Consider the following 57,210-nt stretch of genomic DNA (forward strand, 5'->3'; position numbering starts at 1 on the left):
CGCCTCGCGCGGCGCGATGTCCGCGTCGAGCAGCAGCAGGTCCTTGGACATGACCTCGGACAGCTGGGTGAAGCGGTCCACACCGGTCAGGTCGGCGTCGGTGACGACGCCCACCGGGCGGCGGTGCTCGTCGACGACGACACCGGCCTCGTGGGCGCGCTTGGGGAGCAGCGCCAGGGCGTCGGCGACGGTCTGGTGCGGCTCCAGGACGATCGGCGTGTCGAGGACCAGGTGGCGGGACTTCACCCAGGAGATGACGTCGGTGACGACCTCGATCGGGATGTCCTGCGGGATGACGACCAGTCCGCCGCGGCGGGCGACGGTCTCGGCCATCCGGCGGCCGGCGATGGCGGTCATGTTGGCCACGACCAGCGGGATCGTCGTACCGGTCCCGTCGGGGGCGGAGAGGTCCACGGCCTGGCGGGAACCCACGGCCGAGCGGCTCGGCACCATGAACACATCGTCGTACGTGAGGTCGTACGGCGGCTTGACGTCATTGAGGAAACGCACGTGCTGACATCCCAGTCGTTCGGATCGGCCCCTAGGCATTTCAGCCAGGGGAAAAAGCACGTAGTTCATTGTCCCATGCCCGTACACCTACCCGTCCCGGGCGATTCATCCGAGGCTCACGGGGACCCGTTCGTCGGATCCTCCGAAAACGGGGCGGAACCCGCGGCGCCCGTGGGCTCGCCGAGCGCGAGCAGCACCCCGAGCCGGGCCGGGCGCTCCTCGACGGCGGTGGCGAAGACGTCCTGGGCCACCTGCCACTCCCGGGGGTGGACCCGGGCCCAGCCCTGCCAGCCGGTGACGACGAGGACGACCGGGCGGGGCAGGTCGGTGAGGGAGTCGGCGAGCGCGTCCCAGTTGCGCCCGAACCAGTCGGGCAGCGCGAGCGCGGCCGCGCAGCGGTCCATGAAGGCGGCCTTGTCCGTGACCCCGTACAGGTCGAGGACGACGGTCTCGCGGCCGTGCGGGGCGCCGAGGCCGTCAGGGTGTTCGGGGTCGTCGAATCTCATTCGGCGATCACCTCCCGGAAGCTCGCGTAGTGGTCGGCGGTGTAGTAGATCTCCCCGTCCTGGCCCGTGACGATGCGCCGCGCGCCCCGGTCCCGCCCGCCCGGCGTCTTCACCGTGTACTCGCGGTAGTAGCCGCGCGGCCTGCGGGGCAGCTCCCGCTCGAAGTTGCCGAAGACGCTGCCGTCCTTGGCGTACGGGAAGGGGCCGTCGGAGCGGATCAGCGCGAGGGTCCTGCGCGCCTCGGGCGGCAGGTCGGCCGCGCGGACGGTGGGCAGGCCGGAGGCGGCGCTGGGGGCCCGTGAGGGTGCGGCGGTACGGGTCGGGGCGCCGGGCGTACGGGAGGGGGCGGCGGTACGGGTCGGGGCGGGCGCCGTGGCGGTCCTGGAGGCCGCACCGGGCGCCGTGGCGGCCGATCCTGACGAGGAGGCGGAGGAGCAGCCGGTGAGGCCCGTCAGGCCGGTCAGGAGCAGCGCGAGCCCGGCGAGCAGGGCGAGCCCGAGCCGGGCGCTTCGCTGGATCATGCCCCGATGCTGCCATCGCCCGGGCCGGAGCGCGCCGGGGGCGCGCCCGTGGCCGCGGGCGATGCGGGGTCGAGCTGCGAGGAGGCCGGGGGCCTGGGGGGCCTGGGGGCCTGGGGGGCCTGGGGGGCCTGGGGGGCCTGGGGGGCCTTGCGGTCAGTCGCCGTCCGGGTCGGCGCGCTCCAGGGCCGGGCGCGGGCCCGGGCTGAACTCGCTGAGCAGGTGGTCGGCGGCCGAGCGGTCGGTCACCAGGCTGGTGACCAGGCCGGAGCGGAGCACCGCGCCGATCGCGGCGGCCTTGCGCTGGCCGCCCGCGATGGCGACGACCTCGGGGATCCGGCGCAGCCGGTCCGCCTCGACGGTGATGCAGCGCTCGCCGAGGTCGCGGCCGACCCGGCGGCCCTCCGCGTCGAAGAGGTGCGCGGACATCTCGGCGGCGACGCCGAGCGACGCGTAGTGGGCGCGCTCCTCGTCGGAGAGCATGTCGTGCACGGTGGAGATGCCCGGCTCCCAGGAGCCGATGGAGACGCAGGCGACGGTGACCTTGTCGAAGTACTCGAAGGCCCGCGCGATGCCGGTCTGGCTGCGCAGCGCGTTCGCGGTGGCCGCGTCCGGCAGCAGCATCGGCGCGTAGATGGGGTGGGCCTCGCCGCCGGACACCTGGGCGGCCCGCCGGACCGCCTCGACCGAGCCGCGCTCGGCGGTGCCCGCGTCGTACACACCGGTGAGCTGGACGACGGTGCAGGGCGGCAGCCGGTCGAGGGCGGCCGCCATGTGGATGGTGGAGCGGCCCCAGGCCAGGCCCAGGACGTCGCCCTCGGTGACCAGCTCGCCGAGCAGGTCGGCCGCGACCTCGCCGAGGTTCTCCGGGTCGGGCGACTCGTCGTCGCCCTCCGCCGGGGACTCGACGACCACGGCGTGGCGCAGCCCGTAGCGGGCGCGCAGCGCGTCGGAGCGCTCCGCGTCCAGCTCGGCCGGCACGCGGATCTCGATGCGCACGAGGTCGCGCTCCAGGGCGGTCTCCAGGACCCGCGCCACCTTGAAGCGGCTCACGCCGAACTCCTCGGCGATCTGGATCTTCGACTTGCCCTCGAGGTAGAAGCGGCGGGCCATGGCCGCCGCCTGCACGAGCTCCGCGGGTCCCATCCGCAGGGCTGACCGTCCCGCCGACATACCCGCCACCGCGATCTCCTCACTGCTGTTCACGTACGGCTGCTCGCGTACACGTTCACGTACACATTCACGGTCGTTCCGGTACCGCTGACCGCTGACTGCCGACCGCCGGCGGACCGGGGTCCGCCGTGGGGGCGGCCGGCCGCCCGCGACACCGGAGCGGCCGATTTCACACTGTGGTGCTGTTCACATTCGGACTCACCGTCATCCTGTCAGATCCGGCGGGTCCTGATCGGCCGTGTCGGCGGTCCGACGGACCGCGTTCATGTACCGGTGGGTTACCGGTGGGCCGATGGAGGTTCAGTGGCCACACGCCCAGGCGGCCGTGGCCGTGGTGGCCTCGGCCTTGGCCCGGAGCGCGCGCACGGCGGCGGCCGGATCGGCCGCTCCGTACACCGCGGATCCGGCCACGAAGACGTCGGCACCGGCTTCGGCGCAGCGTTCGATGGTGGACTCGGCGACGCCGCCGTCGACCTGGAGCCAGAGTTCGAGGCCGTGCTTGGAGATCAGCTCACGGGTGCGGCGGATCTTCGGCAGCATGATGTCGAGGAACGCCTGGCCGCCGAAGCCGGGCTCGACGGTCATGATCAGGAGCATGTCGAGCTCGGGGAGCAGGTCCTCGTACGGCTCGATCGGGGTGGCGGGCTTCAGCGCCATCGACGCGCGGGCACCCTTGGCGCGGATCTCCCGGGCGAGCCGGACCGGCGCGGCGGCGGCCTCGACGTGGAAGGTGACCGAACCGGCCCCGGCCTCCACGTACTGCGGCGCCCAGCGGTCCGGGTCCTCGATCATCAGATGGCAGTCGAGGGGGGTCGTGGTGGACCGGCTCAGCGACTCGACGATCGGCACACCCAGCGTCAGGTTGGGCACGAAGTGGTTGTCCATCACGTCGACGTGCAGCCAGTCGGCGCCTTCCACCGCCTTCGCCTCATCGGCGAGCCGGGCGAAGTCCGCGGACAGGATGCTGGGATTGATCTGCGCCATGTGCCAAGCCTGCCATGTTCTTGAGGAGTTCTTTGCCGCGAAGCGTCGTGGATCCGTGAGCGGTCGGTTCACCCGGTACGCGTAATGGTACAGACCAGTTGTTTTCCGGCGCGGACACCTGTCCGGGCCGGAAGCCGGGCGCGGCCTCGGGCCGTGTCGGGGGCGGGTCCCGGCCCGCCCGGGCCCGCCACGAAGCCGCGCCGCGGCCGCCCCGCGACCGCGTCCGGCTCAGGCGGCCGGTTCAGGCGGCCGACTCAAGCGGTACGGCGGATCAGCGCCAAGTACATCGCGTCGGTGCCGTGCCGGTGCGGCCACAGCTGGACGTCCGGGCCGTCGCCGAGCTCGGGCACGCCGGGCAGCAGCGGGCGGGCGTCGATCAGCTCGTAGCCGCCGCCCGCCTTGCGCAGCACGTCGTCGACCACGACCCGGGTCTCGGCCAGGTGCGGCGAGCAGGTCGCGTAGCCGACGACGCCGCCGACCCGGACCGCCTTCAGGGCCTCGGCGAGCAGTCCGCGCTGCAGCGGCGCGAAACCGTCCAGGTCGGAGAGCCGGCGCCGCCAGCGGGCCTCGGGGCGGCGGCGCAGCGCGCCGAGCCCGGAGCAGGGCACGTCCATCAGGATCCGGTCGAAGGAGCCCTCGCGCCACGGCGGGCGGGTGCCGTCGGCGGTGATGACCTGGTACGGGCCGGGGTTCCCGGCCAGCGCGCGCTCCACGAGCCGGGCGCGGTGCGGCTGCTTCTCGGACGCGAGCAGCGCGGCGCCGCGCTCGGCGGCGAGGGCGCCGAGCAGCGCCGCCTTGCCGCCGGGGCCCGCGCAGCCGTCCAGCCAGCGACTGTCGGAGCCTTCGAGGGGCGCGTTGGCGAGGGCGAGCGCGACCAGCTGGCTGCCCTCGTCCTGGACCCCGGCCCGGCTGTCCCGCACGGCCTCGATGGCACCGGGCTCGCCGCCCTCGGTGAGCCGCAGGGCGTACGGCGACCAGCGCCCGGGCTCGGTCTCGGCGCTCGCGGCGAGCTCCTCGACGGTGGCCCGGCCGGGCCGGGCGACCAGGGTGACTTCGGGCCGCTCGTTGTCGGCCGCGAGCAGCGCCTCGATCCCGGCCCGGCCGCCGCCGAGCGCGTCCCAGAGCGCGGAGACCACCCAGCGGGGGTGCGAGTGGACGATGGCGAGGTGGTCCTCGGCGTCGTCCTCGTAGGGCGGCGCGACCCGCGCCACCCAGGTGTCGAAGTCGTCCTGGGCGATCTTGCGCAGTACGGCGTTCACGAACTTCGCCCGCCCGTCGCCGAGCACCACCCGGGCCAGCTCCACGGTGGCCGAGACGGCGGCGTGCGTGGGGATCCGGGTCCCGAGCAGCTGGTGGGCGCCGAGCCCGAGGACGTCGAGCACCGGCGGGTCGACCTCGCGCAGCGGCCGGTCGACACAGGCGGCGATGATCGCGTCGTACGTGCCCTGCCGGCGCAGCGTCCCGTAGACGAGCTCGGTCGCGAGCGCCGCGTCCCGCCCGTCGAAGTCCTCGTTCTTCTCCCGCGCCTTCTTGAGGAGCGGCGGAAGCACCAGGTTCGCGTACGCGTCCCGCTCGTCGACGGCCCGCAGCACCTCGAACGCGAGGATCCGGACCGGGTCCTTCTGTGGCCTGCGGTGCGGCCGGGGGGACTTGGGGGGACGGCGACGTGCCTGCTCGCTCAAAGGTGCTCCGCGTGAGGATGGACCGGTCCGGCCGGTACGGCCGGGGTGGGGCGGCCGGGGAACTGCGCTCCGGCACCACTCAGCGTAACGCCGCCGGGGCGGCGAGCGCGGCGCGGGCGGGGGGGGCGGGGGGGGCGGGGCTGGCGCTCGGCGGGGCGGGCCCGGGGCGCGGGGGCGGGCCGCCGCCCGGCACAGGCCCGGCCCCGCCCGTACGGGGCGCTACGCGCCGACCCGCTCCCCCGGGGCGATCCGGACGCCGCGCGCCCAGTCCGCCGCCTTCATCGGCTTCTTGCCCTGGGGCTGGACCCACAGCAGCTCGACGGCGTGCGAACCGGTGCCCACGTACACGTTGTTCTTGCCGACCGACAGCTCGCCGGGGGCGAGGTCGGTGCGGTCCGTGAGCAGGGCGGCCTGGACCAGCTTCAGCCGCTCGCCGCGGAACACGGTCCAGGCGCCGGGGGCCGGGGTGCAGCCGCGGACCACCCGGTCGACGCGCAGCGCCGGGGCGGCGAAGTCGACGAGGGCGTCCTCGACCTGGATCTTGGGGGCGAGGGTGATGCCGTCGGCGGGCTGCGGCACCGCCTTCAGGGTGCCGTCCTCGATGCCGTCCATGGTCGCCGCGAGCAGCCCGGCACCGGCGAAGGCGAGCCGGGTGAGCAGGTCGCCGGAGGTGTCGGTGGGGCGGACGTCCTCGGTGACGACCCCGTACACCGGGCCCGAGTCGAGGCCCTCCTCGATCTGGAAGGTGGACGCGCCGGTGACCTGGTCACCGGCCATCAGGGCGTGCTGCACCGGCGCCGCGCCACGCCAGGCGGGCAGCAGCGAGAAGTGCAGGTTGACCCAGCCGCGGGCGGGCACGTCGAGCGCGACGCGCGGCAGCAGCGCGCCGTAGGCGACGACCGGGCAGCAGTCGGGGGCGATCTCCCGGAGCCGGGCGAGGAACTCCTCGTCGCGCGGACGCGCGGGCTTCAGGACCTCGATCCCGGCCTCCTCGGCCCGCTCGGCGACGGGGCTCGCGACGAGTCGGCGGCCCCGCCCGGCGGGCGCGTCGGGCCGGGTGACGACGGCGGCCACCTCGTGCCGCCCGGAGGCGAGCAGGGCGTCCAGGGCGGGTACGGCGACCTCGGGGGTGCCTGCGAAGACCAGCTTCACGCGGGGGAACCTCTGCATCTCGGGGCGGTGACGGGCAACGCACCAGTTTAGACACCGCCGGGGCCGCGCCGCCCGGGTCACCCCAGGGCGTGTGTCGAAAGTCCCGCCTGCCCGGCGGCGCCCGGCACGCACGCTCGCCGCGTTGTCGGGCTCGCCGCGTTGTCTGGCTCGCCCCGATACGTCCAGTATCGCGGCGACCCTCCGCCTTGCGATCGCACGCGCCGGACACCGCCGGGCCTGCCCTTCGGGCAGCCGACGCTACTTTCGACACACCCCCTGGGCCGGGCACCGCACGCCCCCGGTCGGCCCTCGGCCGCCCTCGGGGGCGTACGCGCGGGCGAGCGCCCCGCGCATATGCGGATACGCCCCCGCAGCGTGACCCAACCCCCGGTGGCGCGTTGGTCAAGAGAGATTGACCGAATCGGGTCGCCCCTCCTCCGCGACCCGCCCCTTTTCACGCCGGTTCGAGAGGCTCATCCATGGCCGACCACGCAACCCACGACGCCCAGGCCCGGGCAAGTCTGCACCTGCTCGTGCGGGACATCGAGCGGGTCCGGCGGCAGGTTGACGCATTGCGCACGCTCACGGCCCAGCTGGGCAACGTCTACCGCCCGCGCCGCTCCGCCCCTTCGACGGGCTTCGTCGTCTACGGACGCGCCCCCGCCCCCACCGTCCGGCTCGCCCAGGAGCTCCGCGACAGCGTGGAGACGCTGGTGACGGCGGCGGTGGACTTCGACCGCTCGCTCGGGTTCTCGTGGGACGCGGTGGGCTCCGCGCTCGGCGTCACCAAGCAGGCGGTGCACCGCCGGTACGGCTCGCGCCGCGCCCCGCAGCCGGGCGTCGCCCTGGAGCCGGAGCGCGCCCCTGAGCCGTCCGTGACCCGGACGATGCCGGTGGTGCCCCCGGCCCGCACGATGCCGCCGCAGCCCACCTCGGGCAGCCAGACGCTCCGTGAGGAACAGCGCCCGCCGGCCTTCCCGGCCCCGCGCAACGGCTGACGCGCCGCGAGTCGTCACCCTGGGCCGCCCGCGCTGTGTCAGGCGCGGGCGGCTCCGTCGTACCCCGGCCCGGTGACCGGCGTACGGCGGCCGCTCAGCCGATGTCCGGCGGGTCGACCCGGACCCGCACCGGCTCGCCGCCGCCGCGCGCGAGGCGGGACGCCTGGGCCCGCTTGAGGGCGGTGGCCAGGGCGGCGCCGCTGCCCGGCGGGACCCGGATCAGGGCCCGGTCCCACTGCTCGCCGGGCGGGGTGTCGCCGGGTCGGCGCGGGCCGCCCGGCCGGGTCACCGGGAGCGGCACGGGCCCCAGGATCTCGGCGTCCGGCGGCAGTTCGGCGGCCCGCAGGAAGCCGGTGAGGGCGTCCGGCGGCCCGGCCACGGCGGCCATCCGGGAGACCGGCGGGAAGCCCAGCTCGGCCCGCTCGGCCAGCTCCCGCTGGGCGTGCCCGACCGGGTCCCAGCGGACCAGGGCCTGCACCGGGCGCAGCGTCGGCTCGGCGACCACCACCACGGTGCCGCCCTCGCCCTGGCCGCGGACCAGGGCGGCGGCGTCGATCCAGCGGCGCAGCGCCTCCTCACCGGCCCGCAGGTCGGGGCGGCCGAGCATGGCCCAGCCGTCGAGCAGCAGGGCCGCCGCGTAGCCGCCGTCGGCGACGGGTTCGGCGCCGGGGGTGCTGACCACCAGGGCGGGGCGGTCGGGCACCCGGTCCAGGACGTGGTCGCGGCCCGAGGTGCGTACCGGCACGGCGGGGAACGCCCGGCCCAGCTCCTCCGCGGTCCGCCGGGCGCCGACGACCTGGGCGCGCAGCCGGTCGGAGCCGCAGGCCACGCAATGCCAGTCGGGCGCGCCCCGGCCGCACCAGCCGCAGTGCAGCTCGCGCTGCTCGGGAGCTTCGAGGGGGCCCGCGCAGTGGCGGCAGCGGGCGGGGGTGCGGCAGCGTTCGCAGGCGAGCCGGGGGACGTAGCCGCGGCGCGGGACCTGGACGAGCACCGGCCCGGTCTTCAGGCCCTCGCGGACCGCCTGCCAGGCGAGCGTGGGCAGCCGGGCGGCGCGGGCCGCCTCGTCGCGGGCGAGGTCGGTGTCGCCGACGGTCCGCACCAGCGGGGCGGCGATCCTGACCTGGTCGCGGCCGGGCAGCAGCGGCCTGGCCCAGCCGGACTCGACGAGCTGGGCGGCCTCGACGGTGCAGCTGGTGGCGCCGAGCAGGAAGGCGCAGTGGTCGTGGGCGGCGCGCAGCAGCAGCACGTCACGGGAGTGCGGCTGGGGGGCGTGCGGTTCGCTGTGGCTGGTGTCGCCGTCGTCCCAGATGACGGCGAGGCCGAGGTCGCGGACGGGCGCGAACATGGCGGCCCGGGTGCCGACGACGGCCCGGACGGAGCCGCGCCGCACCGCGAGCCATTGCGCGTACCGCTTCTCGGGCCCGGCCTCGGCGGTCAGCAGGGCATGCCGGCCTTCGCCGAGCAGGGCGGTGAGGGCGGCGTCGACCCGGCCCGCGGCCCGGCCGTCGGGGACGACGACGAGCGCGCCCCGGCCGGAGGCGAGGGTGGCGGCGACGGCGCGGGCGATCTCGTCGGCCCAGTGGGGTCCGGGCAGCGCGTTCCACACCGCGCGCGGTGAGCCGCCCCGGGCCAGCGACCGCAGGAACGCCTCGCCCTGCTCGTACCGTGTCCAACTGCCCGGCTCGGGTGCGGGCGGCGACGGCAGCGGTTCGGGTGAGGGCCGCGACTCGGCCTTGGCGTTGCGCGGCGGCACGGCGAGCTGGAGGACGTCGGCGAGGCTGCCGGCGTAGCGGTCGGCGACGGCGCGGGCGAGGCCGAGCAGCTCGGGTCCGAGCACCGGCTCGGGCGACACGACGTCGGCGAGCGCGGCCAGCGGCCCCGAGTAGTCGGACTCGGCCCGGCGCTCCACCAGGAACCCGTCGATCAGCCGCCCGCCCTCGCGCCGCCCGCCCCGCACCTGATGCGCCCCGGCCCCGAACCGCACCCGCACCCGCACCCCGGGCCGCGCGTCGGCGTCGAGCTCCTCGGGCACGGCGTAGTCGAAGAACTGGTCGAGGTGCAGCACTCCCTTGTTCACCACGACCCGGGCGACCGGCAGCTCCTTGGCCAACGCGGCCCCCCGCCACGTCCGCGGCTTGGCCCGGGGCACCTTGGCCTGCCGCACGGTCTCCCGGATGAGCGCGAGCTGCTCGGGCTCCCCCACCCCCGCACGCCCCGCACCGGCCTCGTCCCCACCGGTCTCGTCCTCGCTGCTCACAGCCCCATACCTACCAGACACCACCGACAACGCCACGCCCACGCGAAAGGGCCCGGCAGCCCCCTCAGGGGTTGCCGGGCCCTTCCTTGTGCCTCAGCAGGGGCTACGGGCTCAGACGCCCGCCGCCGCCTTCAGCGCGTCCACCCGGTCGGTGCGCTCCCAGGTGAAGTCCGGCAGCTCGCGGCCGAAGTGGCCGTAGGCGGCGGTCTGGGAGTAGATCGGGCGGAGCAGGTCGAGGTCGCGGATGATCGCGGCCGGGCGGAGGTCGAAGACCTCGGCGATGGCGGCCTCGATCTTCTCGGTCTCGACGGTGTTCGTGCCGAAGGTCTCGACGAAGAGACCGACGGGCTCGGCCTTGCCGATGGCGTAGGCGACCTGGACCTCGCAGCGCGAGGCGAGGCCCGCGGCGACGACGTTCTTCGCGACCCAGCGCATGGCGTACGCGGCGGAGCGGTCGACCTTCGACGGGTCCTTGCCGGAGAAGGCGCCGCCACCGTGGCGGGCCATGCCGCCGTAGGTGTCGATGATGATCTTCCGGCCGGTGAGGCCCGCGTCGCCCATCGGGCCGCCGATCTCGAACCGCCCGGTCGGGTTGACCAGCAGGCGGTAGCCGTCGGTGTCGAGCTTGATGCCGTCCTCGACGAGCTGCTTCAGGACGTGCTCGACGACGAACTCGCGGATGTCGGGCGCGAGCAGCGACTCCAGGTCGATGTCCGAGGCGTGCTGCGAGGAGACGACCACGGTGTCGAGGCGGACGGCCTTGTCGCCGTCGTACTCGATGGTGACCTGGGTCTTGCCGTCGGGGCGCAGGTACGGGATGGTCCCGTTCTTGCGGACCTCGGTCAGACGGCGGGACAGCCGGTGCGCGATGTGGATCGGGAGCGGCATGAGCTCGGGGGTCTCGTCCGACGCGTAGCCGAACATCAGGCCCTGGTCGCCCGCGCCCTGCTTGTCCAGCTCGTCCTCGTCGCCCTCGACCCGGGCCTCGTACGCGCTGTCGACACCCTGCGCGATGTCCGGGGACTGCGACCCGATGGACACCGACACGCCGCAGGAGGCGCCGTCGAAGCCCTTCTTCGAGGAGTCGTACCCGATCTCGAGGATCTTGTTGCGGACGAGGGTGGGGATGTCCGCCCACGCCTTGGTGGTGACCTCACCGGCGACGTGCACGAGGCCGGTGGTGATCAGCGTCTCGACGGCGACGCGGGAGGTGGGGTCCTCCCGGAGCAGCGCGTCGAGAATGGTGTCGCTGATCTGGTCAGCGATCTTGTCGGGGTGACCCTCGGTGACGGACTCCGAGGTGAACAGACGACGGGACACAACGCTCCCTGGGGTTGCAGCGGCTGCTGGCTACTCATTAGCGGACCGGCAGGGGGCTGCGCCCCGCGACGTTCCGAGGACAGTCTATCGGGCCCGGTCGTCCGAGCGGGCAGGGATCCGTCCAGACGATCGAGTGATCTCCCGGGGCGCCATCCTGACGCCACCCTCCGGACACCCCGCCGGGTTGTTCGGCGGGGGTACGAGGCGATGGGTGTACGAGAGGACCGTGTACGAGGGGACCGTGTACGAGGGGCTCGGGCGGGCGGTCAGCGCGCGCGGGGCGCGAGCCGGGGCACGACCAGGTCCCAGACCGTCTCCGCGAGCGCCTCCTTGGGGCCGTACGGGACCGGGGTCTCGGCTCCGTCGGCGGCCAGGACCACGGCCTCGTTCTCCTCCGCGCCGAAGGTCTTGCGCTCCCCCACCTCGTTGACGACGAGCAGGTCGCAGCCCTTGCGGCGGAGCTTGGCGCGCCCGTTGGCGAGCACGTCGTCGGTCTCGGCGGCGAAGCCGACCACGACCTGGCCGGGCAGCGCGCGGTCGGCGGCGAGCTCGGCGAGGATGTCGGGGTTGCGGACCAGCTCGACGGTGGGCGCGCCGCCGTCGTCGGTCTTCTTGATCTTGCCGGGGGCGTACGCGGCCGGGCGGAAGTCGGCGACGGCCGCGGCCATCACCACCGCGTCCGCGTCCGCCGCCGCCTTGAGGACGGCCTCGCGCAGCTGGACGGCGGTGCCGACCCGGACGATGTCGACCCCGGCCGGGTCGGGCAGGCCGGTGTTGGCCTCGACCAGCGTGACCCGGGCGCCGCGCGCGGCGGCGGCCCTGGCGAGGGCGTAGCCCTGCTTGCCGGAGGAGCGGTTGCCGAGGTAGCGGACCGGGTCGAGCGGCTCGCGGGTGCCGCCCGCGCTGACCACCACATGGCGGCCGGCGAGGTCGGGCGCGGTGCCGGGGGCGGTGACGCCGCGGGCGAGGACCCGGCGGCAGACCTCGAAGATCTCGCCCGGGTCGGGCAGCCGCCCCTTGCCGGTGTCGACGCCGGTGAGGCGGCCGACGGCGGGCTCGATGACGACGGCGCCGCGGCGGCGCAGCGTGGCCACGTTCTCCTGGGTCGCCGGGTGCTCCCACATCTCGGTGTGCATGGCGGGCGCGAAGACCACCGGGCAGCGGGCGGTGAGCAGGGTGTTGGTGAGGAGGTCGTCGGCGAGGCCGTGGGCGGCCTTGGCCAGCAGGTCGGCGGTGGCGGGGGCGACGACGACGAGGTCGGCGCCCTGGCCGATGCGGACGTGCGGGACCTCGTGGACGGATTCCCACACCTCGGTGGAGACCGGGTGGCCGGAGAGCGCGGACCAGGTGGCGGCGCCGACGAAGTGCAGCGCGGCGTCGGTGGGGACCACGCGCACGTCGTGGCCCGACTCGGTGAGCCGGCGCAGCAGCTCGCACGCCTTGTAGGCGGCGATGCCGCCGCTCACGCCGAGGACGACCCTGGGCTTGGTCGGCTGGACGTCGGTCACGGCGGTCACTCCCCGCACTCGGCTGCGTACGTCTCCTGACGCGTACGACTCCATGAGACACCACGGGCCCGGCGGATGTTCCGCCGGGCCCTGGTGAACAGGCATCGCGTGCTTACTGGACCGGGCCCTCGATGGCCTCGGAGGTCAGCAGGCCCGCGTTGATCTCGCGCAGCGCGATCGAGAGGGGCTTCTCGTGGACGTGGGTGTCGACGAGCGGACCGACGTACTCGAGCAGGCCCTCGCCCAGCTGCGAGTAGTACGCGTTGATCTGGCGCGCGCGCTTGGCCGCGTAGATCACGAGGCTGTACTTGGAATCCGTCGCCTCGAGCAGCTCGTCGATCGGCGGGTTGATGATGCCCTCGGGCGCGGTGATGGAAGAGGACACGCTCTACCTTCCGAAACTGGAATATCCGAAGAAGGAATATCCCCAGATGGATAAAAGATCAGACAACGTTCATCAACGTTAGCAGCTCACGGGCGACGTCCTCGACCGAGGTGTTGACGAGCGTGGTGTCGAACTCCGACTCCGCGGCCAGTTCGACCTTCGCGGCGGCCAGTCGGCGCTCGATGACCTCGGGCGACTCGGTGCCGCGGCCGGTGAGGCGGCGGACCAGTTCGTCCCAGCTCGGCGGGGCCAGGAAGACCAGCTGGGCCTCGGCCATGGACTCCTTGACCTGGCGCGCGCCCTGGAGGTCGATCTCCAGGAGCACCGGCTCGCCCGCTTCCAGGCGGTCGTGGACCGCGCGGCGCGGGGTCCCGTAGCGGTTGCCCGCGAACTCGGCCCACTCCAGGAGTTCACCGTTGGCGACCAGCTTGTCGAATTCGTCGTCCGTGACGAAGAAGTACTGGACGCCGTGCTGCTCGCCGGGACGGGGCTTTCGTGTCGTGGCCGACACCGAGAGCCAGACCTCGGGGTGGACCTTGCGCATATGAGCGACGACCGTGCTCTTGCCCACCCCGGAGGGGCCGGAGAGCACGGTCAGCCGCGGACGTACCTCTGCTGCCATGCAGCGATTATTCCAGCAATACCGGTGTGCCCGGGACGCGCGGCCCCGGAGCGGTGGGCCGTCAGGCGCCGGTGCTGCCGAACTCGCGCTCCAGGGAGGCGATCTGGTTGGAGCCGAGGCCGCGGACCCGGCGGGTCTCGGAGATGCCCAGTCGCTCCATGATCTGCTTGGCGCGGACCTTGCCCACGCCCGGCAGGGACTCGAGCAGCGCGGAGACCTTCATCTTGCCGATGACGTCGTTCTCCTGGCCCTGCTTGATGACCTCCTGGAGGGAGGCGCCGGAGTGCTTGAGTCGATTCTTGACCTCGGCCCGCTCCCGGCGAGCCGCGGCGGCCTTTTCGAGCGCGGCTGCGCGCTGTTCAGGGGTAAGGGGCGGAAGAGCCACGCCTACGTCACCTCGGATGTCGAACTGGTCGGATACGGACCGGTGGGAAGCGCACGCTCCACACCAGTGGAGGGACGCCCGACGCGAGTACGCCGAACGCCGACTCTGCCCCGGAGACTAGCGGCCAAGGCCGCCGGAGTCAGCGAGAACAGACGAAAAGTCCTGGTCAGCATCGACCGACCAGGACATTCGCGACATAACGACGCCGTTTTGGGTCAAGTTTTGTCAAGGAGTGAGACGGCGAGGACACGCCGCGCGACCTGCGGATTGGTGGAACCAGGTGAAATCGGCCCGCCCGGCCGCTCCGGACGCCGCCCGGCGGGTCAACCGCCGACGGCCTCGCGGATCTCGTTCGCATAACGTTCCGCGGCCGAGCGCAGCGCGGCGGCGTCGGGACCGGCCTTCAGGACCCCGCGGCTGACGTTCGGGACCACGTTGCGCACCGCGTCGCCGAAGACCCGGGGGAGGTCGGCGGGGGTGGCGCCCTGGGCGCCGATGCCGGGGGCGAGCAGCGGCCCGTTGATGTCCAGGTCGAACGCGGACAGATCACCGAGGGTGGCGCCGACCACCGCGCCGAAGGAGCCCATCGGGTCGGCGCCCGCGTTCTCCTCGGCCAGGTGGTTCAGCATGGTGGCGCCGATCGTCCGGCCGTCCTCGGTCCGTACCGCGCGCTGCACCTCGGCGCCCTCCGGGTTGGAGGTCAGGGCCAGCACGAAGAGCCCGGTGCCGGTCGACCTGGCCAGGTCGACGGCGGGCTCCAGGGAGCCGTAGCCGAGGTACGGGGAGACGGTGAGCGCGTCGGAGAACAGCGGGGCGTCCTTGCGCAGGAACGCCTCCGCGTAGGCCGCCATGGTGGAGCCGATGTCGCCGCGCTTGGCGTCCATCACCACCAGACCGCCGGCCGCCCGCAGGTCGGCGGTCGCGCGCTCCAGGACGGCGACACCGCGCGAGCCGAAGCGCTCGAAGAAGGCGGCCTGCGGCTTGAACACCGCGACCGTCCCCGCCAGCGCCTCGACGACCGTGTACGTGAAGCGCTCCAGGCCCTGGATGTCGTCGGCCAGGCCCCAGGAGGCCAGCAGCGAGGCGTGCGGGTCGACGCCGACGCAGAGCGGGCCGCGGGCGTCCATGGCGGCGCGCAGCCGGACGCCGAACGGCGCGAGGCCGGTCTCCGGGGCCGGGGCCCAGGTCTGCGCGGCGGCCGGGGCGGCCGGGGCGGTCGGGGTGGCCGGGGTGGCCGGGGTGGGGTGCGGGTCCTGGGTCACTGGGCGGCCTTTCCGGCGTCGGTGCGGTGGGCGGCGCCGACGGCCTCGGCGAGGGTGGCGTACGGGGAGGCCGCGAGGCGCGCGGCCAGGCCCTTGTTGATGGCGCGGGCGTAGAACGGGCCCTCGTAGATGAAGGCGCTGTAGCCCTGGACGAGCGTGGCGCCCGCCAGGATGCGCTGCCAGGCGTCCTCGGCGGTCTCGATGCCGCCGACGCCGACGAGGGTGATCCGGTCGCCCACGCGCGCGTACAGGCGGTGCAGCACCGCGAGGGAGCGCTCCTTGACGGGCGCGCCGGACAGGCCGCCGGTCTCCTTGATCAGCGCCGGGTCGGAGCGCAGCCCGAGGCCCTCGCGGGCGATGGTGGTGTTGGTGGCGATGATGCCGTCCAGGCCGAGTTCGACGGCGAGGTCGGCGACGGCGTCGACGTCCTGGTCGGCGAGGTCGGGGGCGATCTTGACCAGGAGCGGCACCCGGCGGCCGGTGACGGTGCGGTCGGCAGCCTCGCGGACGGCGCTGAGCAGCGGGCGCAGCGACTCGGTGGCCTGGAGGTTGCGCAGGCCGGGGGTGTTCGGCGAGGAGACGTTGACGACCAGGTAGTCGGCGTGGGCGGCGAGCCGCTCGGTGGACTTCACGTAGTCGGCGGCGGCGTCGGCCTCGGCCACGACCTTGGTCTTGCCGATGTTGACGCCGACGACGGTGCGGAAGACCTCGCGGCGGGCGGCGAGGCGGGCGGCGACGGCGGCCGAGCCCTCGTTGTTGAAGCCCATCCGGTTGATCAGGGCGCGGTCCGGGATGAGCCGGAACAGCCGCTTCTTGGGGTTGCCGGGCTGGGCCTCGCCGGTGACGGTGCCGATCTCGATGTGGTCGAAGCCGAGCATGGCCATGCCGTCGACGGCGATGGCGTTCTTGTCGAAGCCGGCGGCGAGACCGAACGGGCCGTGCATCCGCAGGCCGAGGGCCTCGGTGCGCAGCGCCGCGTGGCGGGGCGCGAGGACGGCCGCGACGAAGGTGCGCAGGACGGGGACGCGGGCGGCCAGTCGGATCCAGCGGAAGGCGAGGTAGTGGGCCTTCTCGGGGTCCATGCGCTTGAAGACCAGGTTGAAGAAGAACTTGTACATGTGTGTCCTCGTGAAAGAGGGGGACACCGTTTCCGGTGTCCCCCTCGTGGGCTGCTAGTCGCGGGCCGCGGTCAGGTGTTCCGCGTGTTCCTGGAGCGACCGGACGCCGACGTCTCCGCGTCCGAGTGCCTCGATGCCCTGGACCGCCGCCGCGAGCGCCTGGACCGTGGTCAGGCAGGGGACGGAGCGGGCGACCGCCGCCGTGCGGATCTCGTAGCCGTCGAGGCGGCCACCGGTGCCGTACGGGGTGTTGACGATCAGGTCGACCTGGCCGTCGTGGATGAGCTGGACGACGGTCTTCTCGCCGTTAGGGCCCTCGCCCTCGGACTGCTTGCGCACGATGGTGGCGTTGATGCCGTTGCGCTTGAGCACCTCGGCGGTGCCGGAGGTGGCGAGCAGTTCGAAGCCGTGGGCGACCAGCTCACGGGCCGGGAAGATCATCGAGCGCTTGTCCCGGTTGGCGACCGAGATGAACGCGCGGCCCTTGGTGGGCAGCGGGCCGTAGGCGCCCGCCTGCGACTTGGCGTACGCCGTGCCGAAGACGGAGTCGATGCCCATGACCTCGCCGGTGGAGCGCATCTCCGGGCCGAGGACGGTGTCCACGCCGCGGCCGTGGATGTCGCGGAAGCGGCTCCACGGCATCACGGCCTCCTTGACGGAGATCGGGGCGTCCATCGGCAGCGTGCCGCCGTCGCCGACGGCCGGCAGCAGGCCCTCGGCGCGCAGCTCGGCGATGGTGGCGCCGAGCGAGATGCGGGCGGCGGCCTTGGCGAGCGGCACCGCGGTCGCCTTCGAGGTGAAGGGGACGGTGCGGGAGGCGCGCGGGTTGGCTTCGAGGACGTAGAGGATGTCCCCGGCCATGGCGAACTGGATGTTGATCAGGCCGCGCACGCCGACGCCCTTGGCGATGGCCTCGGTGGAGGCGCGCAGCCGCTTGATGTCGTAGCCGCCGAGGGTGATCGGGGGCAGCGCGCAGGCGGAGTCGCCGGAGTGGATGCCGGCTTCCTCGATGTGCTCCATGACGCCGCCGAGGTAGAGCTCCTCGCCGTCGTAGAGGGCGTCGACGTCGATCTCGATGGCGTCGTCGAGGAAGCGGTCGACCAGGACCGGCCGGGTGGGGCTGATCTCGGTGGACTCGGCGATGTACGACTCGAGGCGGGTCTCGTCGTACACGATCTCCATGCCGCGGCCGCCGAGCACGTACGAGGGGCGCACCAGGACCGGGTAGCCGATCTCGTCGGCGATGGCCTTGGCCTCGGCGAAGGTGGTGGCGGTGCCGTGCTTGGGGGCGGGCAGTCCGGCCTCGGCGAGGACGCGGCCGAAGGCGCCGCGGTCCTCGGCGGCGTGGATGGCCTCCGGCGGGGTGCCGACGACCGGGACGCCGTTGTCCTTGAGCGCCTGGGCGAGGCCCAGCGGGGTCTGGCCGCCGAGCTGGACGACGACTCCGGCGATCGGTCCCGCGAGCGACTCGGCGTGCACGATCTCCAGGACGTCCTCGAGCGTCAGCGGCTCGAAGTACAGGCGGTCGGAGGTGTCGTAGTCCGTGGAGACGGTCTCCGGGTTGCAGTTGACCATCACGGTCTCGTAGCCCGCGTCGCTGAGCGCGAAGGAGGCGTGGACGCAGGAGTAGTCGAACTCGATGCCCTGGCCGATGCGGTTCGGGCCGGAGCCCAGGATGATCACCGCGGGCTTGGTGCGCGGCGCGACCTCGGTCTCCTCGTCGTACGAGGAGTAGAAGTACGGGGTCTTGGCGGCGAACTCGGCGGCGCAGGTGTCGACGGTCTTGTAGACCGGGCGGACACCGAGGGCGTGCCGGACCTCGCGGACGACGTCCTCGCGCAGGCCGCGGATGTCGGCGATCTGGGCGTCGGAGAAGCCGTGCCGCTTGGCCTCGGCGAGCAGCTCGGGGTCGAGCTTCTCGGCGGCGGCGAGCTCGTCGGCGATCTCCTTGATGAGGAAGAGCTGGTCGACGAACCAGGGGTCGATCTTGGTGGCGTCGAAGACCTCCCGCGGGGTGGCGCCCGCGCGGATGGCCTGCATGACGGAGTTGATCCGGCCGTCGGTGGGGCGGACCGCCTCGGCGAGCAGCTCGGTCTTGTCGCCGGGCTCGCCGGTGAAGGCGAACTGCGAGCCCTTCTTCTCCAGGGAGCGCAGGGCCTTCTGGAGCGCCTCGGTGAAGTTGCGGCCGATGGCCATGGCCTCGCCGACCGACTTCATGGTGGTGGTCAGCGTGGAGTCGGCGGACGGGAACTTCTCGAACGCGAACCGGGGGGCCTTGACGACGACGTAGTCGAGGGTCGGCTCGAAGGAGGCCGGGGTCTTCTCGGTGATGTCGTTGGGGATCTCGTCGAGGGTGTAGCCGACGGCGAGCTTGGCGGCGATCTTGGCGATCGGGAAGCCGGTGGCCTTGGAGGCGAGCGCCGAGGAGCGGGAGACGCGCGGGTTCATCTCGATGACGATGATCCGGCCGTCGTCCGGGTCGATCGCGAACTGGATGTTGCAGCCGCCGGTGTCGACGCCGACCTCACGGATGATCGCGATGCCGATGTCACGCAGCCGCTGGTACTCACGGTCGGTGAGGGTCATCGCGGGGGCGACGGTGATGGAGTCGCCGGTGTGGACGCCCATCGGGTCGAAGTTCTCGATGGAGCAGACGACCACGACGTTGTCGGCCTTGTCGCGCATCAGCTCCAGCTCGTACTCCTTCCAGCCGAGGATGGACTCCTCCAGGAGCACCTCGGTGGTCGGGGAGAGCGTGAGGCCCTGGCCGGCGATGCGGCGCAGCTCCTCCTCGTCGTGGGCGAAGCCGGAGCCGGCGCCGCCCATGGTGAAGGAGGGGCGGACGACGACGGGGTAGCCGCCGAGGGTGTCGACGCCCTTGAGGACGTCGTCCATCGAGTGGCAGATGACCGAGCGGGCGGACTCGCCGTAACCGATCTTGGCCTTGACGGCCTCGACGACACCCTTGAAGAGGTCGCGGTCCTCGCCCTTGTTGATGGCCTCGACGTTGGCGCCGATGAGCTCGACGCCGTACTTCTCCAGGACGCCCTGCTCGTGCATGGAGATCGCGGTGTTGAGCGCGGTCTGGCCGCCGAGGGTGGGCAGCAGCGCGTCCGGGCGCTCCTTGGCGATGATCTTCTCGACGAACTCGGGGGTGATCGGCTCGACGTAGGTGGCGTCGGCGATCTCCGGGTCGGTCATGATCGTGGCCGGGTTGGAGTTGACCAGGATGACCCGCAGGCCCTCGGCCTTGAGGATGCGGCACGCCTGGGTGCCGGAGTAGTCGAACTCGGCTGCCTGGCCGATGACGATCGGGCCGGAGCCGATGACCAGGACGGACTGGATATCGGTGCGCTTAGGCACGCTCGGCCTCCATCAGGGTGACGAAACGGTCGAAGAGGTACGCGGCGTCGTGCGGGCCCGCGGCCGCCTCGGGGTGGTACTGGACGGAGAAGGCCGGCTGGTCGAGCAGCCGCAGACCCTCCACGACGTTGTCGTTCAGGCACACGTGGGAGACCTCGGCGCGCCCGAACGGGGTGTCGGAGACCTGGTCGAGCGGCGCGTCGACGGCGAAGCCGTGGTTGTGCGCGGTGACCTCGACCTTGCCGGTGGTGCGGTCCTGGACCGGCTGGTTGATGCCGCGGTGGCCGTACTTCAGCTTGTAGGTGCCGAAGCCGAGGGCGCGGCCGAGGATCTGGTTGCCGAAGCAGATACCGAACAGCGGGGTCCTGCGCTCCAGGACGGCGCTCATGACGGCGACCGGGTGGTCGGCGGTGGCCGGGTCGCCGGGGCCGTTGGAGAAGAACACGCCGTCCGGGTTGACCGCGTACACGTCCTCGACGGTGGCGGTGGCGGGCAGCACGTGCACCTCGATGCCGCGCTCGGCCATCCGGTGCGGGGTCATGCCCTTGATGCCGAGGTCGACGGCGGCGACGGTGAAGCGCTTCTCGCCGATCGCGGGGACGACGTACGTCTCCTTGGTGGCGACCTCCGCGGACAGGTCGGCGCCCGTCATCTGCGGGGCCTCCTGGACGCGGGCGAGCAGCGCCGCGTCGTCGGCGACGGTGGCGCCGGAGAAGATGCCGACGCGCATGGCGCCGCGCTCGCGCAGGTGGCGGGTGAGGGCGCGGGTGTCGATGCCGGAGATCCCGACGACGCCCTGGCGCTCCAGCTCCTCGTCGAGGGTGCGCTGGGCGCGCCAGTTGGAGGAGACCCGGGCGGGGTCGCGGACGACGTACCCGGCGACCCAGATGCGGCCGGACTCGGGGTCCTCGTCGTTGACGCCGGTGTTGCCGACGTGCGGGGCGGTCATGACGACGACCTGCCGGTGGTACGACGGGTCGGTCAGGGTCTCCTGGTAGCCGGTCATGCCGGTGGAGAACACGGCCTCGCCGAAGGTCTCCCCCACGGCCCCGTAGGCACGGCCGCGGAAGATGCGGCCGTCCTCCAGGACGAGTACGGCGGGAGCCTTGGCGGCTCCCCTGGTGGAGGTCGTCATCGTGCGGTGCCTTCCGTCGTGCGTACGTGGTTCAGGTGGTTCAGGGTCTCGACCCAGGCGGCGTGCTCGGCGGCCCGGTCGGCCCGGAAGCCGGAGTCGAGCAGGGTGTCGCCGTGCTGCCAGGTGATGACGAGCAAGCCGCCCTCGGTGAGGACCTTGCCCGCGATGCCCTTGTCGAGGCGGGCCTCGCGGACGGCCTCGGCGGGGATCAGGAAGTCCTGCGCCCCGGGCCGTACGACGCCGATCCCGGCGTCGGTGAGGGTGAGCTCGGCGCGGCTGCGGGTGCCCAGGCCGTGGGCGACGATCCGGTCGAGCCACTGCCCGGCGGTGGTGGAGCCGTGGTAGCGGCCGCTCAGCGTCAGCTTCGCGGTCCCGGGGTCTTCCGGCACCTCGGGCAGCGGCGGCAGGGCGGACTGGAGGCTGCCGCGCCACTTCCATCCCTGGCGCATCAGCCAGTAGACGAGGGCGACGAAGAGCAGCAGTCCGGCGACCCAGCCGATGCGGCCGGCCCAGTCGGTGACCTCCGCGGACTTCGGTTCGGCCGCGGCGGCCAGGTGGAGGAGAGGTGTCACGCCAGATTCCCGTCGACGAGCGTTGCCCGGCCGCGCAGGAACGTGTGGGTGACGCGTCCCGGCAGCTCACGGCCCCGGTACGGGGTGTTGCGGCTGCGGGAGGCGAAGGCGGCGGGGTCCACCACACCACGGTAAGCCGGATCGACCAGCGTCAGGTTGGCGGGCTCACCAGCCGAGACGGGGCGGCCGTGGCCGGTGGCGCGGCCGATCCGGGCCGGGGCGAGCGACATCCGGTCGGCGACGCCGGCCCAGTCGAGCAGCCCGGTCTCCACCATCGTCTGCTGGACCACGGACAGCGCGGTCTCCAGGCCGACCATGCCCATGGCGGCGGCGGCCCACTCGCAGTCCTTGTCCTCGTGCGGGTGCGGGGCGTGGTCGGTGGCCACGATGTCGATGGTGCCGTCGGCGAGGGCCTCGCGCAGCGCCATGACGTCCCGCTCGGTGCGCAGCGGCGGGTTGACCTTGTAGACCGGGTCGTACGAGCGGACCAGCTCGTCCGTCAGGAGGAGGTGGTGCGGGGTGACCTCGGCGGTGACGTCGATGCCGCGGGACTTGGCCCAGCGGACGATCTCGACGGATCCGGCGGTGGAGAGGTGGCAGATGTGCACCCGGGAGCCGACGTGCTCGGCGAGCAGCACGTCGCGGGCGATGATCGACTCCTCGGCGACGGCGGGCCAGCCGCCGAGGCCGAGCTCGGCGGAGACGACGCCCTCGTTCATCTGGGCGCCCTCGGTGAGCCGGGGCTCCTGGGCGTGCTGGGCGACGACGCCGCCGAACGCCTTCACGTACTCCAGGGCGCGGCGCATGATCACGGCGTCGTCGACGCACTTGCCGTCGTCGGAGAAGACGGTCACCCCGGCGGCGGAGTCGTGCATGGCGCCGAGCTCGGCGAGCTTCTTGCCCTCCAGGCCGACGGTGACGGCGCCGATCGGCTGCACGTCGCAGTAGCCGGCCTCCTTGCCGAGCCGGTAGACCTGCTCGACGACACCGGCGGAGTCGGCGACCGGGAAGGTGTTGGCCATGGCGAAGACGGCGGTGTAGCCGCCGGAGGCGGCGGCGCGGGTGCCGGTGAGGACGGTCTCGGAGTCCTCGCGGCCGGGCTCGCGCAGGTGGGTGTGCAGGTCGACGAGGCCGGGCAGCAGGATCTGGCCGTCGGCCTCGATCACCCGCGCGCCCTCGACGGCCTCGGCGGTCAGGCCGGTGCCGACGGCGGCGATGGTCTCGCCGTCGATGAGGACGTCCTGCGGCTCGCCGCCGAGCACCTTCGCACCACGGATCAGGATCTTGCTCATGGTTCTTACTTCTCCTCGGTACGGGCGGTGGCGGGGGCGGCGGACTCGTTGCCGCCGAGCAGCAGGTAGAGGACGGCCATCCGGATGGAGACGCCGTTGGCGACCTGCTCGACGACCGTGCAGCGGTCGGAGTCGGCGACCTCGGCGGTGATCTCCATGCCGCGGACCATCGGGCCGGGGTGCATGACGATGGCGTGCTCGGGCATCTTCGCCATCCGGTCGCCGTCGAGCCCGTAGCGGCGCGAGTACTCGCGCTCGGTCGGGAAGAAGGCGGCGTTCATCCGCTCGCGCTGCACCCGCAGCATCATCACGGCGTCGGACTTCGGCAGCACCGCGTCGAGGTCGTAGGAGACCTCGCAGGGCCAGTTCTCGACGCCGACCGGGACCAGGGTGGGCGGGGCCACCAGGGTGACCTCGGCGCCGAGGGTGTGCAGCAGGTCGACGTTGGAGCGGGCGACCCTGCTGTGCAGCACGTCGCCGACCAGGGTGACCTTGCGGCCGTCCAGGCCCTTGCCGAGCCCGGCGTCCCGGCCGACCAGGCGGCGGCGCATGGTGAAGGCGTCGAGCAGCGCCTGGGTGGGGTGCTGGTGGGTGCCGTCGCCCGCGTTGATGACGGGGGCGTCGATCCAGCCGGAGGTGGCGAGCCGGTAGGGGGCGCCGGAGGCGCTGTGCCGGATGACGACGGCGTCGACGCCCATCGCCTCCAGGGTCTGGGCGGTGTCCTTCAGGGACTCGCCCTTGGAGACGCTGGAGCCCTTCGCCGCGAAGTTGATCACATCGGCGGACAGCCGCTTCTCGGCCGCCTCGAAGGAGATCCGGGTACGGGTGGAGTCCTCGAAGAACAGGTTGCAGATGGTCCGGCCGCGCAGGGTCGGAAGCTTCTTGATGGGCCGGTCGGCGACCCGGGCCATCTCCTCGGCGGTGTCGAGGAGGAGAACGGCGTCGTCGCGGGTGAGGTCGGCGGCCGAGATGAGGTGGCGCATCATCGGGGTGTGACTCCGTGGTGGGAGGGAGCGGGCATACGGGTGCCCAGGGGGGTGCCCCGGAACCCGTCGGAGGGCCGGTCCGGCCCGGTGGGGCCGGGCGCGCCCGGGCGGTGGCAGGGCCTTGCGGCGTGCCTAGGCGTCGGGCTTGCCGCCGAGCAGCACGGTGTCGCGACCGTCCTCCTCGGCGAGCTGGACCTTGACCGTCTCGCGCAGCGACGTGGGGATGTTCTTGCCGACGTAGTCGGCGCGGATGGGCAGCTCGCGGTGGCCGCGGTCGACGAGGACGGCGAGCTGCACGGCGCGCGGGCGGCCGATGTCACCGAGGGCGTCGAGGGCGGCGCGGATGGTGCGCCCGGAGAACAGGACGTCGTCGACCAGGACGACGAGGCGGCCGTCGATGCCGTCACCGGGGATCTCGGTGCGGCCGATGGCGCGGGCGGGCTTCAGCCGCAGGTCGTCCCGGTACATGGTGATGTCGAGCGAGCCGACCGGGATCTTGCCGCCGGTGATGTCCTCGAGCTTCTCGGCGAGCCTGCGGGCGAGGTAGACACCGCGGGTCGGGATGCCGAGGAGGACCACGTCGTCGGCGCCCTTGGCGCGCTCGACGATCTCGTGGGCGATGCGGGTCAGGACCCGCGCGATGTCGGGGGCCTCGAGGACGGGCCGGGCGTCATCGCCGTGGTGCTGCTGGTGCTGCTGGTTGTCCATGAAAAGGACCTCCTTCTCCGCCTCACGGGACGGCTCTTAAAGGACGTCGGAACTGCGCCGTCCACCCTACCAGGGGCGACGGGCGCCGCTGGTCACGACCCTCGCGGCGGCCCGGACGGCGTCCCCCGGAGGGGGGCGGTATGGACCATTCGGCTTGACGGGAGAGTGTCACGCTGCGTAACCTCACAGTGAGTTACCAGCCGCGCGGCGCAGCCGCAACGTCGTCTCAGCGTCCGGGAGCGTTATGTCCAGCGAATACGCAAAGCAGCTCGGGGCCAAACTCCGCGCGATCCGCACCCAGCAGGGCCTTTCCCTCCACGGGGTGGAGGAGAAGTCCCAGGGCCGCTGGAAGGCGGTCGTGGTCGGTTCGTACGAGCGTGGCGACCGCGCCGTGACGGTGCAGCGCCTGGCCGAGCTCGCGGACTTCTACGGGGTGCCGGTGCAGGAGCTGCTGCCGGGCACGACGCCGGGCGGGGCCGCCGAGCCGCCGCCGAAGCTGGTCCTCGACCTGGAGCGGCTGGCCCACGTCCCCGCGGAGAAGGCCGGCCCCCTCCAGCGCTACGCGGCGACCATCCAGTCGCAGCGCGGCGACTACAACGGCAAGGTGCTGTCGATCCGCCAGGACGACCTGCGCACCCTGGCCGTGATCTACGACCAGTCCCCCTCGGTCCTCACCGAGCAGCTGATCAGCTGGGGCGTGCTGGACGCGGACGCGCGCCGCGCCGTCGCCCACGAGGAGAGCTGACGGGGCAGGCCCCGCAGAAACGTGCCGCCGGGCCCCGGGAGTCGACTTCGACCCCGGGGCCCGGCGGCTTTTCCATGGCCGCGCACCCGTCGCCGTACGACCGGCCCGCCACGCAGGCACGACGGGCACCCCGGTCATGACGAAGGGGCCCGCGGCACCCTCACAGGTGCCGCGGGCCCCTTTCGGCCGCCTGAGGCCGCCCCGGGAATCCCTGGGGGCCTCAGGACCGTCCGGACAGGGTCAGCCGTCCTCGTCGCGGCGCAGCCGCGGCTTCAGGTCCTTGAAGCGCGCGAGCAGACCGTTCACGAAGTTCGGCGACTCGTCCGTGGAGAACTCCTTGGCGAGCTGCACGGCCTCGTCGATCGCCACCGCGTCGGGGGTGCCGTCCTCCCAGATCAGCTCGTACGCGCCGAGGCGGACGATGCTGCGGTCGGCGGCGGGCATCCGGTCGAGGTCCCAGTCCACCGCGTAGGTGGCGATGAGCTCGTCGATCCGGTTGACGTACTGGGCGTACCCGTCGATCAGCTGCATGGTGAACTCGTTCACCGGCGGCTGGTGGGGGTCGGCTCGGTGCAGCCGGACCTGGTCCGCGAGGACTTCCCGCACCGAGGCGCCGCGCTGGTCGGCCTCGAACAGGATCTGGAAGGCCCGCCTGCGGGCCTTGCTCCGGGCGGCCACGGTTAGTCGTTCACCCGGCCGAGGTAGTCGCTGGTGCGGGTGTCGACCTTGACCTTCTCACCGGTGGTGATGAAGAGCGGGACCTGGATCTCGTAGCCCGTCTCCAGCTTGGCCGGCTTGGTGCCACCGGTGGAGCGGTCGCCCTGGACGCCCGGCTCGGTCTCGGCGATGGTCAGCACCACGGCGGCCGGCATCTCGACGTAGAGCACGGAGCCCTCGTTCTGCGCGACCAGGGCGGTGAAGCCCTCGATGAGGAAGTTGGCGGCGTCACCGACGGTCTTGCGGTCGATGTGGATCTGGTCGTACGTGTCCATGTCCATGAACACGAAGTACTCGCCGTCCATGTAGGAGAACTGCATGTCGCGCTTGTCGACGCTCGCGGTCTCCACCTTCACGCCGGCGTTGAAGGTCTTGTCGACGACCTTGCCGGACAGCACGTTCTTGAGCTTGGTGCGCACGAAGGCCGGGCCCTTGCCGGGCTTGACGTGCTGGAACTCGACGACGGACCAGAGCTGGCCGCCTTCGAGCTTGAGCACCATGCCGTTCTTGAGGTCGTTCGTGGAAGCCACGGTTGCGGAATCTCCTGGACTGACGAGACCAAAAGGCATGGCGCGCCCTAGAGGGCGAGCAGCTCCTTGGTCGTGATGGTGAGTAGCTCGGGTCCGCCGTCCGCCTCCTGGCGCACGACGAGCGTGTCATCGATCCGGACCCCGCCCCGCCCCGGGAGGTGGACCCCCGGTTCGACGGTGACCGGCACGCAAGCGTCCAGTTTACCCATGGCCGCGGGTGCGAGCTGCGGGTCCTCGTCGATTTCCAGGCCCACCCCGTGCCCGGTGAGCGGTGCGACGGCGTCCGCATGCCCCGCGGCGGTGAGGATCTGGCGGGCCGCGCGGTCGATGTCGCGGTACTCGGCGCCGGGCACCAGGGCCTCCCGTCCGGCCCGTTGAGCGGCGAAGACGAGGTCGTACAGTTCGATCTGCCAGTCGGCCGGGGTGGTCCCGATGACGAAGGTGCGGCCGATCTCGCAGCGGTAGCCGCGGTAGTTCGCGCCGAGGCAGACCGACAGGAAGTCGCCCTCCTCGACCCGCCGGTCGGTGGGCCGGTGCCCGGGCCGTCCGGAGTGCGGCCCGGTGGCCACCGAGGTGGCGAAGGCGGGCCCGTCGGCACCGTGGTCGACGAGCCGGCGCTCCAGCTCCAGGGCGAGGTGCCGTTCGGTGCGGCCGACCAGGATCGATTCGAGGAGTTCGCCGAGGGCCTGGTCGGCGATCTCGGCGGCGATCCGCAGACAGGCGATCTCGTCCTCGTCCTTGACGATCCGCAGCTGCTCGACGCCGCTGGTCAGGTCGGCGAGCCGGATCCCGGGGGCGACCGAGGCCATGGCCCGGTGCCGGGCGACGGTCAGATGGTGCTCCTCGACGGCGAGCGCGTCGGCCCCGGCCTTCCGGGCGAAGTCGACCCCGGCGACGGCCGGGTCGCCGCCGCCCGCGGGGAGCACCACCAGGCGGAGCAGCTCGTCCACCCGCCCGTCGGCCGGGTCGGCGCCCGGGGCGGTCGGGCAGAGCAGCACGTCCTCGGCGGGCCCGAGCAGCAGCACCGCCCCGGGGGGCGAACCACCGGTGAGATAGCGGACGTTGGCGGGACGGGAGACCAGGGCCGCCGGGCTGCCCGCGGCCGCGCTGCGGTCGCGCAGCCGGACCCGACGTTCCGCATACACCTCAGACATGGTCCGAGCGTACGAGCGGGGGCCGGGACCGGCCTGTTGGGCGCCGCCGAGCGGGTCGGTCCGGCCGGTCCGGCCGGTTCGGCGCTCAGGCGGGGCCGGGCGGCTCAGGCGGGCGGGCGGCCGGATATCGCGCGGGCCAGGACCTCGTCGAGGACCCGGGCCGTGGTCGGCACGTCGTACGTCGAGTTGTCGATGATCGGCAGCCCGGAGCCGTACCAGCCCGCCATCCGGCCGTGGATCGCGGCGACCTCCTCGTCGGAGAGCCGGCGGTTGCCGCTGCGCTCGGCGTTGCGCTCCAGGACGATGTCGAGGCCGGGAAGCAGCACCACCGGGAGCAGGCCGGGGCCGACGTGCCGCTTCCAGCCGCCGAGGCCGACGACCGGCCAGTCCGGGAAGACGGCGTCGTCGAGGATGCAGGAGATGCCGTTGGCGAGGAAGTTGCGGGCGGCGAAGCCGCAGGTGCGGCGGGCCAGCCGGTACTGGGCCTCGGAGTGCTCGTTCCAGCCGGACTGGGGGTCGGCGAAGCCCGCGCAGACCCACTCGCGGACGTCGTCCAGGCTGATGTGCGCGGTCGGCACGGACCGGCGGGCGGCCCAGTGCCGGGCCACGGTGGTCTTGCCCGCACCGGCCGGGCCGATGAGGAGGACGGCGAGGGTGGCGTGGCCGGTGCCGGTGACCGGCGGCGGCAGGGTGATGTGTCCGGTGACCGGGCCCGTGGGGGCGCCGGGGGCCATCGGCCCGGCCGGTCCGGTGGGCCCGGGCGGCGGGCCCGCCGGGGCCTGGCCCCAGCCGGGTCCCGGCGGCGGCGCCGGGTAGGGGCGGTGCGCGGGGGCGGGCGGCACGGGCGGGTGGCCGCCCTGCGGCCGGTGGCCGGGTGCGGCGCCCTGCCAGCCGGTGCGGCCGGTGGGATCGTGAGGTGGCGGCGGAGCCCCCATCGCGTGCTGCATCCGGTGCCCCACTCCGTTCTGCCGGTCCCGCCGCTCGGCGTTCGACGACCGCTCGGACGATCGCTTCGTTGCCGGAACGTTACCGCCCCCGCCTTCCCCAGGGGAAACGGCCCTGGGGAATCGACGGGGGGCGACGGGGCGGGAACGGGCCGGTCGGGCACCGCTCCGCCCGGCGGACACCGGACCTCCGGCACCGGTCGGACGACGGGCACCGGTCAGGCGTCGAGCTCCTCCGCGAGCGCGCGCAGCGCGAGCCGGTAGGAGCCGATGCCGAAGCCCGCGATCGTGCCGGTGGCCACCGCGGCCACCACCGAGGTGTGCCGGAACTCCTCCCGCGTGTACGGGTTGGAGATGTGCACCTCGATCAGCGGCGCGGTGCGCTGGGCGGCCGCGTCGCGCATCGCGTACGAGTAGTGGGTGAACGCGCCGGGGTTGAGGACGACCGGGAACGCGCCGTCGGCCGCCTCGTGCAGCCAGCGGATCATCTCCCCCTCGTCGTTGGTCTCGCGCACCTCGACGTCGAAGCCGAGCTCCGCGCCGAGGTCCCGGCAGGACGCCACCAGACCCGCGTAGGAGGTGGCGCCGTAGATGTCGGGTTCGCGGGAGCCGAGCCGCCCCAGGTTGGGTCCGTTCAGGACGAGGACGCGCCGGGGCGGGCGCGGCTCGCTCACGCGGACACCTCGCCGTACGCGGCGATCAGGACGGCCGGGTCGGGGCCCTCCAGGACGGTGGGCTTGGCGAGGCCGTCGAGGACGATGAAGCGCAGCAGGTCGCCGCGGGACTTCTTGTCGACCTTCATGGTCTCCAGGAGCTTCGCCCACTGGTCGCCGCGGTAGCTGAGCGGCAGTCCGACGGACTCCAGGACGGCGCGGTGCCGGTCGGCGGTGGCGTCGTCGAGGCGGCCGGCAAGACGGCCCAGCTCGGCGGCGAACACCATGCCGACGGAGACGGCGGCGCCGTGCCGCCACTTGTAGCGCTCGTTCTTCTCGATGGCGTGCGCCAGGGTGTGCCCGTAGTTCAGGATCTCCCGGCGCCCGGCCTCCTTGAGGTCGCCGGAGACGACATCGGCCTTGACCTGGATCGAGCGGACGATCAGCTCGGCGGTGTGCGGGCCCTCGGGGGTGCGGGCGGCGGCCGGGTCGGCCTCGATGAGGTCGAGGATCACCGGGTCGGCGATGAAACCGGCCTTGATGATCTCGGCGAGTCCGCTGACGTAGTCGTGCACCGGCAGCGAGTCCAGCGCGGCCAGGTCGCAGAGCACCCCGGCCGGCGGGTGGAAGGCGCCGACCAGGTTCTTGCCCTCGGCGGTGTTGATGCCGGTCTTGCCGCCGACGGCCGCGTCGACCATGCCGAGCACCGTGGTGGGCACCGCGATCCAGCGGACCCCGCGCAGCCAGCTGGCGGCGACGAACCCGGCCAGGTCGGTGGTGGCACCGCCGCCGACGCCGACGATGACGTCGCTGCGGGTGAAGTTGGTCTGGCCGAGCGCCTTCCAGCAGTAGGCGGCGACCTCGACGGTCTTGGCCTCCTCGGCGTTCGGCACCTGGATGGCGACGGCCTCGTAGCCCTGGGCCGCCAGGTCCTCGCGCAGCGCCTCACCGGTCTCGGCCAGCGCCTCCGGGTGGATCACCGCGACCCGCTTGGCGGCCGGGCCGATCAGCGCCGGGAGCTCGCCGAGCAGCTGCCGGCCGACCAGCACCTCGTACGGCTCCGAGCCCGCCGAGCCGCCGACCTGGATCCGGGTGACTTCCTGGTCCGTCATACGTCCTTCAACTCCAGTGCGTCGAGGACCGCCTCAGCGACCTCTTCGGGGGTGCGCTCGTCGGTGGCGACGACGGCGCTGGCGACTTCTTCGTACAGGTGGCGGCGGGCGTCCATCAGCTCGCGCCACTGGCGGCGCGGGTTGACGGCGAGCAGCGGCCGGGCGGCGCCGAGGCCGACCCGGCGCACGGCGGCCTCGACGTCCATCGAGAGGTACGCGACGGGCAGCGGGCCGAGCAGCGCGCGGGTGCCGGGGTCGAGCACGGCGCCGCCGCCGAGCGCGAGGACGCCCTCGTGCTCGGCGACCGCGGTGCGCACGGCGGCGCGCTCCAGGTCACGGAAACGGTCCTCTCCGTCCTCGACGAAGATGTCCGCGATCTCACGGCCCTCGGCGGCGACGATGTCGGCGTCGGTGTCGCGGTAGACGGCGCCGAGCCGCTCCGCGAGCAGCGCTCCCACCGTCGACTTGCCGGAGCCCATCGGGCCGACGAGGACGACCAGCGGTCCGCCGGTCACCGGATGCGCAGGTTCTCGAGGTACGACGTCACGTTGCGGCGGGTCTCGGGGACGCTGTCGCCGCCGAACTTCTCCAGCACGGCGTCCGCGAGGACGAGCGCGACCATGGCCTCGGCCACGATGCCGGCGGCCGGGACGGCGCAGACGTCGGAGCGCTGGTGGTGGGCCGCGGCGACCTCGCCGGTGGCCACGTCGATGGTGGCGAGGGCGCGCGGGACGGTCGCGATCGGCTTCATCGCGGCGCGGACCCGGAGGAGTTCGCCGGTGCTGAGGCCGCCCTCGGTGCCACCGGCGCGGCCGGAGCTGCGGGTGATGCCGTCGGGGCCCTTGACGATCTCGTCGTGGGCCTGGGAGCCGGGCACCCGGGCGAGGTCGAAGCCGTCGCCGACCTCGACGCCCTTGATGGCCTGGATGCCCATGAGCGCGGCGGCGAGCCGGGCGTCGAGGCGGCGGTCCCAGTGGACGTGCGAGCCGAGGCCGACGGGCACCCCGTAGGCGAGCACCTCGACGACGCCGCCGAGGGTGTCGCCGTCCTTGTGGGCCTGGTCGATCTCGGCGACCATCGCCTTCGACGCGTCCGCGTCGAGGCAGCGGACCGGGTCGGCGTCGAGCTTCTCGACGTCGGCGGGGGTCGGGTAGACGCCGTACGGGGCCTTCGCCGCGGCCAGCTCGACCACGTGCGAGACGATCTCGATGCCGGCCGCCTCCTTGAGGAAGGAGCGGGCGACGGCACCGAGGGCGACGCGGGCGGCGGTCTCCCGGGCGCTGGCGCGCTCCAGGATAGGCCGGGCCTCGTCGAAGCCGTACTTCTGCATGCCGGCCAGGTCGGCGTGGCCGGGGCGCGGGCGGGTGAGCGGCGCGTTGCGGCCGGTCTCCTTGAGCTCGGCCGGGTCGACCGGGTCGGCCGACATGACCTTCTCCCACTTGGGCCACTCGGTGTTGCCGACCATGACGGCGACGGGGGAGCCGAGGGAGAGGCCGTGCCGGACGCCACCCAGGAAGGTGACCTCGTCCTGCTCGAACTTCATCCGGGCACCGCGTCCATAGCCGAGGCGCCGCCGGGCGAGATGGTCCGCCACCAGCTCCGTGGTGACCGGGACACCGGCCGGAAGTCCCTCAAGGGTTGCAACCAGCGCGGGGCCGTGGGACTCCCCCGCCGTCAGCCAACGCAACCTGCTCAACGATGCTCCTCATGCTCGCGCCTGGGCACTGCGAAGACGCGGCCAGGGTGCGCGGCCCGGGCCCGCCTCCCCCGATCCTCCCACGTCCGGGGCACCGGTCGATCGCCGGTCCACGGGTCGGGACATGAGTCTCACCGGTCGGCGGCGGCCGCCGGTGCTTCCGCGGGTTCCTCCGCCGGTGCCTTCGACACCGCTCCGGCCGGTGCGGCGGCGGGCTCCTCCCGGCGGGCCTTGCGCCGTTCGCGGATCCGGCTGCCGACGACGTACGCCAGACTCGCGACGACCAGCGCGATCACCAGGCAGCGCAGCCAGACCGGCCCGTCGCGGAACGCGAACCGGAGCGCTCCCGCCGCCAGCCGCACCAGATCGACCACCAGTTCCGCCTTCGACGCGAGCAGCACGTCTCCCCCTCCCCCTGCCAACAGTTCTTCCTCCCCCGGACCGGCCGTGGCGGGCCTAGGGCAGCCTCGGACGGCCGCTCAGCGCGCGGCGAGCGCCTGTTCCCCGGCCGCCCGCATCGCGGCCAGCGGCGCGGGCACCCGCCCGGTCATCCGCTCGACCTGGAGCACGGCCTGGTGGACCAGCAGGTCGAGGCCGCCGACCACCTTGCCGCCGCGGTCGGACCAGGCGGCGGCGAGCCGGGTGGGCCAGGGGTCGTAGAGCACGTCGAACAGGGTGCCGGGGCGCTCCGGCACCTCGGCGGCGAGGGCGTCGGTGGTCCCGGCCGGGGTGGTGGCGACGACCAGCGGCGCGTCGAGCGCGCGGGCCGCCTCGTCCCAGCCCGCGGTGCGCACGTCGACGCCGAGCCGCTCGCCCCAGCCGCGCATCTCGGCGGCGCGCGCCTCGCTGCGGACGTAGGCGGTGACGGGCCCGGCGCAGATCTGGGCGAGCGCGGCGAGCGCCGAGGAGGCGGTGGCCCCGGCGCCGAGTACGGCGGCGGTCGGTACCTTCTCGACCCCGCGCTCGCGCAGCGCCGCGACCATGCCGGGGATGTCGGTGTTGTCGCCGAGCCTGCGGCCGTCCGCGCCGATGACGACGGTGTTGACGGCCTCGACCGAGGCGGCGGTGTCGCTGACGCCGTCGAGCAGCGGGATGATCGCCCGCTTCAGCGGCATGGTGAGCGAGAGCCCCGCCCAGGAGGCGTCCAGCTCGCCCATGAACCCGGGCAGCGCGGCCTCGTCGATGTCGAACCGGTCGTAGGACCAGTCGTCGAGGCCGAGTGCCCGGTACGCGGCCCGGTGCAGGACCGGGGAGAGCGAGTGGGCGATGGGCGAGCCGAGCACGGCCGCCCTCCTGGGTGGGGTCATCTCGGTTCCGCTCAGTTCTCCGCGTTGAACTTCGCCACGAGCCGGTCGTGCTCGGCGAGGGTCTTGGCGAACTCGGTCTTGTTCATGCCGTCGGTGGCGACGAAGTACAGCCAGCCGTCCTTCGTCGGGTTCATGGCGGCCTGGATGGCCTCCTTGCCCGGGTTGCCGATCGGCCCCGGGGGCAGGCCCCGGTTGGTGTACGTGTTGTACGGGTCGGGATTGCTCAGTACTTCCTTGCGGGTAATCTTGATCTTGCTCTGCCCGCGCAGGTAGTTGTACGACGAGTCGAACTGGAGGAGCTGCATGGTCTCCTTGTTGTCCGGACTCATGCGGTTGTAGATGACCTCGGCCATCTTGGTGAAGTCGTCGTGGGTCTTGCCCTCTGCCTGGACCAGGCTGGCGGCGGTGAGCAGCTGCCACGGTCCTTCGAGTCCGACCTCCTTGGCCTTCGCCTCGATGTCGAGCTTGGTGTACTCCTCGTTGGAGCGGGCCACCATCCGGCGCAGCACCTCTTCGGGCTTGGTGCCCTTGGCCAGCGGGTAGCTGGCCGGGAAGAGGAAGCCCTCCAGCGGGTCCTTCAGCTTCGCGTGGTTCTTCGCCCAGTCGGGCAGACCGAGGCTGCCGGCCTGCTTGAAGGCGGTGTCCTTGGTGGTGCCGGGCTTCAACCCGAGGCGCTTGTCGACCTCGGCGTACACCCAGCTGTTGCGCCGTCCCTCGGGGATGACGAAGTTCGCCTGGCTGGCCGGGTTGAGCATCATCGCGACCGCGGACTCCGCCGACATCTCCTTCTTCAGCGTGTACACGCCGGCCTGGATGGAGATGCCCTTGGGGTTCTTCTGCTGGGCCGAGACGAAGGCGTCGACGCTCTTGACCACGCCGGCCTTCTTGAGGATGTTGCCGATGTCGTAGCCGAGCGCGCCCTTGGGGATCTCCACCTGGACGTCGCCGCTGCCCTCGCCCGCGTAGTCGGGGGCGGCACCGAACTGGCCCTGCCAGAAGGTGTAGCCGAGATAGCCGAGGCCGCCGACGCCGCCGACGATGACCGCGGCGACCACCAGGCACGCCATGCCGTTCTTCGCCTTGCGGCCCTTGCCGCCCCGGCGCTCCCGGCCACCGCCGCCGCGCGCGCCGCGGCGGCCGCCGGGCTCCTCGTCGCCGTCGGGCTCGTCGTCGCCCTCGTCGTCGCCCTGGTCGTCGTACGCCGCGCGGTCGTCGCGGCGCGGCGCGGGCTCGTCCTTGCCGGTGAAGAACGGATGGTCCTCCTCCGCCGGCTCGGCGTCCCAGTCGGTCACCGGCTGCGGCGGGACCTGCCGCCGGGGACCCGGCGGCTGCGGCGGCGGGTAGGCGTCGGGGGTGCCGTAGAGGTCGGGCTGCTGGCCGCCGTAGGGATCGGCGGGAGCGGCGTTGTACGGCATGGCAGCCTGGCCCGTCTCCCAGTGCCCGTCGTACGGCTGTGCGGGATAGCCGGGCGTGTCGTAACCGCCCGGCTGCTGCCCGTACTGCTGCTGCTCGCCGTACTGCTCCTGCGGGTACTGCGGCTGGTGCGGGTCCTGCGGGTACGGGTCCTGCCCGTACTGCTGCGGGGCGTGCTGCTGCTGAGCCTGCTGCTGGTGCTGGTCCTGCGGAAACTGTTGCTGGGCGTGCCCTTGCGGATACTGCTGGTACGGCGTTTGCGGCTGCTGATACTGGGGAGGCTGCTGGTGGGCGTACGGGTCGCCGACGTACCCCTGCTGCTGGTCGCCGGGGTACGCCTGCTGCTGCCCGTGCGGGTCCTGGTGGCCGTACTGCGCCTGCTGCGGGTACTGCTGCTGCTGGCCCTCCCACCCCTGGTCCCCGTACAGGGGATCCGTGGGGTGCCACGGTTCGGAGCCGGGGCTCCGGCCATACTCAGTCATCGATCCCCAAACAGCCGCGAGGCTTCCGGTGGTTCCGCCTCTACGTTGTGCGGCAGCTGTTCGAACCGCCGCATCGCGCGGAACGTTACCGTATCGCGATCAGATGACCACTTCGACGCCCTCACCGGGCGGATTACCTGATACCCGTTCGGACTCAAGAGCGTTCTGCAGGATGATCACAGCCGCGGCCTGATCGATGACGGAGCGGCCCTTCTTCGCCTTCACTCCCGAGGCCCGCAGCCCCTGGGTGGCGGAGACCGTGGTCATCCGCTCGTCGACGAGCCGGACCGGCACCGGGTTGATGCCCTTGGCCAGCTCACCGGCGAAGGCCCGGACCTTGGTCGCGGCCGGACCCTCCCGCCCGCTGAGCGAACGGGGCAGTCCGACGACCACCTCGATCGGCTCGTACTCGGCGACGATCTGACGCAGCCGCCGGTGGGCGGCCGGGACGTCACGTCCCGGCACGGTCTCCACCGGCGTGGCCAGGACCCCGTCGGGGTCGCACGAGGCGACCCCGATCCGGGCGTCCCCGACGTCGACGGCGATCCGACGTCCTCGGCGCATGGTCACGCGGCGTCCAGGACCTGACGCTCGACGGCGTCGATGGCCTCGCCGACCGCCTGCGGGTTCTGACCGCCGCCCTGGGCGACGTCCGGCTTGCCGCCGCCACCGCCACCGAGGGTCTTGGCGGCCGTGCGGACCAGCTCGCCGGCCTTGAGACCGCGCTCGCGGGCGGCCTCGTTGGTGGCGATCACGGTCAGCGGCTTGCCGTTGGCCGTGGTGAACAGGGCCACGACGGCCGGGCGGTCGGACGGGATGCGGCCGCGCACGTCGAGGACCAGCTTGCGCAGGTCGTCGGCGCCGGTGCCGTCCGGGACCTGGCCGGTGACCAGGGCGATGCCGCGGACGTCCTTGGCGGAGTCGACCAGACCGGCGGCGGCCTGGAGGACCTTCTCCGCGCGGAACTTCTCGATCTCCTTCTCGGCGTCCTTCAGCTTGCCGAGCATCGCGGAGATCTTCTCCGGCAGCTCCTCGGCACGGCCCTTGACCAGCTCCTGGAGCTGGGCGACGACCGTGTGCTCCTTGGCGAGGAAGTTGTACGCGTCGACGCCGACGAGGGCCTCGATGCGGCGCACGCCGGAGCCGATGGAGGACTCGCCGAGCAGCTTCACCAGACCGAGCTGGGCGGTGTTGTGCACGTGGGTGCCGCCGCACAGTTCCTTGGAGAAGTCGCCGATGGTGACGACGCGGACCTGCTCGCCGTACTTCTCGCCGAACTCGGCGATGGCGCCCTGGCGCTTGGCCTCGTCGATCGGCATGACCTCGGCGTGCACCTCCAGCTCGCGCGAGAGGACCTCGTTGATCTTCTGCTCGACGTCGGTGAGGACCGTGCCGGGGACGGCGTTCGGCGAGCCGAAGTCGAAGCGGAAGCGGCCGGGCTGGTTCTCGGAACCGGCCTGGGCGGCCGTGGGGCCGAGGGCGTCGCGCAGCGCCTGGTGGGTGAGGTGGGTGGCCGAGTGGGCGCGGGCGATGGCCCGGCGGCGGCGCACGTCGATGGCGGCGTAGGCGGTGGCGCCCACGGTGACCTCGCCGACCTGCACCGAACCCTTGTGCACGGACACGCCCGGCACCGGCTGCTGCACGTCGCGGATCTCGATCACGGCACCGGAGTGCAGCTTGATCCGGCCCTGGTCGGCGATCTGACCGCCGCCCTCGGCGTAGAACGGGGTGCGGTCGAGGACGACCTCGACCTCGTCGCCCTCGGAGGCGGCCGGCGAGGAGACGCCGTTGACCAGCAGACCGACGACCGTGGTCTCGCCCTCGGTGTTGGTGTAGCCGGTGAACTGGGTGGCACCGGCGGCGTCGGCGATCTCACGGTACGAGGTGAGGTTGGCGTGGCCGGTCTTCTTGGCCTGGGCGTCGGCCTTGGCCCGCTCCCGCTGCTCCTTCATCAGGCGGCGGAAACCGTCCTCGTCCACCGAGAGGCCCTGTTCGGCGGCCATCTCCAGGGTGAGGTCGATCGGGAAGCCCCAGGTGTCGTGGAGCAGGAACGCCTTGTCGCCGGAGAGGATCTTGCCGCCGGCGGCCTTGGTCTCGGTGACGGCGGTGTCGAGGATGTTGGTGCCGCCCTTGAGGGCCTTGAGGAACGCGGCCTCCTCGGCGAGGGCGACGGTCTCGATGCGCTTGCGGTCGGTCTCCAGCTCCGGGTACTGCTCGCCCATGGTCCGGATGACGGTGTCGACGAGCTCGCCGACGACCGGGCCGGTGGCGCCGAGCAGGCGCATGTTGCGGACGGCGCGGCGCATGATGCGGCGCAGCACGTAGCCGCGGCCCTCGTTGCCGGGGGTGACGCCGTCGCCGATGAGCATCACGGAGGTGCGCATGTGGTCGGCGACCACGCGCAGCGAGACGTCCGAGTCGTGGGCCTTGCCGTAGCCGACGCCGGTCAGCTCGGTGGCCTTGTCGATGACGACCTTGAGGGTGTCGGTCTCGTACATGTTCTGCACGCCCTGGAGGATCATCGCCAGGCGCTCGAGTCCGAGGCCGGTGTCGATGTTCTTGGACGGCAGGTCGCCGAGGATCTCGAAGTCCTCCTTGCCGATGCCCTGGCCGCGCTCGTACTGCATGAAGACCAGGTTCCAGATCTCCACGTACCGCTCGTCGTTGACGGCCGGGCCGCCCTCGACGCCGAACTCGGGGCCGCGGTCGTAGTTGATCTCGGAGCAGGGGCCGCAGGGTCCGGGGACGCCCATGGACCAGTAGTTGTCCTTCTTGCCCAGGCGCTGGATGCGCTCGGCCGGGACGCCGACGACGTCGCGCCAGATGCGCTCGGCCTCGTCGTCCTCCAGGTAGACGGTGATCCAGAGCTTCTCCGGCTCGAGCCCGTAGCCGCCGTGCTCCACCGGGGTGGTCAGCAGCTCCCAGGCGTACGTGATGGCGCCTTCCTTGAAGTAGTCGCCGAAGGAGAAGTTGCCGCACATCTGGAAGAACGTGCCGTGCCGGGTGGTCTTGCCGACCTCTTCGATGTCGGGGGTGCGCACGCACTTCTGCACGCTGGAGGCGCGCGTGAAGGGCGGCTTGACCTCACCCAGGAAGTAGGGCTTGAAGGGCACCATGCCGGCCGGGACGAGCAGCAGAGTCGGGTCGTCCGCGATGAGCGACGCCGAAGGGACGACGGTGTGCCCGCGCTCCTCGAAGAAGCTCAGCCAGCGGCGGCGGATTTCAGCCGACTCCATCAGTGGTCCTCATTCCGGTTGAACGAACGCGAGTGCTTGATCACGGTCGTGGTGGTGTCTGGGGTGGTGCGGGGCCCGAGGGCCGCCCGGCGCCGCGGGGCCGGGAGACGCTGCTCGTCGTCCGGGGGCGGCGGTGCGTCCAGGCCGAGTGCCGCGCCGAGCTCGGCCTCCCGCTGGATCATGGTGCCGCGCACGTCGAGCGCGAAGTCCTTGAGCCGGTGGCCCGCTGCGACGGCCTTGTCGGCCGCCTGGGCGGCCAGGCTCTCCGGGGTCAGCTCCTTGAGCTTGCGGTTGACCTTGGTGGTGGCCCACACGCCGGCGGCCGCGCCCGCGGTGAACCAGAACGTACGGCGGAACATGCGGCTCAGCCCTTCTGCTTCCGGCGTCGCGCGGACGGCACGGTACGTCCGACGATCACAGTACGCGGGTCGGCGGCGGGCGGCGCGTCCTGGCGGCTCCGGCCGAGCGCCCGGCGCACGCCATAGCCGAAGGCGGCGACCTTGACGAGCGGGCCGCCGAAGGTGGAGGCGACGGTGCCGGCGAGCGCGGAGGCGTTGGAGGTGACCTCCTGGACGTCCGAGGCGATGGCGTCGACCCGGTCCAGCTGGGTCTGCGCGGAGCGGAGCATGCTCGACGCGTCGGCGAGCAGCGGGACGGCCTGTTCGGTCACGTCCGCCACGAGCCTGGTGGTCGCCCGGAGCGTCTGCGCCAGCCGCACCAGCACCACGGCGAGGAAGGAGACGAGGATCGCCCAGAACACGGCCACCAGGATCCCGGCAACCTCACCACCGGTCACTGTGCACCGCTCTCTGCTGTCGGGGGCCCCGGACGGTCGTCGGACCCGTGTACATCGGTCCTCCGACCCTATCGCGCCCGGGGTCCGCGGCCGTACCGCATTACCCCCGCGATTACCCGCGCGCGCGGGGGTGGATGGCTTCCCGCCATCCGGCTCGGATTGTACGGAGCGCGCGCGGGTGAGTACGCTCCGTGTCCCATGCGACGGATCAATCTCCCCTCGGAGCTGAACCGGTTCGTGGGACGAGCCGCTGAACAGCACCAACTCGCCCGGCTTCTCGACGAGTTCAGACTCGTCACGGTGGTCGGCGTGGGGGGTGTGGGCAAGAGCAGGCTCGCCCTGCGGACGGCGGCGGCGTTGCAGAAACGCTACGTCGACGGGGTGGCGCTCGCCGAGCTCTCGGCCTTGCGCGATCCGGCCCTGGTGGGGCACGCCCTGGTGGACGCGCTCGGCCTGACCGACCACACCCGGCGCGGCCCGCGGCAGGTGCTCCTGGAGCATCTGGCGGACCGGCGGACGCTGCTCGTGGTGGACGGTTTCGAGCATCTGGTGGCGCGGTGCGCCGGGTTGCTGCGCGAACTGCTGCTCGGCTGCCCGGGCCTGACGGTGCTCGCGGTGGGCCGCCGCCCGCTCCGGGTGGACGGCGAGGCGGTGTTCGCGCTCGCGCCGTTGGCCGAGACCGACGCGCTCGACCTGCTGGCGCGCCGCGCGGCGGAGGCGGGGGCGGCGGCCGGGCTCGGCACGGGCCCCGGCGGCGGCCCGGGGGCGCTCGACGATCCGGCGGTGCTCCTGGAGCTGTGCCGGCGGCTCGACGGCATCCCGCTGGCGCTCGAACTGGCGGCGGCCCGGCTGCCCTTGCTCACCCCGGACGAACTGCTGCGCCGCCTGGAGGACCGCTTCCGGCTGCTCGACCAGGGCCGCCGGGGCGCGCTGCCCCGGCACCGGACGCTGCGCACGGCGATCGGCTGGAGCCATGAGCTGTGCACCCCGGCGGAGCGGCTGCTGTGGGCGCGGCTCTCGGTGTTCGCGGGGCCGTTCGACCTGGAGGCGGTGGAGTACGTGTGCGGGGGCCCGGAACTCCCCGCCGACCGGGTGCTCGACGTGTTCGGCGAGCTGCTCGCGCAGTCCCTGGTGACCCGTGAGGAGACGGCGGCGGGGCCGCGGTTCCGGATGCTGGAGACGGTCCGGGCGTACGGGGCGGAGTGGCTGGCCGCGCTCGGCGACACCGGGCGGCTGCGGCGGCGCCACCGGGACTGGTACATGGGTCTGGCGACCTGGTGCGAACTGGAGTGGTTCAGCCCGCGGCAGGCGGAGGTGGCGGCGGTCACGGACGTGGCGCTGCCGAATCTGCGGGCCGCGCTCGACCTGTGTCTGGAGTCGCCGGAGGACACCTCGCTCGCCCAGCACCTGGCGGGCACGCTGTGGTTCGCCTGGGTGGGCTGCGGGCGGCTCGCCGAGGGGCGGCACTGGCTGGACCGGGCGCTCGGCGCGCCGCCGCACCCGTCGGCGGCGCCGCACGAGGACGCCCGGCTGAAGGCGCTGTGGGTGCTGGGTTATGTGGCGGTGCTGCAGGGCGACCGGACGGCGGCGGTGTCCGCACTGCACGAGTGCGGGGAGCGGGCCGGGGCTTCCGGGAACGCGCTGGCGGAGGCGTACGCGACGCACCGGATGGGCTGTCTCGCGCTGCTGTCCGACGAGCTGCCGCGGGCCGCGGAGCTGATCGGGGCGGCCCTGGACGGCTACCGGGAGCTCGGCGAGCTGAACAGCAACGTGCTGATGGCGCAGGTGGAGCTGGCGATGGCGCGGGCCTTCCAGGGCGATCTGCCGGGCGCGGTGGCGCTGTGCGCGGAGGTCCGCGAGGTCTGCGAGGAGCGCGGTGAGCGCTGGACGAAGGCGTACGCGCTCTATGTCCTGGCGTACGCGGCGCTGCACGACGGCGATCCGGTGTCGGCGCGGGAGCTGCTCGCGGAGTGCGTCACGATCAATCACACGTTCCGCGATCTGGTGGGTCTGGTGCTGGCCCTTGAGCTGCTGGCCCTGGTGACGGTGACCGAGGGCGATCCGACGGAGGCGGCGCTGCTGCAGGGCGCGACGATGCCGGTGTGGGAGTCGGTGGGGCTGCCGCTGTTCGGTTCGGCGCACTTCAACGGGGCGCGGGCGCTCGCGGCCCGGCGGGCGGGCGAGGAGCTGGGCGGCCCGCTGTACGCGGCCTGGTACGGCGAGGGCGAGCTGCTGCCGCTGGACGCGGCGGTGGACCGGGCGCTGGCCGGACGCCGGGACCCGGCGGTGCGGGACACGGCGGGGGCGCGGGCGCCGCGGCCGTTCCGTACCGGCCGTGCGGCGGTCCCGGACACGCGGAAGCCCGCCGGCTCCCCCTCCGGAAAGGGCGGGGAAGCGGCGGGCTGAACACCGCGGGGGTGGTACTACGGCCTGCTGGGATCAGCGGGCGTAGTACTCGACGACCAGCTGCTCGTCGCAGATGACCGGGATTTCCTTGCGGTTCGGGTCGCGGTCGAGGCGGAAGGCCAGGGCCTTCAGGTTGACCTGCAGGTAGCGCGGGGTCTCGCCGTCGGGGGCGAAGCCACCCTCGCGGGCGACCTGGAAGAGGGTCTTCGCGCGGGACTTCTCGCGGACCATCACGACGTCGTCGGGACGGACGCGGAAGGACGGCTTGTCGACCTTGCCACCGTTGACCTGGATGTGGCCGTGGACGACCATCTGGCGAGCCTGGTAGATGGTGCGGGCGATGCCCGAACGCAGGACCAGGGCGTCGAGGCGACGCTCGAGCTCGACGACCAGCGCCTCGCCCGTCTTGCCCTCGGCCTTCTTGGCGCGGTCGTAGGCGCGGGCCATCTGGCGCTCGCTGATGTCGTACTGGGCGCGCAGACGCTGCTTCTCGAGCAGACGGACCTTGTAGTCCGAGTTCTGCTTGCGGCCACGGCCGTGCTCGCCCGGCGGGTAGGGGCGGGCCTCGAAGTACTTGACGGCCTTCGGCGTCAGCGCGATGCCGAGCGCACGAGACTTCTTGACCTTGGGACGCGACTGGTTAGGCACGTTCTCCAGACCTCCGAAATAGGTTAGGTTAGGCTCACCTTACTTAAGGAGATCGCATGTCTCGCCCGGGGAACACCACGCGCATCACGGACGGCAGCACAAATACCGATGCACCTTCCCCCACGCATCCCGAAAGGGATGCCACGGGTGGCATCGATGTGACGGAGGTCCGATCAGCTCATGGTCAGCCGCGTCCAAACGGGCTTGATAACGCGCGGATGCCGTCAGCAGCCGAGCGCACACGAACTCTCGTACAGAGTACATGCTCCGCGGTGGTGCTGATTCCAGGGGCCGCCGGGCACCAACCCGGAGCGCTCTCGCCCGAGGGCCGCGCGGTCGGCCCGGACGGCGAGGTCTTCCTGCTGTTCCCCGCCGACGCCCCGCCGGTCCGGGCCGCCACCCACGCCCAGGACGACGAGCTGCCGGTGGTCCTGGAGCTGACCGACGTGGCCCCCGTCTCGGTTCCCCACCGTATCCGGGGCCGGGCCTGGGTGTCCGGCTGGCTCACCTGCGTGCCCGGGGTGGCCGAGCCCGGCCGGATGATGCTGCGCCTGGAGGTGGGCTCGGCGACCGTCGACGACCTGTGGGGCAGCGGCGAGGTCGACGCCGAGGACTTCGCGGCCGCCGTGCCCGACCCGCTGCACGCCCACGAGACCGAGGTGCTCCAGCATCTGCACGCCGCCCACGGCGACCGGCTGCGCGACCTCGACGCGCTGCTCGGCGACCACGCCGCCGGACTGCTGCCGCGCCGGGACGTGGCCCCGCTCGCGCTCGACCGGTTCGGCCTGCGGGTGCGCTTCAGCGCGGGCCCGCACCACTGCTTCGACGCCCGCTTCGACTTCCCCGAGCCGGTCCGTGACATCAGCGGGCTGCGCCGTGAACTCCACCGGCTCTTCGAGGCCGCCCGCGCCTGACCCCCGACGGGGCCCGCGGGTGCCTCATCCGCAGGTGGCGAGCAGCTCCGCCACCGCCGCCTTCTCCGGCGGCGACACCGCGAGCCCGTACTTCGTCTTGATCCCGGTCCAGCGCCGGCCGTACTCGCACCAGTACTCCCGGCGCGGCGGCTTCCACTTGTCCGGCGTCTTCGAGCTCTTGTCGTAGTTGGTCTGCTTGTCCGTGGCGAGCAGCACGTCCAGATCGTTGGCGTACGCGAGACGCCTGGCGGGGGTCCACGCCCAGGCCCCGGCCCGCCAGGCCGCGCCGAGCGCCACCACGTGGTCCGTCTGGATCTGGGACGCCTTGCGGTACGAGTAGGGCAGCGCCTTGCCGCTGTACGGGTCGTGCAGCACGCCCGAGAGCACCACGCACGGGTTGCGGTCGCCGACCCGCAGTTCGCTGAGGTCCCGGCGCAGCACGTCGTCCCGGGTGTCGCAGCCGTTGCGCCCGCCGGGTGCGTCGGTGTCGTCCGACCAGGTCCGGCCGAACTCCTCGCGCTTGTACGTCTCCCAGTGCTCGCCCCAGGCCACCTTCAGGCGCGCCAGCTGCTCCCTCGCCCGCGCGGCCGTCGGCGGGAAGCCGGGCGAACCCACCACCGGGACCGGGCTGGCCACCGCCGGCCGGTCCTCCCCCGGGCCACCGGAGCCGCAGCCGCCGAGCGCGGCGGCCGTCACGGGCAGCAGAGCAAGGAGGACGACGCCACCGCCCGTACGGATCCGGATCATGCCCCCAACATAGGAGCCGTCAGCCGCCCTCGCCCTTCAGGCGCTCCCGCACCTTCTCGACCACGTCCGCGTAGCGCGCCTCGGCGCCGTAGCGGGTCGGTTCGTAGTAGCGGCGGCCCTCGACGGTGTCCGGGGCGTACTGCTGGGCGGCGATGGCGCCCGGCACGTCGTGCGGATAGACGTAGCCCTGGGCGTGGCCGAGCTTGGCGGCGCCCTTGTAGTGGCCGTCGCGCAGATGGGCGGGGACCGGTCCGGCGAGACCGGCCTGGATGTCGGCCCGGGCGGCGAAGATCGCGTTGGTCGCCGCGTTGGACTTCGGGGCGAGGGCCAGCGCGATGGTGGCGTGGCTGAGGGTGAGCGCCGCCTCCGGGAAGCCGATCATGGCGACGGCCTGGGCGGCGGCGACGGCGAGCGGCAGCGCGTTCGGATCGGCCAGGCCGATGTCCTCGCTGGCCGAGATCATCAGCCGCCGGGCGATGAACCGCGGGTCCTCCCCCGCCTCGATCATCCGGGCCAGATAGTGCAGCGCCGCGTCCACGTCGGAGCCGCGGATCGACTTGATCAGGGCGCTGGCCACGTCGTAGTGCTGGTCGCCGTCCCGGTCGTACTTCACCGCCGCCCGGTCGACGGTCTCCTCGACCGTGGCGAGCGTGATGGTCTCCTCGTGCTTGGCGAGCGCCGCACCGGCGGCCGCCTCCAGGGCGGTCAGGGCGCGCCGGGCGTCGCCGCCCGCGATCCGCAGCAGATGTGCCTCGGCGTCCTCGTCGAGGGTGACGGCGCCGCCGAGCCCGCGCTCCTCGCCCAGGGCGCGGGCCATGAGCCCGCGCAGGTCGTCGTCGGTGAGCGGCTCCAGGGTGAGCAGCAGCGAGCGGGACAGCAGCGGGGAGATCACCGAGAAGTACGGGTTCTCGGTGGTGGCGGCGATCAGGGTGACCCAGCGGTTCTCCACGGCGGGCAGCAGCGAGTCCTGCTGGGCCTTGGAGAAGCGGTGGATCTCGTCGAGGAAGAGGACGGTCTCCTTGCCGTAGCCGCCGACGGCCCGGCGGGCGCCGTCGATGACCGCCCGGACCTCCTTGACGCCCGCGGTGATCGCGGACAGCTCCACGAAGCGCTTGTCGGTGGCCTTGGAGACCACGTACGCGAGGGTGGTCTTGCCGATGCCGGGCGGGCCCCAGAGGATCACCGAGGAGGCGCCGGCCGGGCCGCCGGTGCCGTCACCGACGAGGCGGCGCAGCGGCGAGCCGGGCTTGAGGAGGTGGCGCTGCCCCACCACCTCGTCGAGGGTGCGCGGGCGCATCCGCACGGCCAGCGGACTGGCGGCGGGGTCCTTCTCCTGGCGTTCCTCGGCTGCGGCGGTGAAGAGATCGGGTTCCACGCTGATGAAGCCTAGGCGACACCACTGACAACGGGCTCAGGGCCTGATCCACCGGACCGGCCGTACCCCGGTCAGCTGGTCCAGAAGTCCCACCAGCGGGTCAGGATCAGCATGCCGATCACGCCGATGTGCAGCACCGGCAGGACCCAGGTGAACTCGCCGAAGAAGGTGCGCAGCCAGCCCGGGGCGGGCAGCGCGCCGCCGCGGACGTTGTGCGAGGTGGTGTACCAGAACATGACGATGGTGGCGACCCAGGCCAGGCAGCACCACAGGCACAGCGAGTTGATCTCGTACAGCGACTGGTACATCAGCCAGGTGCAGAAGCCGACGCCGAAGAGCATCCCGGCGTTGAGGCCGAGCCAGAACCAGGAGCGGTAGCGGGCCCCGGCGAGCAGGGCGACGGCGATCGCGATCACCATGCCGTACGTGACCAGGCCGAGCATCGGGTTGGGGAAGCCGAAGACCGACGCCTGCTCGCTCTTCATGATGTTGCCGCAGGACACGATCGGGTTGAGGCTGCAGCCCGGGGTGAAGTTCGGGTCCTCGAGCAGCTTGATCTTGTCGATGGTGATGACCCAGGAGGCGAGCAGTCCGGCGGCGCCGGTGATCACAAGCAGCCAGGCGAGGGCACGGCCGGCGCCGAGGGTGCGGGGGTCCTCCCGCCCGGCGGTGCCGGTGGCGGCCTTTGCGTCTGTCATCGTCCTGTACGTCCTCTGCTCGCTCTTCCTCGCCTGGGCCGGGCAACCGCCATTCTGCCGCACACGGTGGCACGGCCGGTGTGAGCCCGGGGTAAGGGGCCGGGGTGCGGGGCCGGAACAGGCAGGGGCCCGGCCCGCCCGTGCGGCGGACCGGGCCCCTCATGTCCCGTACGGACCGGGCCCGACCCGGCTCGACCCGGCTCAGCCGAGCTTGGCGCGCACCGCGTCGACCAGCGCGTCCAGGGCGACGGCCTGCTGCTCGCCGGACTCCATGTCCTTGAGCTGGACCACGCCCTCGGCGAGGTCGCGCTCACCGGCGACCAGGGTGAGCCGGGCGCCGGAGCGGTTGGCGTCCTTCATCGCGCCCTTGAGGCCCTTGCCGCCGAAGGAGAAGTCGGTGGCGACGCCGGCCCGGCGCAGCTCGGTGACCTTGCCGAACAGCAGACGGCGGGCCTCCTCGCCGATCGCGACGGCGAAGACGCTGGTGCTGGCGGGCAGGTCGAGGGTCACGCCCTCGGCCTCCAGGGCGAGCACCGTGCGGTCCACGCCGAGCGCCCAGCCGACGGACGGCAGCGCGGGGCCGCCGATCATCTCGGACAGGCCGTCGTAGCGGCCGCCGCCGCCGACCGCGGACTGCGAGCCGAGACCGTCGTGGACGAACTCGAAGGTGGTCCTGGTGTAGTAGTCCAGGCCGCGCACCAGCTTGGCGTCGTCCTCGAAGACCACGCCCGCCGCGGTGATCAGGGCGCGCACCTCCTCGTGGTACGCCTTGCACGCGTCGCACAGGTAGTCGCGCAGCAGCGGGGCGTCGGCGAGCTGCTTCTGCACCGCCTCGCGCTTGTCGTCGAGGACCCGCAGCGGGTTGATCTCGGCCCGGCGCAGGGTGTCCTCGTCGAGGTCGAGGCCGCGCAGGAAGGTCTGCAGCGCCTCGCGGTAGACGGGGCGGCACTCCTGGTCGCCGAGCGAGTTCAGCAGGATGCGGAAGTTCTTCAGGCCGAGCGAGCGGTACGCCTGGTCGGCCAGGATGATCAGCTCGGCGTCGAGCGCCGGGTCCTCGGCGCCGATGGCCTCGGCACCGACCTGCGAGAAGTGGCGGTAGCGGCCCTTCTGCGGGCGCTCGTAGCGGTAGTACGAGCCGGAGTACCAGAGCTTGACGGGGAGGTTGCCCTGCTTGTGCAGGTTGGCCTCCAGGGCGGCGCGCAGCACGGACGCGGTGCCCTCGGGGCGCAGCGCGAGCTTGTCGCCGCCCTTGGTCTCGAAGGCGTACATCTCCTTGCTGACGATGTCGGTGGACTCACCGACACCGCGGGCGAAGAGGTTGACGTCCTCGAAACCGGGGGTCTCGACGTAGCCGTACCCGGCGGTGCGCAGCGGCGCGGCGATGGCGTCGCGCACCGCGAGGTAGGTCGCGGAGAACGGCGGGATCAGGTCGTACGTGCCCTTGGGGGCCTTGAAGGTGCTCACGGTGGATCTCGTCACATTCCTCGTCGGGGAGCGTCCGTGCTCCCGAGGCCGTCGGCCACCTGCCGCAGATAGGGATTGGTGGCGCGTTCCTGGCCGATGGTCGTCTGGGGACCGTGTCCCGACAGGACCACGGTCGAGTTGTCGAGCGGCAGGCACACGCGGGCCAGCGAGTCGAGCATCTCGGCCATGTCACCGCCGGGCAGGTCGGTGCGTCCGATGGAGCCGGCGAACAGCAGGTCGCCGGAGAAGAACACGGAGGGGATCTCCGTGGTCTCCGGCGTCCGGAAGGTCACCGACCCCTTGGTATGGCCGGGCGCGTGCGCGACGGAGAAGTCGAGGCCCGCCAGCTTCAGCTCGGCGCCGTCGGTGAGCTCGCGCACGTCGTCCGGCTCGCCCACGGTCAGCTCGCCGAGCAGCGGCATCCCGATCGAGCGGCCGATGCCCTTCTCGGGGTCGCTCATCATGTACCGGTCGGCGGGGTGGATCCACGCGGGCACGTCGTTGGCGCCGCAGACCGGGACGACCGAGGCGACATGGTCGATGTGGCCGTGGGTCAGGATCACGGCGACGGGCTTGAGCCGATGCTTCTTGATCGTCTCCTCGACGCCCTGGGCCGCCTGGTGGCCCGGGTCGATGATGACGCACTCCTCGCCTGCGGCGGGGGCGACCAGGTAGCAGTTGGTGCCCCAGGCCCCGGCGGGGAACCCGGCAATCAGCACGATCGTCCTCATTTGTCGTCCGGCAACGGGCCGCCGCGGTCCGCCGTCCCGCGGAATTCAGCGGTACGAGGAGGATTGCGGCAGATCAGAGCCTACCGGCGCTGCGTATTCCACAGCCAACCCGTATACGGTACGGGCACATCCGGCCAGGACTGAACAGACGATCGACGACGATCGGCATCGACCTCATCGACAAGGAGCGGACCCGGTGGTCAGCAGCGATCAGCGGCGGCGGCAGCTCGCCAGGGAGAAGTACGCACGCCAGCAGCAGCGGCGCGCGGAGGCGCGCCGCAGGACGCGCCGCAACACGGTCATCGCGTCCTCGCTCGCGGTCGTGGTGGCCGCGGGCCTCGCCGTCTGGGCCTCGGTGGCGCTGAGCGGCGACGACGACGCCAAGAGCGGCACCGACACGGCCTCGACGCCGTCGGCCACGCCGTCCGCGTCGAAGGAGCCGGAGCAGCCGGAGCCCGCGATGTCCATCGACAAGAAGGCCACGTACACGATGGCCCTGAAGACGAACGTCGGCGGCATCAAGATCACGATGGACGCGGCCAAGGCCCCGCACACCGTGAACTCCTTCAAGCACCTCGCCGACAAGAAGTACTTCGACGGGACCAAGTGCCACCGGCTGACCACCTCGGGCATCTTCGTGCTCCAGTGCGGCGACCCCAAGGGCGACGGCACCGGCGGGCCGGGCTACTCCATCCCGGACGAGAACCTGACCGGGCTGGGCAAGGCGGGCGCGGACGGCTCCGTCACGTACCCGAAGGGCACGGTCGCGATGGCGAACGCCGGCCCGAACACCGGTGGCAGCCAGTTCTTCCTGGTCTACAAGGACACCAAGCTGCCGCCGAACTACACCCCCTTCGGCACCTTCGACGCGGAGGGCGTGAAGGCGGTCGAGGAGGTCGCGAAGGCGGGCGTCGAGGGCGGCGCGGGCGACGGCGCCCCGAAGACGGCCGTGACCCTGCAGAAGGTCACGGTCGGCACGAAGTGACGGCGCCGGCGAGCCCGGCGGACGCACCGGCGTACGACCGTTGAATTTCGGTCGCGCTGAGTGCGGACAGCCGGGCCGCCGGTCGCCTAGATTGGCGTTGTGCAGCGCAGGCCGCCGGCCGCGCTGTGGAGGGCGGGCGAGACCCGCCGGGAATCCGTGGACGATGCCAGGGGGCCGGGCCCCCGTGACGGCATCATGGTGAGGAGGCGCTGTGAGCAGCGACCCGTGGGGCCGTGTCGACGAGACGGGCACCGTGTACGTGCGTACGGCCGAGGGCGAGCAGGTCGTCGGATCGTGGCAGGCCGGCAGCCCCGAGGAGGCGCTGGCCTACTTCGAGCGCAAGTACGAGGGCCTGGTGGTCGAGATCGGCCTCCTCGAGAAGCGGGTGCGGACCACCGACCTCTCGGCCAAGGACGCCACGGCGGCCATCGACCACATCCGCACGCAGGTCGAGGAGCACCACGCCGTCGGTGACCTCGCCGCGCTCGCGGCCCGCCTCGACAAGCTGATCGAGTCGGTCGAGTCCCGCCGCGAGGAGCGCAAGGCCCAGAAGGCCAAGCAGACCGACGAGGCGCGCTCCGCCAAGGAGGCGCTGGTCGTCGAGGCCGAGGAGCTGGCGCAGAGCGAGCAGTGGCGCGCCGCGGGCGAGCGGCTGCGGGCCCTGGTGGACACCTGGAAGGGGCTGCCGCGGCTCGACCGCAAGTCGGACGACGAGCTGTGGCACCGCTTCTCGCACGCCCGCTCGGCGTTCTCCAAGCGGCGCAAGGGGCACTTCGCGGCGCTCGACGCGCAGCGCGAGGACGCCCGCAAGGCCAAGGAGAAGCTGGTCGCCGAGGCCGAGGCGCTGGCGAGCTCCACCGACTGGGGTGCCACGGCCGCGCGCTACCGCGAGCTGATGTCGGACTGGAAGGCGGCGGGCCGGGCCCAGCGCGAGCACGAGGACGACCTGTGGAACCGCTTCCGCGGCGCCCAGGACGTGTTCTTCGCGGCCCGCGGCGAGGTGTTCGCCGAGCGCGACGCCGAGCAGACCGAGAACCTCAAGCTGAAGGAGGAGCTCGCGGACGAGGCCGAGAAGCTGCTCCCGGTGACGGACCTGAAGGCGGCCCGTGCCGCGTTCCGCTCCCTCAACGAGCGCTGGGAGGCCATCGGCCACGTGCCGCGTGACGCCCGCCCGAAGGTCGAGGGCCGGATGCACACGGTGGAGCGGGCGATCCAGGACGCCGAGGAGAACGAGTGGCGCCGGACCAACCCGGAGGCCCGCGCCCGCGCGGCCGGCCTCACGGGCCAGCTCCAGGACGCCGTCGACAAGCTCCAGAAGCAGATCGACACGGCCCGCGCCGCGGGCAACGACAGCAAGGCCGACAAGCTCGCCCGCGAGCTCGAGGGCCGTCAGGCCCTCCTGGACCAGGCCCTGAAGGGCCTCCAGGAGTTCGGCGGCTGATCGTCCGGTCGGCGGTACGGGAAGGGCCCCTGGCGGGGTTACCGCCGGGGGCCCTTCCCGTACCACCGTCGACCGGGCGGCGGCGGACCGCCGTCCCGCTACGGCCTGCGCGCGCTCGTCACCCGGTACACGTCGTAGACGCCCTCCACGCCGCGCACCGCCTTCAGGACGTGGCCCAGGTGCTTCGGGTCGCCCATCTCGAAGGTGAAGCGTGAGGTGGCCACCCGGTCGCGGGAGGTCTGGACGGCCGCCGACAGGATGTTGACGTGCTGGTCGGACAGGACCCGGGTGACGTCGGAGAGCAGCCGGGACCGGTCCAGGGCCTCGACCTGGATGGCGACCAGGAAGACCGAGGACTGGGTCGGGGCCCATTCGACCTCGAGGATCCGCTCCGGCTCGCGGGACAGCGAGTCGACGTTGACGCAGTCGCTGCGGTGCACCGAGACGCCGCTGCCGCGGGTGACGAAGCCGATGATCGGGTCGCCGGGCACCGGGGTGCAGCAGCGGGCCAGCTTCACCCAGACGTCGTCGACGCCCTTGATCACCACACCGGGGTCCGCGCTGGAGCGCCGCTTGGCGCGGCCGCGGGTCGGCGGGGCGGTCTCGTCGATCTCCTCGCTCGCGGCCTCCTCGCCACCCAGCGCCTGGACCAGCTTCTGCACGATGGACTGGGCCGTGACATGGCCCTCGCCGATCGCCGCGTACAGCGAGGAGATGTCGCTGTAGCGCATCTCGTGGGCCAGGGTGACCAGCGAGTCGCCGGTGAGGATCCGCTGGATCGGCAGGTTCTGCTTGCGCATGGCCCGCGCGATGGCGTCCTTGCCCTGCTCGATCGCCTCGTCCCGGCGCTCCTTGGAGAACCAGGCGCGGATCTTGTTCCGGGCGCGCGGCGACTTGACGAAGCCGAGCCAGTCCCGGGAGGGTCCGGCGCCCGCCGCCTTGGAGGTGAAGACCTCCACGAGGTCGCCGTTGTCGAGGGTCGACTCCAGCGGCACGAGCCGGCCGTTGACCCGGGCCCCTATGGTGCGGTGGCCGACCTCGGTGTGCACCGCGTACGAGAAGTCGACCGGGGTGGCCCCGGCGGGCAGCGCTATCACGTCGCCCTTGGGGGTGAAGACGAAGACCTCGTTGCGCGACAGGTCGAAGCGCAGCGACTCCAGGAACTCGCCCGGGTCCTCGGTCTCCTTCTGCCAGTCGAGCAGCTGGCGCAGCCACGCCATGTCGTTGAGGTGGTCGTCCTTGCCGGAGCCCCGCGGCACGTCGGTGCGCACCTTGGAGGCGCCCGCGACGGCCTCCTGCTTGTACTTCCAGTGCGCGGCGATGCCGTACTCGGCGCGGCGGTGCATGTCGAAGGTGCGGATCTGCAGCTCGACCGGCTTGCCGTTGGGGCCGATCACCGTGGTGTGCAGCGACTGGTACATGTTGAACTTCGGCATCGCGATGTAGTCCTTGAACCGGCCGGGGACCGGGTTCCATCGCGCGTGCACGGTGCCGAGGGCGGCGTAGCAGTCGCGGACCGTGTCGACCAGGACACGGATGCCCACCAGGTCGTAGATCTCCGCGAAGTCCCGGCCGCGGACGATCATCTTCTGGTAGACGCTGTAGTAGTGCTTGGGGCGGCCGGTGACGGTGGCCTTGATCCGGGCGGCCCGCAGGTCGGCCTGCACCTCGTCGGTGACGAGGGCCAGGTACTCGTCGCGCTTGGGGGCGCGCTCGGCGACGAGCCGGACGATCTCGTCGTACATCTTGGGGTAGAGGATCGCGAAGGCGAGGTCCTCCAGCTCCCACTTGATGGTGTTCATGCCCAGCCGGTGCGCCAGCGGGGCGTAGATCTCCAGGGTCTCGCGGGCCTTCTTCTCCTGCTTCTCCCGCTTGAGGTAGCGCATGGTGCGCATGTTGTGCAGCCGGTCGGCGAGCTTGATGACCAGGACCCGGGGGTCCTTGGCCATGGCGACGACCATCTTGCGCACGGTCTCGGCCTGCGCGGCCTCGCCGAACCGGACCTTGTCGAGCTTGGTGACGCCGTCGACGAGCAGGGTGACCTGGTCGCCGAAGTCACGGCGCAGGTCCTCGAGGCCGTACTCGGTGTCCTCGACGGTGTCGTGGAGCAGCCCGGCCATCAGGGTCGCCGGGTCCATGCCGAGCTCGGCGAGGATGGTGGTGACGGCGAGCGGGTGGGTGATGTACGGGTCGCCGCTCTTGCGCTTCTGGCCGCGGTGCCAGCGCTCGGCGACCTGGTAGGCGCGCTCGACCTGGCGCAGCGTCGCCGTCTCGATCTTGGGGTCGTTGGACCGGACGATCCGCAGCAGCGGTTCGAGGACCGGGTTGTACGGGGAGGAGCGCTGGACGCCCAGCCGGGCGAGCCGGGCGCGGACCCGGCTGGACGAGCCGCCGGAGCGGGCCGTGGGGGCCGGGGCGGGCCGGGCGGACGGGGCGGGCGCGGGAGCCGCGGGCCTCGGCTTGGTCTCCGCGGGCGGGTTCTGGGGCGCGCTCTGGGGCGCGGCGTCGCCCGGCGCGGCCTGGTCGGCCCGCTTCTCGGGCTGCGCGGCGGAGAGTGGCTGGGCCTCGTCTGGCAAGAGCGCTCCTCGTCGTTTCCTGGTCCCCCGGTCAGGTCCGGAAAGGCCATCGTATCGACCTGTCGGCGGCGGCGCGCACGTGCCTGGAGGCTGGGACAAGGGTCCTGGGGCCCGTCGGGGCTCCCGTGCCCGCCGCTGTCCCGGGTTCTGGGGGTGTCCGGAAAACGACGGAGGCGGCCCGGGACATTCCCCGGGCCGCCTCCGGCCGTTGTCGTCGGCCGCCTGTGCCGGTGTTCCCGTCGGCTCAGACGGTGATGAGCGCGGTGAGCGGCGCCCCGTCGAGGGCGGGCTCCAGGCGCTCGCGGCCCGGCAGGAAGCCGAGCTCCATGAGCACCGCGACGCCCGCGACCTCGGCCCCGGCGCGCCGGATGAGCTCGACGGACGCCTCGGCGGTGCCGCCGGTGGCGAGGACGTCGTCGATGACCATCACGCGGTCGCCCGCGGCCAGGTCCTCGGCGTGCACCTCGATCTCGGCGGTGCCGTACTCCAGCTCGTACGCCTGGCGCAGGGTGGCTCCGGGCAGCTTCCCGGCCTTGCGGACCGGGATGAAGCCGATTCCGGCGCGGACGGCGACCGGCGCGGCCAGGATGAAGCCGCGGGCCTCCAGGCCGACGATCTTGGTGGCGCCGTGCAGGGTGCAGAGCGCCGCCAGCTCGTCGGTGAGCGCGCCGAACGCCACCGGGTCCGCGAGCAGCGGGGTGATGTCCTTGAACAGGACGCCCGGCTTCGGATAGTCGGGGACGTCCCTGATCCGGCTCAGGAGCAGCTGGATCGTGGCGTTCTCGGTCATCCGCGGCGCTCCGTGGAGCGGCCCCGGCGGCCGGACGAACGGGGGCCGACGACGGCCGGCTCGGCGCCGGTGGTGTCGTCGTCCGCGAGGTCCGGGTTCTCGCCCTTGGCGGCCGCGGCGGCCCGCTTGGCGAGGACCCGCTTGCGCAGCGCCTTGATGCCCGGCTCGCGCTCCTTGAGGTCGGCGACGAGCGGGGTGGCGATGAAGATCGACGAGTAGGCACCGGCCGCGAGACCCACGAACAGCGACAGCGAGATGTCGTTGAGCATGCCGGCCCCGAGCACACCGCCGCCGATGAACAGCAGTCCGGCGACCGGGAGCAGCGCCACGACCGTGGTGTTGATCGACCGGACCAGGGTGCCGTTGATCGAGCGGTTGGCGATGTCGCTGTAGGTCCAGCGGGTCTGCTTGGTGACGTCCTTCGTCTGTTCCTTGAGCGAGTCGAAGACGACGACCGTGTCGTACAAGGAATAGCCGAGGATCGTCAGCAGACCGATGACCGTGCCGACCGTGACCTCGAAACCGACCAGCGAGTAGATGCCGACGGTGATGGTGAGGTCGTGGATCAGCGCGATCAGGGCGGCGATGGCCATCCGCCATTCGAACGCGATGGCCAGATAGATCACCACGAGGACCATGAAAACGGCGAGGCCGGTCCATGCCTTGGTGGCGATCTGCTCGCCCCAGCTGGGGCCGACGAGCTCGGCCGCGATCTTCGCCTCGGGGACGTTCAGGTCCTTGGCGAGCTGGGTGCGGACCTGGTCGGACTTGGCGGTGTCGAGGCCGCCGACCTGGATGCGCAGGGAGCCGTTGCCGAGCTGCTGGACGATGGCGTCGTGGCCGGAGGCCTCTTCCGCGTAGTCCGTGGCCTGGCTGACGGAGACCTCCGTCTTGGGCGTGGTGAAGACGGCTCCGCCCTGGAACTCGATGCCCATGTTCAGGCCGCGCACCGCGAGGGCGACGATGGCCGTGATGGTGATGAGGATCGAGATGCCGTACCAGATCCGGCGGTTTCCGATGAAGTCGTAGCCGACCTCACCGCGGTGGAGCCGGGCGCCGAGATCGCCGAGCTTCGACATCTCACGCCTCCTTCGGGTCGACGGAGCCAGCGGGGGAGGTGCGGCGCGTGCGGCGCAGCGGCGGCTTGGCGCCGAGGCTCTTCGGGTCGAGACCGGACAGCTTGTGGCCGTTGCCGAAGAACTTGGTGCGGGCCAGGAGCGTCATCACCGGCTTGGTGAAGAGGAACACCACGACGATGTCGAGCACGGTGGTCAGGCCGAGGGTGAACGCGAAGCCCTGGACCTTGCCGACGGTGACGATGAAGAGCACCGCGGCGGCCAGGAACGACACGAAGTCGGAGACCATGATGGTGCGCCGGGCCCGCGGCCAGGCGCGCTCGACGGCCGGACGCAGGGTGCGGCCCTCGCGGATCTCGTCGCGGATGCGTTCGAAGTACACGATGAACGAGTCCGCGGTGATACCGATGGCGACGATGGCACCACAGACCGCCGGCAGGTTCAGCGCGAAGCCGATGGCCGGGCCGAGCAGCGCCATGATCACGTAGGTGAGCAGGGCGGAGACGCCGAGGCTGAGGATCGCGATGAACGACAGGCCGCGGTAGTAGACCACCAGGTAGATGATGACCAGCCCGAGGCCGATGGCGCCCGCGATCAGGCCCGCCTGGAGCTGCTCGCCGCCGAGGGCGGCGGTGACGGTGTCGACGCTCTGCGTCTCGAAGGACAGCGGCAGGGCACCGTACGACAGGATGTTGCCGAGGTCCTGGGCCGACTGCTGGTTGAACGAGCCGGAGATCTCCGCGCTGGCGCTCAGCGTCTGGCGCACCGACGGGGCCGAGACGACCTCGCCGTCGAGGACGATCGCGAAGCGGTTCTGCGGGTCGGCCTGCGTCGACAGCTTGCTGGTGATCGTCTGGAACTTCTTCGAGCCGCCGCCCGTGAAGTCCATGGTGACGATCCACATGCCGCGCTGCTGGTCGAAGACGCCCTTGGCGTCGTCGATGTCCTTGCCGTCGACCTCGGCCGGGCCGAGCAGGTACTTCTCCCAGGCGCCGGACGGGTCCTTGCCACAGGCGAGCGCGGTGTCGGCGGGCTTGACGCCCTCACCGATCGCGGTGCGCTGCTTGGGGTCGAGGCAGTTGAGCGTCGCGAACTTCTGCTGGAGCGCGGCCGTGGCCGGGTCGACCGGCGGGGTGCTCGGCGTGCCGGACGGCTTCGCCGAGGGCGTCGGCGTCGGGCTCGGGGCCTTGAGGGCCTCGGAGACCGCGCGGCCCTGGCTGGTGGCGGTGGCGGTCGGGGTGGGGGACTTGTCGTCCTTCTTCCCGTTCTCGCCGTCCTTCTTGCCGGAGTCCTTGCCCTTGTCCGCGGTGGCGCCGGAGGCCGACGGCTTCGGGGACGGCGTCCCGGACGGGTTCGGCACCGGCTGCTCGGCCGGGGCGACGGCCAGGACCGGCCGGAAGAACAGCTGTGCGGTGGTGCCGACCTGCTCGCGGGCCTGCTTCTCGTTCGTCCCCTTGGGGATGTTCACGATGATGTTCTCGCGGCCCTGCGTCTGGACCTCGGCCTCCGAGACACCCAGACCATTGACACGGCGCTCGATGATGCCGACCGCGGTGTTCATGTTGGTCTCGTTGACGGCGGACTCCTGTCCGGGCTCCGCCTTCGCCTTGAGCGTGATCGACGTGCCACCGGCGAGGTCGATGCCCAGGCGCGGGGTGGTGTGCCCCGACCAGAACATGCCGCCGGTGAGCGCGACCATGGCGATCAGAATGAGTGCCAGGGCGCGGCCCGGCCGGCCCTGGCCCCCCGCCGGCCCTCGGCCCTTCTTCGGTGCTGCCACCTGTCGTTTCTCCCTGTCCAAACCGTCCCGCGCCGGGTGGGCGCGCGGACGGCCACGATGTGTGTGGGGCCCAGCCCCCGCAGACGCGTGGAACCCGTCCGGGGCGGGTCCGGGCACCGGTGGGTGCCCGGGACCCGCCCCGGGGCGAACTACTTCGCCTCGGTGTCCCCGCCGGCCTTGCCGTCCTTGTCGACCTCGGTGTCCGCCGGAGCGGCGTCCTTCTTGGTCAGGTCGGTCTTGGCCGTCCCCTCCTGGTCCGCGGCGGCGTCGGCGGTCTCGGCGTCCTCGGTGAGCGAGGAGGCGTCGTCCGGAACGACGGCGTCGGACTCGGTGTCGTCGTCACCGTGCACGATCCGGT

The 57,210-nt window shown here is 72.6% G+C and carries 53 protein-coding genes (2 of these 53 cut by a window edge); 6 read left to right on the forward strand and 47 right to left on the reverse strand.

Going from position 1 to position 57,210, the window contains the following annotated elements:
* The 7 genes from ACIPXM_RS13040 to fmt all read right to left on the reverse strand — a co-directional run.
* Positions 1–510: the beginning of a GuaB1 family IMP dehydrogenase-related protein gene (locus tag ACIPXM_RS13040; protein WP_401654911.1), read on the reverse strand. Its footprint begins 933 nt before the window's first position; the window shows 510 of its 1,443 coding nt (coding positions 1–510); it begins with the start codon at positions 508–510; its stop codon lies off the left edge, out of view.
* 116 nt (positions 511–626) lie between these two features.
* Entirely contained in the window at positions 627–1,016 is a 390-nt protein-coding gene (locus tag ACIPXM_RS13045) for a barstar family protein (protein ID WP_401654912.1), read from the reverse strand.
* The gene (locus tag ACIPXM_RS13050) at positions 1,013–1,537 is read right to left on the reverse strand and encodes a ribonuclease domain-containing protein (protein ID WP_401654913.1); all 525 of its coding nucleotides are present in this window, start codon (positions 1,535–1,537) and stop codon (positions 1,013–1,015) included. Before ACIPXM_RS13050 ends, ACIPXM_RS13045 begins: the two co-directional genes overlap by 4 nt.
* A 153-nt stretch (positions 1,538–1,690) precedes the next feature.
* Positions 1,691–2,740 (reverse strand): sugar-binding transcriptional regulator, encoded by a 1,050-nt coding sequence (locus tag ACIPXM_RS13055; RefSeq protein ID WP_401654914.1) that lies wholly within the window; start codon positions 2,738–2,740, stop codon positions 1,691–1,693.
* Positions 2,741–3,007: 267 nt separating this feature from the next.
* The gene (gene rpe, locus ACIPXM_RS13060) at positions 3,008–3,691 is read right to left on the reverse strand and encodes a ribulose-phosphate 3-epimerase (RefSeq protein ID WP_401654915.1); all 684 of its coding nucleotides are present in this window, start codon (positions 3,689–3,691) and stop codon (positions 3,008–3,010) included.
* A gap of 254 nt (positions 3,692–3,945) precedes the next feature.
* Positions 3,946–5,373, reverse strand: a complete 1,428-nt coding sequence (locus ACIPXM_RS13065) for an RsmB/NOP family class I SAM-dependent RNA methyltransferase (protein WP_401654916.1) — start codon at positions 5,371–5,373, stop codon at positions 3,946–3,948.
* Positions 5,374–5,592: 219 nt separating this feature from the next.
* Complete coding sequence (gene fmt, locus ACIPXM_RS13070; protein ID WP_401655205.1) at positions 5,593–6,525, reverse strand: methionyl-tRNA formyltransferase; 933 nt, start codon at positions 6,523–6,525, stop codon at positions 5,593–5,595.
* A 479-nt stretch (positions 6,526–7,004) separates the two neighbouring features.
* Here fmt and ACIPXM_RS13075 point away from each other — a divergent pair, with 479 nt between their 5' ends.
* On the forward strand, positions 7,005–7,523 hold the full coding sequence (locus ACIPXM_RS13075) for a hypothetical protein (RefSeq protein WP_401654917.1): 519 nt from the start codon (positions 7,005–7,007) through the stop codon (positions 7,521–7,523).
* Positions 7,524–7,617: 94 nt separating this feature from the next.
* On the opposite strand, the gene ACIPXM_RS13080 is transcribed toward ACIPXM_RS13075, so the two are convergent.
* The 14 genes from ACIPXM_RS13080 to pyrR form a co-directional block, all read right to left on the reverse strand.
* Positions 7,618–9,780 (reverse strand): primosomal protein N', encoded by a 2,163-nt coding sequence (locus tag ACIPXM_RS13080; RefSeq protein WP_401654918.1) that lies wholly within the window; start codon positions 9,778–9,780, stop codon positions 7,618–7,620.
* A 111-nt stretch (positions 9,781–9,891) separates the two neighbouring features.
* Entirely contained in the window at positions 9,892–11,100 is a 1,209-nt protein-coding gene (metK, locus tag ACIPXM_RS13085) for a methionine adenosyltransferase (RefSeq protein WP_401654919.1), read from the reverse strand.
* Between the two features lie 266 nt (positions 11,101–11,366).
* Complete coding sequence (gene coaBC, locus ACIPXM_RS13090; protein ID WP_401654920.1) at positions 11,367–12,713, reverse strand: bifunctional phosphopantothenoylcysteine decarboxylase/phosphopantothenate--cysteine ligase CoaBC; 1,347 nt, start codon at positions 12,711–12,713, stop codon at positions 11,367–11,369.
* 7 nt (positions 12,714–12,720) lie between these two features.
* Positions 12,721–12,993, reverse strand: a complete 273-nt coding sequence (rpoZ, locus tag ACIPXM_RS13095; RefSeq protein ID WP_030810584.1) for a DNA-directed RNA polymerase subunit omega — start codon at positions 12,991–12,993, stop codon at positions 12,721–12,723.
* Positions 12,994–13,051: 58 nt separating this feature from the next.
* Complete coding sequence (gene gmk, locus ACIPXM_RS13100) at positions 13,052–13,615, reverse strand: guanylate kinase (protein WP_401654921.1); 564 nt, start codon at positions 13,613–13,615, stop codon at positions 13,052–13,054.
* A 61-nt stretch (positions 13,616–13,676) separates the two neighbouring features.
* Positions 13,677–14,000, reverse strand: coding sequence for an integration host factor (locus ACIPXM_RS13105; RefSeq protein WP_401654923.1), 324 nt, complete (start codon positions 13,998–14,000; stop codon positions 13,677–13,679).
* A gap of 323 nt (positions 14,001–14,323) precedes the next feature.
* The gene (gene pyrF, locus ACIPXM_RS13110; protein ID WP_401655206.1) at positions 14,324–15,139 is read right to left on the reverse strand and encodes an orotidine-5'-phosphate decarboxylase; all 816 of its coding nucleotides are present in this window, start codon (positions 15,137–15,139) and stop codon (positions 14,324–14,326) included.
* 119 nt (positions 15,140–15,258) lie between these two features.
* Positions 15,259–16,380, reverse strand: a complete 1,122-nt coding sequence (locus ACIPXM_RS13115) for a quinone-dependent dihydroorotate dehydrogenase (protein WP_401654924.1) — start codon at positions 16,378–16,380, stop codon at positions 15,259–15,261.
* A 54-nt stretch (positions 16,381–16,434) separates the two neighbouring features.
* Positions 16,435–19,743: a carbamoyl-phosphate synthase large subunit gene (gene carB / locus ACIPXM_RS13120; protein WP_401654925.1), complete on the reverse strand. Its 3,309-nt coding sequence runs from the start codon at positions 19,741–19,743 to the stop codon at positions 16,435–16,437.
* Positions 19,736–20,878 (reverse strand): glutamine-hydrolyzing carbamoyl-phosphate synthase small subunit, encoded by a 1,143-nt coding sequence (gene carA / locus ACIPXM_RS13125; protein ID WP_401654926.1) that lies wholly within the window; start codon positions 20,876–20,878, stop codon positions 19,736–19,738. The genes carB and carA overlap by 8 nt, the downstream gene beginning before the upstream one ends.
* The gene (locus tag ACIPXM_RS13130; protein WP_401654927.1) at positions 20,875–21,450 is read right to left on the reverse strand and encodes a hypothetical protein; all 576 of its coding nucleotides are present in this window, start codon (positions 21,448–21,450) and stop codon (positions 20,875–20,877) included. The genes carA and ACIPXM_RS13130 overlap by 4 nt, the downstream gene beginning before the upstream one ends.
* On the reverse strand, positions 21,447–22,742 hold the full coding sequence (locus tag ACIPXM_RS13135) for a dihydroorotase (protein ID WP_401654928.1): 1,296 nt from the start codon (positions 22,740–22,742) through the stop codon (positions 21,447–21,449). Before ACIPXM_RS13135 ends, ACIPXM_RS13130 begins: the two co-directional genes overlap by 4 nt.
* A 5-nt stretch (positions 22,743–22,747) precedes the next feature.
* Positions 22,748–23,728, reverse strand: a complete 981-nt coding sequence (locus ACIPXM_RS13140) for an aspartate carbamoyltransferase catalytic subunit (RefSeq protein ID WP_401654929.1) — start codon at positions 23,726–23,728, stop codon at positions 22,748–22,750.
* Between the two features lie 132 nt (positions 23,729–23,860).
* On the reverse strand, positions 23,861–24,436 hold the full coding sequence (gene pyrR / locus ACIPXM_RS13145) for a bifunctional pyr operon transcriptional regulator/uracil phosphoribosyltransferase PyrR (protein ID WP_401654930.1): 576 nt from the start codon (positions 24,434–24,436) through the stop codon (positions 23,861–23,863).
* 244 nt (positions 24,437–24,680) lie between these two features.
* On the opposite strand from pyrR, the gene bldD reads away from it, so the two are divergent.
* Positions 24,681–25,181: a transcriptional regulator BldD gene (gene bldD / locus ACIPXM_RS13150; RefSeq protein ID WP_030607052.1), complete on the forward strand. Its 501-nt coding sequence runs from the start codon at positions 24,681–24,683 to the stop codon at positions 25,179–25,181.
* A gap of 240 nt (positions 25,182–25,421) precedes the next feature.
* On the opposite strand, the gene nusB is transcribed toward bldD, so the two are convergent.
* From nusB to ACIPXM_RS13225, 15 genes are all read right to left on the reverse strand, one after another.
* Entirely contained in the window at positions 25,422–25,859 is a 438-nt protein-coding gene (gene nusB / locus ACIPXM_RS13155) for a transcription antitermination factor NusB (RefSeq protein WP_401654931.1), read from the reverse strand.
* 2 nt (positions 25,860–25,861) lie between these two features.
* The gene (efp, locus tag ACIPXM_RS13160; RefSeq protein WP_401654933.1) at positions 25,862–26,428 is read right to left on the reverse strand and encodes an elongation factor P; all 567 of its coding nucleotides are present in this window, start codon (positions 26,426–26,428) and stop codon (positions 25,862–25,864) included.
* Between the two features lie 47 nt (positions 26,429–26,475).
* Positions 26,476–27,582 carry an aminopeptidase P family protein gene (locus ACIPXM_RS13165; RefSeq protein WP_401654934.1) on the reverse strand — a complete coding sequence of 369 codons (1,107 nt, stop codon included), beginning with the start codon at positions 27,580–27,582 and terminating at the stop codon, positions 26,476–26,478.
* Between the two features lie 104 nt (positions 27,583–27,686).
* Complete coding sequence (locus tag ACIPXM_RS13170; protein WP_401654935.1) at positions 27,687–28,529, reverse strand: AAA family ATPase; 843 nt, start codon at positions 28,527–28,529, stop codon at positions 27,687–27,689.
* Positions 28,530–28,744: 215 nt separating this feature from the next.
* Positions 28,745–29,200: a type II 3-dehydroquinate dehydratase gene (gene aroQ / locus ACIPXM_RS13175; RefSeq protein WP_401654936.1), complete on the reverse strand. Its 456-nt coding sequence runs from the start codon at positions 29,198–29,200 to the stop codon at positions 28,745–28,747.
* Positions 29,197–30,291 carry a 3-dehydroquinate synthase gene (aroB, locus tag ACIPXM_RS13180; RefSeq protein WP_401654937.1) on the reverse strand — a complete coding sequence of 365 codons (1,095 nt, stop codon included), beginning with the start codon at positions 30,289–30,291 and terminating at the stop codon, positions 29,197–29,199. The genes aroQ and aroB overlap by 4 nt, the downstream gene beginning before the upstream one ends.
* Positions 30,288–30,806 carry a shikimate kinase gene (locus ACIPXM_RS13185; protein WP_401654938.1) on the reverse strand — a complete coding sequence of 173 codons (519 nt, stop codon included), beginning with the start codon at positions 30,804–30,806 and terminating at the stop codon, positions 30,288–30,290. The genes aroB and ACIPXM_RS13185 overlap by 4 nt, the downstream gene beginning before the upstream one ends.
* Positions 30,803–31,987 (reverse strand): chorismate synthase, encoded by a 1,185-nt coding sequence (gene aroC / locus ACIPXM_RS13190; RefSeq protein WP_401654939.1) that lies wholly within the window; start codon positions 31,985–31,987, stop codon positions 30,803–30,805. Before aroC ends, ACIPXM_RS13185 begins: the two co-directional genes overlap by 4 nt.
* A 131-nt stretch (positions 31,988–32,118) precedes the next feature.
* Positions 32,119–32,388, reverse strand: coding sequence for a hypothetical protein (locus tag ACIPXM_RS13195; protein ID WP_401654941.1), 270 nt, complete (start codon positions 32,386–32,388; stop codon positions 32,119–32,121).
* A 78-nt stretch (positions 32,389–32,466) separates the two neighbouring features.
* The gene (locus ACIPXM_RS13200) at positions 32,467–33,294 is read right to left on the reverse strand and encodes a shikimate dehydrogenase (protein ID WP_401654942.1); all 828 of its coding nucleotides are present in this window, start codon (positions 33,292–33,294) and stop codon (positions 32,467–32,469) included.
* A gap of 11 nt (positions 33,295–33,305) precedes the next feature.
* A complete protein-coding gene (gene mltG / locus ACIPXM_RS13205; protein WP_401654943.1) occupies positions 33,306–35,189 on the reverse strand; it encodes an endolytic transglycosylase MltG in 1,884 nt (627 codons plus the stop codon).
* A gap of 99 nt (positions 35,190–35,288) precedes the next feature.
* Complete coding sequence (gene ruvX / locus ACIPXM_RS13210; protein ID WP_401654944.1) at positions 35,289–35,753, reverse strand: Holliday junction resolvase RuvX; 465 nt, start codon at positions 35,751–35,753, stop codon at positions 35,289–35,291.
* A 2-nt stretch (positions 35,754–35,755) separates the two neighbouring features.
* On the reverse strand, positions 35,756–38,425 hold the full coding sequence (gene alaS / locus ACIPXM_RS13215) for an alanine--tRNA ligase (protein ID WP_401654945.1): 2,670 nt from the start codon (positions 38,423–38,425) through the stop codon (positions 35,756–35,758).
* Positions 38,425–38,784 (reverse strand): hypothetical protein, encoded by a 360-nt coding sequence (locus ACIPXM_RS13220; RefSeq protein WP_401654946.1) that lies wholly within the window; start codon positions 38,782–38,784, stop codon positions 38,425–38,427. Before ACIPXM_RS13220 ends, alaS begins: the two co-directional genes overlap by 1 nt.
* 5 nt (positions 38,785–38,789) lie before the next feature.
* Positions 38,790–39,221: a DUF948 domain-containing protein gene (locus tag ACIPXM_RS13225; RefSeq protein ID WP_401654947.1), complete on the reverse strand. Its 432-nt coding sequence runs from the start codon at positions 39,219–39,221 to the stop codon at positions 38,790–38,792.
* A gap of 198 nt (positions 39,222–39,419) precedes the next feature.
* Between ACIPXM_RS13225 and ACIPXM_RS13230 the strand changes: the two genes are divergently transcribed.
* Positions 39,420–41,627: an ATP-binding protein gene (locus ACIPXM_RS13230; protein WP_401654949.1), complete on the forward strand. Its 2,208-nt coding sequence runs from the start codon at positions 39,420–39,422 to the stop codon at positions 41,625–41,627.
* 33 nt (positions 41,628–41,660) lie between these two features.
* Here the strand turns inward: ACIPXM_RS13230 and rpsD are convergent, their stop codons facing one another.
* On the reverse strand, positions 41,661–42,275 hold the full coding sequence (rpsD, locus tag ACIPXM_RS13235) for a 30S ribosomal protein S4 (RefSeq protein WP_401654950.1): 615 nt from the start codon (positions 42,273–42,275) through the stop codon (positions 41,661–41,663).
* Between the two features lie 218 nt (positions 42,276–42,493).
* Between rpsD and ACIPXM_RS13240 the strand changes: the two genes are divergently transcribed.
* Positions 42,494–43,189, forward strand: a complete 696-nt coding sequence (locus ACIPXM_RS13240; protein WP_401654951.1) for a DUF2470 domain-containing protein — start codon at positions 42,494–42,496, stop codon at positions 43,187–43,189.
* A 24-nt stretch (positions 43,190–43,213) separates the two neighbouring features.
* Here the strand turns inward: ACIPXM_RS13240 and ACIPXM_RS13245 are convergent, their stop codons facing one another.
* The 5 genes from ACIPXM_RS13245 to ACIPXM_RS13265 all read right to left on the reverse strand — a co-directional run bounded on the left by ACIPXM_RS13245 (position 43,214) and on the right by ACIPXM_RS13265 (position 48,192).
* Complete coding sequence (locus ACIPXM_RS13245) at positions 43,214–43,936, reverse strand: HNH endonuclease family protein (RefSeq protein WP_401654952.1); 723 nt, start codon at positions 43,934–43,936, stop codon at positions 43,214–43,216.
* A gap of 19 nt (positions 43,937–43,955) precedes the next feature.
* Positions 43,956–45,311, reverse strand: a complete 1,356-nt coding sequence (locus ACIPXM_RS13250; RefSeq protein WP_401654953.1) for a replication-associated recombination protein A — start codon at positions 45,309–45,311, stop codon at positions 43,956–43,958.
* A 71-nt stretch (positions 45,312–45,382) separates the two neighbouring features.
* Positions 45,383–46,009 (reverse strand): vitamin K epoxide reductase family protein, encoded by a 627-nt coding sequence (locus ACIPXM_RS13255; RefSeq protein WP_401654954.1) that lies wholly within the window; start codon positions 46,007–46,009, stop codon positions 45,383–45,385.
* Between the two features lie 201 nt (positions 46,010–46,210).
* Complete coding sequence (gene hisS / locus ACIPXM_RS13260) at positions 46,211–47,473, reverse strand: histidine--tRNA ligase (protein ID WP_401654956.1); 1,263 nt, start codon at positions 47,471–47,473, stop codon at positions 46,211–46,213.
* Positions 47,474–47,484: 11 nt separating this feature from the next.
* Entirely contained in the window at positions 47,485–48,192 is a 708-nt protein-coding gene (locus ACIPXM_RS13265) for an MBL fold metallo-hydrolase (RefSeq protein ID WP_401654957.1), read from the reverse strand.
* Between the two features lie 208 nt (positions 48,193–48,400).
* Between ACIPXM_RS13265 and ACIPXM_RS13270 the strand changes: the two genes are divergently transcribed.
* Both ACIPXM_RS13270 and ACIPXM_RS13275 read left to right on the forward strand, forming a co-directional pair.
* Entirely contained in the window at positions 48,401–49,189 is a 789-nt protein-coding gene (locus tag ACIPXM_RS13270; RefSeq protein WP_401654959.1) for a peptidylprolyl isomerase, read from the forward strand.
* Between the two features lie 211 nt (positions 49,190–49,400).
* Positions 49,401–50,630 carry a DUF349 domain-containing protein gene (locus tag ACIPXM_RS13275; protein ID WP_401654960.1) on the forward strand — a complete coding sequence of 410 codons (1,230 nt, stop codon included), beginning with the start codon at positions 49,401–49,403 and terminating at the stop codon, positions 50,628–50,630.
* A gap of 98 nt (positions 50,631–50,728) precedes the next feature.
* On the opposite strand, the gene ACIPXM_RS13280 is transcribed toward ACIPXM_RS13275, so the two are convergent.
* The 5 genes from ACIPXM_RS13280 to yajC form a co-directional block, all read right to left on the reverse strand.
* Positions 50,729–53,206: a RelA/SpoT family protein gene (locus ACIPXM_RS13280; RefSeq protein WP_401654961.1), complete on the reverse strand. Its 2,478-nt coding sequence runs from the start codon at positions 53,204–53,206 to the stop codon at positions 50,729–50,731.
* 244 nt (positions 53,207–53,450) lie between these two features.
* Positions 53,451–53,996, reverse strand: a complete 546-nt coding sequence (locus ACIPXM_RS13285; RefSeq protein WP_401654962.1) for an adenine phosphoribosyltransferase — start codon at positions 53,994–53,996, stop codon at positions 53,451–53,453.
* Positions 53,993–55,075 (reverse strand): protein translocase subunit SecF, encoded by a 1,083-nt coding sequence (gene secF, locus ACIPXM_RS13290; protein ID WP_401654963.1) that lies wholly within the window; start codon positions 55,073–55,075, stop codon positions 53,993–53,995. The genes ACIPXM_RS13285 and secF overlap by 4 nt, the downstream gene beginning before the upstream one ends.
* 1 nt (position 55,076) lies before the next feature.
* The gene (secD, locus tag ACIPXM_RS13295) at positions 55,077–56,852 is read right to left on the reverse strand and encodes a protein translocase subunit SecD (protein WP_401654964.1); all 1,776 of its coding nucleotides are present in this window, start codon (positions 56,850–56,852) and stop codon (positions 55,077–55,079) included.
* 149 nt (positions 56,853–57,001) lie between these two features.
* On the reverse strand, positions 57,002–57,210 hold the end of the coding sequence (yajC, locus tag ACIPXM_RS13300) for a preprotein translocase subunit YajC (RefSeq protein ID WP_401654965.1). It continues 262 nt past the right edge of the window; the window shows 209 of its 471 coding nt (coding positions 263–471); its start codon lies beyond the right edge, outside the window; the stop codon is at positions 57,002–57,004.

The organism is Streptomyces sp. NPDC090025 (genome assembly GCF_044748125.1).
Classification (GTDB): domain Bacteria; phylum Actinomycetota; class Actinomycetes; order Streptomycetales; family Streptomycetaceae; genus Streptomyces.

Bases quoted from the DNA above. Each gene is read 5' to 3' on its own strand.
- gmk (WP_401654921.1), bottom strand. From the start codon at position 13,615: ATGGCAGCAGAGGTACGTCCGCGGCTGACCGTGCTCTCCGGCCCCTCC.
- ruvX (WP_401654944.1), bottom strand. From the start codon at position 35,753: ATGCGCCGAGGACGTCGGATCGCCGTCGACGTCGGGGACGCCCGGATC.
- ACIPXM_RS13240 (WP_401654951.1), top strand. From the start codon at position 42,494: ATGCCGTCAGCAGCCGAGCGCACACGAACTCTCGTACAGAGTACATGC.
- bldD (WP_030607052.1), top strand. From the start codon at position 24,681: ATGTCCAGCGAATACGCAAAGCAGCTCGGGGCCAAACTCCGCGCGATC.
- aroB (WP_401654937.1), bottom strand. From the start codon at position 30,291: ATGACGGACCAGGAAGTCACCCGGATCCAGGTCGGCGGCTCGGCGGGC.
- alaS (WP_401654945.1), bottom strand. From the start codon at position 38,425: ATGGAGTCGGCTGAAATCCGCCGCCGCTGGCTGAGCTTCTTCGAGGAG.
- secF (WP_401654963.1), bottom strand. From the start codon at position 55,075: ATGTCGAAGCTCGGCGATCTCGGCGCCCGGCTCCACCGCGGTGAGGTC.
- ACIPXM_RS13230 (WP_401654949.1), top strand. From the start codon at position 39,420: ATGCGACGGATCAATCTCCCCTCGGAGCTGAACCGGTTCGTGGGACGA.
- ACIPXM_RS13285 (WP_401654962.1), bottom strand. From the start codon at position 53,996: ATGACCGAGAACGCCACGATCCAGCTGCTCCTGAGCCGGATCAGGGAC.
- ACIPXM_RS13050 (WP_401654913.1), bottom strand. From the start codon at position 1,537: ATGATCCAGCGAAGCGCCCGGCTCGGGCTCGCCCTGCTCGCCGGGCTC.
- ACIPXM_RS13045 (WP_401654912.1), bottom strand. From the start codon at position 1,016: ATGAGATTCGACGACCCCGAACACCCTGACGGCCTCGGCGCCCCGCAC.
- rpe (WP_401654915.1), bottom strand. From the start codon at position 3,691: ATGGCGCAGATCAATCCCAGCATCCTGTCCGCGGACTTCGCCCGGCTC.
- ACIPXM_RS13140 (WP_401654929.1), bottom strand. From the start codon at position 23,728: ATGATGCGCCACCTCATCTCGGCCGCCGACCTCACCCGCGACGACGCC.
- ACIPXM_RS13115 (WP_401654924.1), bottom strand. From the start codon at position 16,380: ATGTACAAGTTCTTCTTCAACCTGGTCTTCAAGCGCATGGACCCCGAG.
- ACIPXM_RS13165 (WP_401654934.1), bottom strand. From the start codon at position 27,582: ATGTCTGAGGTGTATGCGGAACGTCGGGTCCGGCTGCGCGACCGCAGC.
- ACIPXM_RS13200 (WP_401654942.1), bottom strand. From the start codon at position 33,294: ATGACCCCACCCAGGAGGGCGGCCGTGCTCGGCTCGCCCATCGCCCAC.
- ACIPXM_RS13135 (WP_401654928.1), bottom strand. From the start codon at position 22,742: ATGAGCAAGATCCTGATCCGTGGTGCGAAGGTGCTCGGCGGCGAGCCG.
- pyrR (WP_401654930.1), bottom strand. From the start codon at position 24,436: ATGGACAACCAGCAGCACCAGCAGCACCACGGCGATGACGCCCGGCCC.
- coaBC (WP_401654920.1), bottom strand. From the start codon at position 12,713: ATGCCTGTTCACCAGGGCCCGGCGGAACATCCGCCGGGCCCGTGGTGT.
- carA (WP_401654926.1), bottom strand. From the start codon at position 20,878: ATGACGACCTCCACCAGGGGAGCCGCCAAGGCTCCCGCCGTACTCGTC.
- ACIPXM_RS13220 (WP_401654946.1), bottom strand. From the start codon at position 38,784: ATGTTCCGCCGTACGTTCTGGTTCACCGCGGGCGCGGCCGCCGGCGTG.
- mltG (WP_401654943.1), bottom strand. From the start codon at position 35,189: ATGACTGAGTATGGCCGGAGCCCCGGCTCCGAACCGTGGCACCCCACG.
- ACIPXM_RS13075 (WP_401654917.1), top strand. From the start codon at position 7,005: ATGGCCGACCACGCAACCCACGACGCCCAGGCCCGGGCAAGTCTGCAC.
- ACIPXM_RS13255 (WP_401654954.1), bottom strand. From the start codon at position 46,009: ATGACAGACGCAAAGGCCGCCACCGGCACCGCCGGGCGGGAGGACCCC.
- ACIPXM_RS13170 (WP_401654935.1), bottom strand. From the start codon at position 28,529: ATGCAGCACGCGATGGGGGCTCCGCCGCCACCTCACGATCCCACCGGC.
- ACIPXM_RS13245 (WP_401654952.1), bottom strand. From the start codon at position 43,936: ATGATCCGGATCCGTACGGGCGGTGGCGTCGTCCTCCTTGCTCTGCTG.